The following is a 57671-nucleotide window of genomic DNA, read 5'->3' as shown; positions in this document are numbered from 1 at the left end:
CAGGGTAGAGTTACTATATCCCTAAACAGAGGAGGGAAATCTATGAGCCGCTTGACCACAGGCAACATTTATTATGGATTTCAGGTCGTTAATGAGGAATTTATTCGGGAGATCGATTCCGCCGTATTCACGATGGAACATCTGAAGAGCGGTGCCAGGCTGCTGTTCGTGCAGAATCAGGATGACAATAAGGTATTCAGCGTAAGTTTCAGGACCCCACCTGAGGATAGCACAGGGGTCTTTCATATTTTGGAGCATTCCGTATTGTGCGGTTCGGAGAAATATCCGGTGAAGGAACCTTTTGTAGAATTGCTCAAGGGCTCGATGCAGACGTTCCTGAACGCATTTACGTTTGGGGATAAGACGATGTATCCGGTGGCGAGCCGGAATGATCAGGATTTCTCCAATTTGATGGAGGTCTACCTGGACAGTGTTTTTCAGCCGAATATTTATAAGCAACAGGAGATTTTTGAGCAAGAGGGCTGGCATTACGAGCTTCAGCATCCCGAAGATGAGTTAATCTATAAAGGCGTGGTTTACAACGAGATGAAGGGTTCATATTCCTCGCCGACTACGGTATTGATGGACAGAATCAAAAAGTCATTATATCCGGACACGATTTACCGCCATTCCTCAGGTGGAGATCCACAGGAGATTCCTGCACTAACGTATGAGCAGTTTCTTAAAGCGCACAGCAATTATTATCATCCGTCCAACAGTTATTTTTATCTCTACGGAGACGTTAATATTGAAGAAAAGCTGAAATTTATAGACCAAGAATATCTCAGTCGTTATGAACGAAACAGCTTCGATACTTCCATTCCCCTACAACAGCCCATTGGAATGTCGGAGCTGGTAGCGGATTATCCGATTCTGGAAGCAGAAGCAGCCACTGATAAGACTTATTTGAGTCTGAATTATGTGATTGGAACTTCTACAGATCGGGAACTGAACCTCGCTTTTGATATTTTAAAAAGTATGCTGATGGACAGCAACGCAGCTCCGCTCAAGCAAGCCTTACTCGAAAGCGGACTGGGCAAAGACGCGTTTGCTTTTTATTCCGACAGTATGGTTCAACCGCTGCTTGGTATTACGCTGACGCATTCCAATGCCTCCTCCAAAGATGCCTTCGTGGAGCTGGTGAAGACTACATTAAAGCGTTTGGCCCAGGACGGACTAGATGAGAAGCTGGTGCTGGCAGCGGTCAACAGCAAGGGATTTGAACTGCGGGAAGCGGACTTTAACCAGTATCCGAAGGGTCTTACTTACAATATCGAAGTGATGAAGTCCTGGCTCTATGACGGTCAGCCGACTACTCACATGCGCTATGAAGAGGTGCTCACGGCCATTCGGGAAAAGCTTGCGGACCGTTATTTTGAGAAGCTGATTGAGGACTATTTGCTGAACAGTGATCATTGCAGTGTGGTGGTGCTGAACCCGTCCAAGACGATCGCAGCTGAAAAGGAAGCATCCACTCAGCATCAATTGAGTGAATACAAAGCGTCACTGCAACCAGATCAGTTGGAGCAGCTTGTTCAGAGTACACAGCATCTTCTGGCGCGGCAGAGTCGTGCGGATGCAGCCGAAGATTTACAGAAGCTACCGAGCTTGTCTTTACAGGATATTAACCGCAGCGTAGAACCTCAGGTGCCGACCCATGAACAAGTCCATGAGGGCATAAAGGTGATCCACCATGAGGTAGCTACCCATAAGATTGCTTACTGCAAGCTTTATTGGGATACGGGTGTTGTAGCTCCTGAACGAATTCCTTATTTGGTGCTATTGGCTGAGGTATTGGGCCAAATGGAGACTGCCTCTTACAGCATTGAAGAGCTCACCAGTGAAATCGGGATCAAAACTGGGGGCATATATTTCAGGAATGAGCTCTTTGGCGCTGCAAAAGCTACGGGGGCGAGTTATCAGCCTAAATTCTCTGCGCTGGTGAAGGTGATGGCGGGGCATATTGGTGAATCACTGGACCTGCTGCGAGAGATACTCTATACAAGTGCGCTCGACAATCTGACCAAGCTGCAGGAAATCGTCCGCCGGGAAGCCTCGCAGATGGAATCAATTCTGAATCAAAGAGGGAATGAGATTGCAGCCAGCCGCCTGATGTCCTATTTCTCGGATATGGGAGCGTATCAGGAACAACAGGGCGGCGTTACTTATTACCGCTTTATCCGCGAGCTTGCCCAGACGTTCGATCAGCAGGGGGCCGAGGTGGCGGACACGCTGAAGGATATCTGCAGGGTTTTATTCAATTCGAAGAATTTGATCATCAGCGTGACCGGTACACCTGATTTGTATGAAGAATTCGTTGCTAATGTAGCGAAGCTAGATATTCAGGATCGGCCAGTGCTGAATATGCCTAAACTTACGGCACAGGGACATGCGGACAATGAAGGATTCATGTCTTCCAGCCAGGTGCAATATGTGGTCAAGGGATACGACTTCAACAAGCTAGGATTTACGTATTCCGGCAAAATGCAGGTGCTCAAGAAAATCTTGAGCCTCACCTATCTGTGGAATGCCGTGCGCGTGAAGGGCGGTGCTTATGGCGGAAGCCTGATTCTGCGGAGAGATGGAATGATGCTGTTCACTTCCTACCGTGATCCCAATTTGCAGGAGACGCTGGAGGTTTATGATCAGGCGTATCGTTTTGCTGAGGGATATGAAGCGGATCAAGGCGAGATGACCAAAGCGATTATCGGCACCCTGTCCATGTTGGACCAGCCGCTGAGTCCAAGCGCACAGGGGCGACGGGCGGACCGGCATTATTTTGAACAAGTGACCGGGGCCGAGCTGCAGCAGGAACGGGATGAAATCTTGTCGGCCACACCGGAAGACATCAGACAGTACGCCGATTTGCTTAAGGCAGTGACGGAACAGAATTATTTCACTGTAGTCGGCAATGCATCCAAGCTGAAATCGGCAAAAGCTTTATTCGGAAGTCTAGAGGAACTAGTGATTTGACCAGCTGAATCCAGCTGGGTCCGAAATTAGTCACTATATTAGCTCCTTTTCAGTACTTGACTAAATGACAAGTGCTGAAAAGGAGCTTTTTTAATTTAGTTAGAACCTTGACAGTTAGGGAACATTTGATTTTACTAAGGCTTATGCTTTGACTCTTTTTGCTGGTGGATTTGCGATAGTTCTGAATTTTGCCCTGGAACAGCTAGTCCGCTCGGAAGGTGCCTCCAAAGAATCTATGTACGGCATCTTCATCAGTACGGCCTTAAGTTTGATTTTTGATCCGCTATTTATTCTTGTGCTGAACTGGCATGTGGCTGGAGCTGCCTTGGCGATGGTGTTAGCAAATGTGGGTTCCGCGATTTATTACGTCTATTTTTTAGAAACGAAAAGTGAGCATTTAAGAGGATTTTTGAAGCATTTCAAGATATCTGTTCGAGATCAATTAGAAGTGTACAAAATAGGTGTATCTGAGTTATTGCAATTTAGTTTTTTAATTGTGAGCACACTTTTGCTAAATAACTACTCAATTCATTATGGAGAGAATGTGGTAGCTGGATTCGGTGTGGCGTTAAGAATTGTGCAAGTTCCGGAATTTTTATCAATGGGTTTATTCTTAGGCTTGATTCCACTATTTGCGTTTAACTTTGCTAGTAACAATATGGCGAGACTTAAATCAACGATTAAACATGCTTTTGCCTATATCGGAGGCATTGCTATTGTATTTGTAAGTCTAGTGTTTCTGTTTAGAGGAACGATCCTTCATTTCTTCTCTAATGACCCTTCAGTGTTAAGTATGGGAACTTATATTTTGGTAGCTATGCTAATCTCTGCTTTATTTAATGGTTTTACGGGTTTGTTTATGAGTATTTTTCAAGCGACCGGACAGGGAGTACCAACCAACATTATGGCCATCACACAGGGCGTATTGTTTATCCCTATGATTATCGTGTTACATTCTGTCTTTGGACTACATGGTGTGATCTGGTCAATGACCATAACAGAAGTTATAACGAGCTTGATGGGCGTCATATTGTTTGTTATTTTTAGTAAAAAACTGAAAAGTACAGCTGGAGCTGGAAAAGGTGTTGTAGAGGTTGCGTCCGTGTAAAACGATCTTTACTTTACGTGGAAAAATAAAAAAGTAGTGGATGGCGGGAGCTTTGCTCGCGCTTTTTTGCGTATCCCAAAGAATTCACAACTGAAGGATTGGTAAAATTAGTTCCAAAATGAACAATTATAGTTCTTATGATCAGTGCCCACTTTTTCTATAATTATGATTAAGTAAAGGAGGAGAACTATGATACGAAAAAAAGGGCTTCATCTAAAAATGGATACGCGCGAAGCGATCGCTGGGTATTTATTCGTCGCTCCGCTTATGCTGGGGCTGATCATCTTGACGTTGATCCCGGTGCTGGGTTCGCTGCTGTTAAGCTTCACGGACTGGAACTTTGTGGCTGGTTTAGGGGGGATCCGGTTCGCGGGCGTGGATAATTTCATAAGACTGTTTCATGATGATGCTTTTATGAAAAGCTTGCAGAACAATTTGCTCTTTATCATCACGGTGCCGGTTACGATCATCATTGCTCTACTGCTGGCCATTCTGATTGATAAACATGTTTTCCTTAAGGATTTGTTTAAAGTGATCTATTTCCTTCCATACATCTCCAGTGTAGTTGCCATCGCTATGGTTTGGCAGGTTATGTTCCATCCCTCACTAGGACCTGTTAATCAATTTCTGATGTCGCTGGGATGGAATAATCCGCCCAAATGGCTGGCTGATATCCATTATGCTCTGCCGTCACTTATGATGATCCAGATATGGATTCAGCTAGGTTACAACATTATTATTTTTATCGCTGGTTTACAGAGTATTCCGAAGGATCTTTATGAAGCGGCCGATATTGATGGCGCAAACGTCTGGCGGAAATTCCGCAATATCACGGTTCCCTGCATTTCGCCAACTACGTTTTTCCTGCTGGTTACGGGGGTCATCGGCTCATTTAAGATCTTTGATCTGATCCAAGTACTGACACAGGGCGGACCGGCTAACTCCACGACCGTTATCGTTTATGAGCTATATGACACTGCCTTCAACCAGTTGAAGACTGGTTATGCCTCTAGCATGGCACTTGTCCTGTTCCTCATCTGCCTGATCATTACAGCCCTGCAGATGTTAGCGCAAAAAAAATGGGTCAATTATTAAAGGCAGAAAGGAGAAATTACAGTGAGAAAAGAGCTTCTATCCAGAACCATCTGGACAATCGCAATGGGACTGCTAGGTATCGCATTTCTTTTACCGTTTCTATGGATGTTATCCACTTCCTTTAAACTGGAGAAAGATGTGTTTAATTTTCCGATTCAATGGCTGCCGCAGCAGTGGAACCTCATTGAAAATTACAAACAGGTTTGGTCAGGTGACTTCGCTCGTTATTACGGAAATTCCATTTATATTACGCTGACCACGACTATAATTAATGTGCTGATATGTTCACTGGCTGCTTATGGATTCTCCAAGCTGCGTTTTCCGGGTAGAGATGCGATGTTTGTAGTTATATTGGCACTTTACATGGTTCCTCCGCAGGCTTCGCTGGTTCCACAGTTTCTACTGTTTAACTGGCTGAATCTGATTGATACGCATATAGGATTGATCTTAATTAACAGCTTTAGTATTATCGGTGCGTTTATGCTCAAGCAATTTTTTATGGGGGTAAACAACGAGTATCTTGAATCAGCGCGGATGGATGGAGCAGGTCATCTTCGCTCTTTTCTACAAATTGCATTTCCGCTGATCCGTCCCGCTGTAGCTACTTATGCTATTTTGCGGTTTATCTGGACCTGGAACGACTATCAATATCCACTCATTTTTTTAAAGTCTAAAGAGCTGTTTACCATTCAGTTAGGAATCCGGTTGTTTGGGGACCAATACGGGGATGTATATTCGCTCATGATGGCTGGAGCGGTATCCGCAATTCTGCCGTTGTTGATCATTTTTGCTCTCGGCCAGAAGCAGGTTATCGAGGGGATTGCCCTCGGAGGCGTGAAAGGATAATAAAAGTCAAAATAGTTTCTCTTCGGTAGAATATGAGAACTTTCCTCGTCTATCCTGCATGTTAGGATGTTCTTGTAAGCAGTTACATTGCACTGGCTGTAAAGCGAGCTATACCCAACACATTTATAGGAGGGTCTATATGAAAAAGAAATTATTATCCGTGCTTATCATCACATCGATGGCGTTGTCATTGGCCGCTTGCGGCGGAAATGCGAAAACAAATAATGCAGGAGCGACCAATGCGCCTGATGCTGGTGGAAATAAAGAGCCTGCAGCAGCGGAGAAGGTTACTCTGAAGCTGAGTACCTGGCAGACGGAAGCCAAAGCGAAGTGGAGTACGATTATCGCCGAGTTTGAGAAGACGCATCCCGACATTCATGTGGAAGTAGATCTGCTGAATGAAAAAGGTGATTCTGTAGCCTCCATGCAAAAGCTGGATTTGATGGCTGCTGCGAGCGACCCACTGGATATTGTCGAACTGCCCTATACCAACTATTCGCAGCGTGCGGATATCGGTTTGTTAGCACCGATGGACGACTATATTCAGAAAGAAGGGTATAAGCTCTCAGATGAATACCTGGTGGACACTACGGTCAATGGCAAAATCTATGCGTTACCGTCTTCCATGCAGCGCTGGTTCGTGCTCCTTAACAAAGGAATGTTAGATGAAGCTGGTCTGCCGGTTCCGACCGACTGGACCTGGGCGGATTTCGAAGAGTATGCCAAGAAATTGACCAAGGGTGAGGGTGCGGCAAAGCGTTTTGGAGCGTATCTGCATAATTGGCCGGATTATTTCCAGCTCCAGCTGATGAGCAAGTCTGCGGACAATACTTTTCTAAAAGCAGACGGAACCTCCAATGCGCTGGACCCGCAGTTTAAGGCAAGTCTGCAGATGATGAAGAAAATGATGTACGAAGATAAGAGCGCCACTCCTTATGAGGATATTATTTCGCAAAAGCTGGCTTACCGGAATCAGTATTTCAACAGTTTATCAGCGATGCTTCCGATGGGAGACTGGATGGTTGCGGAATCGGGCGGAACGGATGCCATCCCGGCAACCTTTGTTACAGCGTTTGCGCCACTCCCTCGGCTTGATAGTGAGAGCAAACATTACTCACCCATGCAGGCGACCTATATGGGAATAGCCGCTAAATCCAAGCATAAGGAAGCAGCTTACACCTTTGTGCGCTGGTATACCTCAGAAGGACTGGAAATAGGCGGACGTGTCTTCTCTGGCTGGGCGAAATCGGATGCTAACAAGCTGGTGGATACGATTGTGAGTGGCTCCAAGGATCTCTCTAAGATTGATGTCGATTCCCTGAAATATACGATGGAGAACACGAAATCTGGTGCGGCGCCGGTTCCGGCTAAATATGCGGATGAAGCCAAGAACATCATTATTCCGGAAGCGGAGATGTACCTTCTTGGCCAACAGGATCTAGATGTTACAGTCGTCAATATCGATAAGAAAATTACGGAAGTCGTTCAGAACAATAGCGGAAAGTAAGCGGAGGCTGATTGTACGCTTTCCAAAGGGAGGTTATACTGTGGGGGCAGGAAAGCATTTCTGTCTCCTGCTCCAAATTCAAACAGATGTGGGGCCTGTCATCCGTGTTTAGAAAGCATCAATCACTCCGTATGAAACTTGTCTGGTCTTCGCTGATCTGTGTACTGATTCCGCTTGTCTGCATTTATATGGCTACTGATTATTTAACCCGGGATCTCATTCTGGAGAAGGCAGTTAGCAGCGCAAGAGAATCCCTGAACGCATCCAGTGCCAATATGAATGCCATTTTTGAACAGACGCTGGAACAGTCCAACTTCGTACTTCATAACAGCGAAATAAGGCAGATGATGTCTGCCGATCCAGAGTCGCTCCGTTCAGCGAAGCAAATCATCCAGTATAACCGTATGTCGCGGATGCTGGATGATATGTTTATTCTAACAGAATATTATAAAGTGACGCTAATCGGAAAGAATGGATTTATGTATACCAGTTATCCTTACAGCGACTTCAATCCGAAAAACTTTTACAACGAGCATTGGATGTCGCTGCTGAAACAAATTCAACCTATTTCGACTTATTGGAGAGCGGAACACGATACGTACTACAACCATTCTGATAGGAGCTCAGCCAATTGGGTAACCATTGCGAGACCGATTCAATCGACCTCCAGCAGCACGATCGGATATATGATTATCAACATCAATGAGCGCAAGCTCCGCCCTTACCTAAATAACAATAACGGTAAAGAAATGATGCTTTTGGATGATACGGGAACTGTAGTCTCGAATGCCGATCCGGCCAGAATTGGTGAAACGATGACCTGGTGGAAAAAGGATGGCGAGTTTGACACCGTCGATATCGGCGGGGAGAAATTCTTGTATGTAGACCAGGAGCTGAGCAGCAACAAATGGCGGATGGTAAGCATTATTCCACTGAAAGCGGCATTGTCGAAGAATAAGCAGATTATATTTATTAGCTTGGCCGTGCAGATTCTTTTCTTTACCTTGTTTTCCGTGCTATTAACCGTTCTAATCTCTAAACTAACTCAGCCTATCGTAAAATTAAGTGCTTTTGTTAAGGGAATTGGTCGTGGTCAATTGGACGAACGTTCGCTAATCCGTGGGAATAATGAGGCGGCACAGCTGGCCCGCACCATCGACCAGATGCTGGATCGAATCGAGTCTATGATTGAACAAATCACTTATGAGCAAACGGGAAAAAGAAAGGCCGAGCTGGAAATGCTGCAGGCACAGATCAATCCGCACTTTATGTTTAATCTGCTGAATTCGATCCGGTTAAATATTCTGATGCAAGGCGACCGGGAGAATGCTGAGTTGATTGGTTCGCTGTCGTCTTTGCTCCGAATGACCTTTAACAGAGATAACGAGTTTATCCCGCTTCGTGAGGAGACGGATACGATATCCCATTATGTGACTTTGATGAATTTCCGCCATGCCAATCAGGTCAGGCTGGAAATGAATTTAACGGACGGGAGCGCTGAAGCGCTGGTGCCCCGGTTTATGATCCAACCTATGATCGAGAACGCCATTATCCATGGCTTCGAGCAGTTTGGCGGCGAGATATTTATTGAAGCTCGTATTGTTGCAACTACGGGAACCTTGGTTATCACGATTAAGGATAATGGGATCGGGATGTCTCCGGAGACTTTAAAGAGGCTTCGTGAAACCGCATATAGCAGTGAGCAAATTACAGAGGAGGACAGAAGGGGGTTCTCCGGCATAGGCTTACGAAATGTGGCCCAACGCCTCAGCATGATTTATGGCGCTTCTTTCAAGCTGAATATTTTAAGCGAACCTGATGTGGGCACGGAGATTTGTCTGGAGTTTCCACTGGATTACGGAAAGGTAGGTGTGGAGAATGCTGACGGCAATTTTGGTGGATGATGACTATCCGGTTATCCGTTATTTGTCGCAGGCCGTGCCTTGGAGTGAGCTCGGTATTGAACTCATCGGATGTTATTATAGCGGTCTGGAGGCTTGGGAACAAGCACAGCAGAGCCCACCGGATCTAATTATTACCGATATTGGCATGCCCAAGATGAACGGACTGGAGATGCTTGAGAAATTCAGAGCGGTGAAGCCCGGAATCCGTGCGATCATTCTGTCCTGCCACAACGAATTCAAGTACGCCCAGCAGGCGCTGAAGTTAAACGTAGGTGAATATATTTTAAAGGAATCACTGGATATCGAGCAGCTGCAGCAAGCGCTCAGAACCCTTGTGACGGAAGTGGATCTGAATAGGCAGCAGCATACGGACATGGTGGTTTATAAACGGAAGCAGTCACAAAACCGCGCCGCGCTGAAAGAAAAGTTTCTAAAAGATACGTTGTACCAATCCTGGGACAAGGCGGCTTGGATTGAGCAGGCCCAGTCAAACGGAATTATGATCCATGCCAAGACCTATATTCCGCTGCTTATAGTGATTGACCGTCCAGAGGAAGCTTCCCGAGTGCGCCGGATGAGTGAATATACGATTTCTTTTGCAGTCGAGAATATTATGCAGGAAGTGCTTGAGGCTGATCACAGTTTATTTATTTCGAGATACAGCCATAAGGAGATTGTTATTCTCTTCTGCAGCGACCAGTCTTCCAGAGACCACCAAGCGATCTATCATTCCATTCAAAATGCAGCCTCTGCGGTAGAGAAATATCTCAAGCTGTCCGTCTTCTGCATATTTGGCGCTGAGGCGCGCAGTCCTGAGGAAATTCGCGGAACACTGCAGCGGATGCTAAAGGAAAAGATCCAGCGGTTTTATTTTCCAGCGGCGGGCATCCACCGTTTTGAAGAGATTTGCTTTTCGAGAGAAGATATTTATGCCGAATATGGAAGTGTGTACGCTGTTATTAATGATGATATTGCCCTGAACAGGGAAACAGAGCTTCGTGTTCATGTAAAGGAATGGAGTGAATGGGTGGCATCGCAAAAATTCCATCCAAATGAAGTTAAGGAATGTGTGCTCCGCTTGCTGATGGACTTGCAAATGAAGACGAAACAGCTGCTGCAATCTCCATTGCCTATGGCCGAAGAGAAGCTGTTTAGCGTGGTGGGTGACATTGAAACGTTAGAGCATTTGGAAGATTGGTTAGTTCAGTATTTGGAGGAATTAGCGCGGAAAATAAGTATATTCTCCATCAAGTCCAAACGGAGCGAGGTCATCAAAGCCCAGCAGTTTGTGATCAGTCATGTAACGGAGAAAATAACGCTGGAGGACATGGCTGGACGCCTGAACTTGAATGCCAGCTACTTCAGCCGCTTGTTCAAACGGGAAACAAACCAGAATTTCATCGAATATGTAAATATGCTAAAGCTTCAGAAGGCAAAAGAGTTGCTTAATCAGTCTGGAAAGACTGTGGAAGAGATCTCCGAGTATCTGGGATATGCCAACAAAAGTTATTTTATCAAGCTATTTAAACGAGAAATGGGCATGAGGCCCAGTGAATATGCGGCTTGGCATTGAGTGTGGATAGGAGGACCCATGCTATGGAAATAAATGGTGCTAAAAATGAATTACAGATGTTCCTAAATGACCTATATGCTCCGTTGGAGAGCCGATTTACTTCTGGATGTGCAGGAATCGATATGGGAGCTACAGGATCAATACACAATGAAGCTACCGCGCTTATGGAAGCCTTCGCCCGTCCTTTATGGGGACTTGTTCCCCATGCCAGCGGTGGTGGGGAGAGTGCTCTCTGGCCAATGTTCCTCAAGGGGATTATCAACGGAACAGACCCTGAGCATGAAGAATATTGGGGTGAGTTCTCCACTAAAGACCAAAGAATGGTAGAGCAGGCTGTGCTGGGACTGGGGCTTGCTCTTGCACCGCATAAGATGTGGGAGCCACTGAGCGATACACAGAAAACGCATGTATATAACTGGTTGAACCAGATCAATCATGTGGATCGTTCCAACCCGAATAACTGGCTAATGTTCACGGTTCTTGTGAATGTGGGATTTAAGAAAATCGGATTGCCCTACGATCAAGAGATAATGGATGACTATTTGGAGAAGATTGATACCTACTACCTGGGTGATGGTTGGTATTCCGATGGGCTGACGGATCAGAGGGACTATTATATCGCTTTTGCTATGCATTATTATACGCTGATATACGCTAAATTGATGGCAGATGATGATCCCCGGAGGGCTGCAGTTTACCGGGAAAGATCCGCGCGATTTGCCGAAGATTTCATTTATTGGTTCGCTGAGGACGGAAGCGCCATTCCTTTTGGACGCAGTCTGACCTATCGTTTTGCGCAGGTCTCTTTCTGGAGTGCGCTGGTGTATGCTGAGGTACTTCCTTTTTCATATGGAGTTCTCAAAGGCATCATAATGCGTCATTTTCGTTGGTGGTTTGAAAAGCCTATTATGGGAATAGACGGACTGCTTAGCATCGGATATGCTTATCCGAATCTGGTAATGACAGAGAACTACAACGCACCCGGATCACCGTATTGGGCCTTTAAAGCTATGCTTATTCTTGCATTGCCGGATGATCATCCTTTTTGGCAGGCGGAGGAAGAGCCTCTGCCTGTATTGAAAGAGATGCTACCTCTCCAAGAGGCGCGTATGCTTGTGAGCCGTCCGGAAGGAAATAAGCATGTCATTGCCTATACCTCTGGTCAGATGGCTAACTTCGATATGGCCCATAGCGCGGCCAAATATTCCAAGTTTGCATACTCCACTCTGTTCGGCTTCAGTGTCCCGAAAGCGGGTTACGGGTTGGTTCAAGGCGCTTACGATTCTACGCTGGCACTGAGCGAATGCGATGAACACTACCGGGTACGCAGATTCTGCGAGACGTGGGAAATCGGGGATAGCTATGTATATTCCCGCTGGTATCCCTGGAGCGATGGACATGTGGAGACATGGATTATTCCGGCAGGTCTATGGCATGTCCGTATTCACAGCATTCATAGCGCCCGGCGGCTGGAAGTAGCGGAGGGTGGATTTGCCATTGGCCAGTCTACTGGCTTCTCCCGCAGTGAACGGGAAACGATTATTGTTTCCTCCGCTGCTGTCTCAGTGCAGTTGCCTTGGGGAATTAGTGCCATACATTCGCTAAGCGGCTTTGACCGGGGAGAGTGCGTACATCCCGAGCCAAATACCAATCTGCTGAAGCCGCGGACGCTTCTTCCGAGCTTGTGCTCCAGACTGGAACCGGGAGATCAGATATTGATATCTGCTGTCTTTGGAGCGACGAATACCCCAGAGAACCAGGCCAGTCTGGCTTCGCCGCCGCTTATTCAGCGGCAGTCGGACGGAAGGATTGCTGTATATGATCCTAGTAACGGTGAACTTTTGCATACTGTTGATTTATCGGAAAGGAGAAACAAAGATGTGGAAAATGGCAATTGAGCATGCAATTCACAAGGTCGGAAGCAATATCACCAGCCATCCGGGCAAACTGCCTCATATCGCCGAGGGGCAGCAGTACGAATGGGGAGACAATGACGATTGGATAGAGGGATTCTATGTTGGCATGATGTGGCTTGCCTACGAATATGGCAAAGATTCATTCTATCAGGAGGCGGCAGCTTCCTGGTTGGGAAACTTCAAACATCGTCTAGATCATCACATCGCCCTTGACCATCATGATATTGGTTTCTTGTATTCGCTGACTGCGGTAGCAGAGTGGAAAATAACAGGAAACGTACAGGCGCGGGCAGTTGGACTACAGGCTGCAGATACGCTGTGCAAGCGTTGGCGTGAACCAGCCGGGATTCTTCAGGCCTGGGGACTAGAGAGTGATCCCGAGAACGCGGGACGCATCATTATTGACTGTTTGATGAATTTGCCCCTGCTGTTCTGGGCTGCGAAGGAAACGGGAGACAGTCGCTATTATGATATAGCTCTCCAGCATGCGCTAAAGAGCCGTAAATTTCTTGTGCGTGGCGATGCTTCCTCTTATCATACTTTTTATTTTGATCCGACTACCGGAAATGCAATCCGTGGAGGAACACATCAAGGATATGAAGACGGATCGACTTGGACACGTGGCCAGGCGTGGGGAATATACGGGTTTGCTCTAGCTTATCGTTATACACGGGATGAAGATTTTCTTAATACCTCCAAAAGTTTGGCCCATTATTTCATCAGCCATCTACCGGAGGACAACGTTGCTTATTGGGATTTCGATGTACCGGTGGAGCCTGGGACACCTCGCGACAGCTCGGCTTCGGCGATTGCGGCTTCCGGTCTTCTGGAACTGCTGGATCTCTTGGACGCAGATGATCCGGACCGTGCTATTTATGAAGCAGCCCTAATCCGCAGCATGAAATCCCTGGTGGAACATTATGCGACGTCTGGAAATCCGGAGGCGGAGGGACTTCTGAAGCATGGCTCTTATCATGTCAGAGGTGGACGCGTGCCTGATGGTCATATGATTTGGGGAGACTATTATTATCTGGAAGCGTTGATTCGCATGCAGACCGGAATTCGAGGATATTGGTAGTAGGATGAATTGGAACAGCGGTCCGTTCGCGGAGCGTCCACAACGAGCGTCAACATACATCCTAATCTAAAATAAAGGGAGTGTCCCAGCAGCCATTTCATGGCTTTTGGGACACTCCCTTTTTGTGGTATGTATGGATTTACTATCCATTAAATATTTCTGTCTTTGTGATCTGATTATACATTTGGATGTTGTGTGGATTCCCGAATGATCAGATTGGTTGGAAGGAGAATTTCCACAAAAGGCTCCTCAGGATGATCAATACGCCAGGAGAGCTGTTCCACGGCTTTACGTCCAAAGTAAGACAAATCTACATCCATCGTTGTGGTCAAAGGCGTTGTTATTCGTGACAATTGTCCATTATCGAAGCTGACAATGGATACATCTTGGGGGATGCGATACCCAAGCTTGTACACAACGGAATTGATTAAGAATCCAAATCCGTCATTGACACAGAACCAAGCCGTCGGCTGCTTATCCAACTTTTGTACAGAGTTGAATACATCATCCATTTCTTCAATTGCACGATCAATTACCCACATCGGGTTGTATTCAATTCCAGCCTGGTAAAGGGCCAGGCGATAACCTTCCAGGCGCTCGTAATAGCTTGGAGAGAATTGAATATTGCCGATAAAGCCAATATGGGTATGTCCCAATTCAATTAAATGTTGCACCGCTGTATAAGCGGCATAGCGATTATTGGTGAGAATACTGTCGGCCATAAGATCAGGATGATGGTGATCAATTAACACGGTGGGAATCCCTGTATCGGTCACTGCCTGAATATAAGGGTTCGTAATATGGGACAGAATCAAGATTCCTTCTACGGATTGATTCAATAATATAGGAGGCAGGATCAAATTTTCAGAAGCATGCTTATCAATAGATTGAATAACCATACGCTTATTTCGCTTTGCTGCTTCCTTCTCAATGCTCAAATAAATTTCTCCAAAGAAGTTGCGTTTGGAAAATGCGAATTCTGATGCCAAAATGACAAAGGTTCCAACTTCTTCTTCTGTGCTTTTGCGCCCGCGCGAATAGATGTAACCCATCTCATTCGCTGCATCGATAATTAATTCCCTCGTTTCCTCACTGACACCGTCTTTACCTGACAGAGCCTGAGAAACTGAGTTCTTCGATATATTTAATCGATCGGCGATATCTTGCATTGTTACCTTCACTTTCATGCGAAGATACGTCCTTTCTAAAATAAAAGTGCTAAGAATATTCCTCCATACTTTATCTCATAATACTAAAGATTATACTGCAAAGCCACATTACAACACTTAATTATTTTAACATTACAAATTAATTTTGTAAAGTTATTATATAATGTTGGTAATTGTGTATGTAATATAAAATATCGAAAAATAGGTTGACAATTTCGCTTAAAACCATAATAATAGCAATTGTAACGCTTACAAAACATGAATTCGACGATTAAAGTAACGTTACAAAAGTTGATTTGTGGATTACAAAATGTTGTGCGAAAGTGCATCTATACTTTAGGGAGGTTTTATTTTATGAAGAAAAAGCTTGCAGTATTAATTTCACTTACGCTCGTATTCACGATTCTAGCCGGTTGTGGATCGAAGAGTAGTAATTCAGGCACTTCAGCAGATGGAGTAACTACCATTGAGTTCTGGGCAGCACCTAACCCGACTCAACAAGCATATTGGCAAAAAATCGCCAAAGAGTATGAGACTGTTAACCCTAAGGTGAAAATTAACGTAAGTGCGATCAAGGAGTCCCCAACTTCTGAGGCAAGTATCCAAGCTGCAATTGCGGGTGGAAGCGCACCGACGATGACTGAGAACATTAGCCGTGGTTTTGCAGCGCAACTTGCGAACAGTAAAGCACTAGTTCCTTTGGATACGATAGCTGGCTTCAATGATATTGTGACAAAACGTAATATGACCAAAACGATTGAATCTTGGGAATTTGCGGATGGTCATCAATATGTTCTTCCAATCTACTCGAATGCGATGTTGTTCGGATGGAGAACGGATATTTTGAAAGAAGCTGGTGTGAACGAAGTTCCGAGAACATACAGCGAAGTGATTGACGCAACGAAAAAATTAAAAGCAAAATACCCAGATAAATATCTTTGGGCGAAACCTGACTTAGCAGACCCTACATCTTGGAAAAGATGGTTCGACTTCTTTATGTTGTACAATGCAGCTTCAGACGGTAACAAATTCATTGAAGGTAGCGAATTTGTAGGCGACGAAAAAGCCGGTGTAGAGGTTCTTTCTTTCGTGGACAACCTTCGCAAGGAAAAAGGTCTGTTGTCTCAGAATGTAACTGAACCTTTCGAAAATGGCGTGGGCGTATTTACAGATGTGGGTCCTTGGACATTCAACACGTGGGCTGAGAAATATCCAGAACTTCAGTACAAGAAGAACTTTGAAGTAGCATTGCCTCCTGTTCCGGACGGCATGGATCCAGCGAATGCAAAAACATTTGCGGATGCAAAAGGAATTGTTATCTATGCATCGGCAAGCCCAGAACAACAGGCTGCTGCAGTAGAATTCATCAAGTGGGTCTACTCGGATGACAAGAACGATGTTGCCTTTTTCCAAGAAACGAACCTGCCTCCAGCACGTGATGATGTAGGTACGAATGAAGTATTTAAACCTGTATTTGAAAAAACGCCTGTATTGCTAGAGTATGCAAAAGCAATCCCGAATGCTGTTCCATCCATGGACAATCCAAAATTCAACGAATTGCAAACCTTTATAGGTCAAGAGGCCTTTAACAAAATAGTTCGTGGTGAGATTGATCCAAAAACAGGTTGGGACAATATGAAGAAGGCGATTGAAGGGGAACTTCAATAATGATTGACAAAAATAATAATCGGTTAGGCTGGCTTTTTGCCAGCCCTTACCTTATTTTTTCGACTGTATTTTTTTTAGGGCCGCTTATCTGGTCTCTATATTTGTCTTTTACTAACTGGGACTTGATTTCACCAACCTATGATTTTGTAGGATTTAAGAACTTTACCAAAGCTTTAGGCACACCGGGAGTAAGATCGGCATTTTGGGTAACGTACAAATTTATGATCGTATTTGTACCGATTGTCACAGCCATGTCGCTTTTTGTTGCGGTGATTGTAAAAGGCTTACCTAAATTGAAATCTGTATTTCTTATTGGGTTCTTTTTGCCTTACCTATCCTCAGGGGTAGTTGCATCCCTTATTGTTAAAGGTTTTTTGTCACATACAAGTCCTGTCCAGACGTTCTTGCGGGAACGGTTAGGTCTTGATATTGATTGGCTTGGAGGATCTTTCTCGGCATTGTTCGTCGTCGCGATGATTATGGCCTGGAAATTTACCGGTTACTATGCGTTAATCCTTACTTCAGGTTTAGAAAGTATTGATCAGGAAGTATATGAAGCAGCGGCGATTGATGGCGTGAAAGACAGCCAAAAGTTCTGGAAAATTACGTTACCTTTGCTTTACCCTGCGATTTATACAACCTTAATTTTATCCTTTGGTGCAACATTCGGTATCTTTACTGAGGTCTACCAATTAACAGGCGGCGGACCGAACTATGCAACGAATACATGGCAAATGGAAATATACAGTCAAGCATTTAAAAACCTGCAGGCAGGTTATGCATCAGCTATCGCGATTATGGCTGCGGTTGCGACATTTGTGTCCATCTTCGTGATCCGAAAAATTCTGGAAATGTGGGGTAAGCGCAATGGTTGGGTCTAATTCAAACACCAAGCTCCGGCTATCGATCCGCTATCTTATTGCGATCGTACTGCTCGTGATTATGGTATTCCCCTATTTATATATGGTATTGAACTCACTTGCGGATTGGTCACAGGTAGACCGGATGCTTATACCGACGAAATTCACGCTGCGCTCGTATCAATGGCTCTTCACAGGCGGTGAGACCGGGATTACAAGACCATGGATCCACGCCTTCTTTAACAGTGTGTTCGTTTCATTGATATCTACAGCTTTAATGATGATGTTCGCGATTATGGTGGCTTATGCGCTGGCGAAGCTGAAATTCCGCGGGAGAGACTCCATTAACAACTTTGTGTTGTTCCACATGTTCTTCCCGGCGATCATTTTGATCATCCCTAACTTTTTAATTATTCAAAAAGTAGGACTGTTCGATACGTATTGGGCGCTCATTATTCCCAAGGCAATGAGTTTATGGGGAATCTTCATGTACACCAACTTCTTTAAGGCGGTACCCGACGCCTTCATTGAAGCCGCCAAGCTGGATGGAGCATCCGATTTCAAAATCCTATATAAGATTATGATGCCTATGTCGAAGTCCATTACGGCCGTTGTATTCTTATTCCTGCTAATGGAACGTTGGACAGAGCTCCTCTGGGATATGATCGTCGTCCGAAGTGACGGAATGTTAACCTTGAACGTTTTATTATCCCAGATGTTCGGACCGTATCAAGCGTATCCGGGTCCGATGTATGCCGGTGCAGTGATGCTCACCTTGCCAATCATTATCTTGTTTATTATTTTCGGCAAGAAGTTCCAGGAAGGTATGCAATTTAACTTAAAATAGGTCAGCGCAGGAGGGGTTATCGATTGGAAAAGCCGTGGTGGAATGGGGCGGTATTCTATGAAGTGTATATGCCAAGCTTCTGTGACAGCAACGGGGATGGGATTGGTGATTTCAATGGTCTTACTTCCAAGCTAGATTATTTGCAGGATCTTGGAATTGGGGGCATCTGGCTAACACCGTTCTATAAGTCTCCAAAAGTAGATAACGGGTATGATATTGCAGATTATTTCCAGGTTGATCCAGATTGTGGAACGATGGAGGACTTCGAACGGTTTATTCAGGAAGCGAAGACTCGTGGGATCAGAGTGATTGCCGATCTTGTCCTGAATCATACGTCTTCAGAGCATGAGTGGTTCAAGGAATCCCGATCCTCAAGGACGAACCCGAAGCGGGATTGGTACATTTGGAAGGACGCTGTGAACGGCGGAGCTCCAAACAACTGGGAGTCTTTTTTTGGCGGAACCGCGTGGGAATGGGATGCTGCAACGGAACAGTATTACTATCATGGGTTTGCGAAAGAACAGGTCGATTTGAACTGGGCGAATCCCGAAGTAAAAGAAGCGATGAAGGATGTTATGGCCTATTGGTTGGGCAAAGGCGTAAGCGGCTTCCGGTTAGATGTTATCAACTTCTTATCAGTGTCCGATCAATTCCCGGATAATCCGATGAATGAAGCAACAGGTGAACAGAAGCATGTGCATGACCAGGATCAAGATGGAATTATGGAAGTCATCCAGGAAATCAGTGAATTTGTTCATGCTTATAGTGGAATGTTCATGGTGGGTGAGGTCGGCTCCGAAGATATGGACATGCTGAAGCGTTATAGCGGAACGGGTAAGTTTGATGTTGTCTTTAATTTCAATTTGGGAAGCCAGAAGGAATTTAGCCCAGAGAACCTATTTGCCGAGCTTAAGACGATGGATAAGGTACACGGTGCGGATCAGATTCCTACGTTATTCTTCGGCAGTCATGATATGGACCGCGTTATTTCGCGCTTTAGTGAAGGGGATCCGGAGATTGAGGAAGAACGGGCCCGCCTTATGGCGACGCTGGCCTTGACCGCGAAAGGGGTACCTTTCCTATATTTCGGCGAAGAAATTGGTATGCGGAATTTCGTAGCCCATAAGCTGGAAGAGATGCGGGATATCCAAGGTTTGAAGGCATATGAAATCGCACTGCAGCGGGGGGCTACCTGGGCGGAAGCCTTGAAAATTGCGAATGCGAAGGGAAGAGATGCGTCCCGTTCACCAATGCAATGGAATGCAGGCCCATATGGCGGATTTACATCAGGAACACCATGGATTGGCATGGGTCCGAATTACGAGCAATTAAACGTGGAGTCCGAAAGGAATCAACCGAATTCACTGCTTCATTATTATAAAAAGCTTCTCAATTTGCGCAATACACTGAACGTATTTCAGTTCGGGGATTATGATGTGCTGGAACGCAGAGGCAATCTTATATTATACGTAAGGACATTGAAAGAAAATAATACCAAAGCGCTCGTGGCCTTGAACTATGACAACCATAGCGTACAGATTGATCCTAGTGAATTACTGGATGGGGAAGCAACTTGTGTTTTATCAAGCCTCCGAGATAAAGTGAACGGCTTAGATCTGGTAACTCTGATGCCGAATGAAGCCGCAATATGGATGCATGAGCCGCTATTATTTAAATAGAGAGGGTTATTATTATTATGAAACTTCACAAGACTGCCGTGAAAACATGTGAACAACTGCTCAAGGAATTTGCGATGAAAAACGCTGCAGTAACAGATACCAAGAAATTAAAATTCACAGGTGTAGGCCACAAAGATGTCTACAACATTACAGCACCCTTCGAAAATGAGGATGAATGGGTGATTGCAGGGCGAGTTGAATCTCGTGATAGTGAGCATTCGGATGTCGTTTTTTTCGTCGAGCGTGATGGTGAATGGGTTGCGCGTGAAGGAGCACCTGTATTAGAACTTCAAGATCCGCTCTTTAGCAGAATCAATGGTGAGTTGATTGTTGGAGGCGTTCAAATTTATCCGCATCCGGTAAAGGCTGATGCCTTAATGTGGCGTACAGTATTCTACCGCGGGAAGAACATTGCGAGCTTGGAGTTATTCTTTAAAGGTCCAGATGGCATGAAGGATCTACGTCTTGTTGACCTGAAGGATAGTATCGGCGTCCTGACCCGCCCACAGGGAGATAAAGGAGGACGCGGTAAAATCGGCTTTACCCGCATTTCGTCGTTGGACGAGTTATCCATTCCATTGATCGAGGAAACACCGCTATTGGAAGGGCAGTTCATTGATGAAGAGTGGGGCGGTGCGAATGAAGCACACTTGCTGAAGAACGGACTTCTCGGTGTCCTTGGACATATCGCATCTTTTGATGATGCGGGCAATCGTCACTATTACCCGATGGTATTCGCTATTAATCCGGCAACAGGTGAATACTCGGATATTCAAATTATTGCTGTACGCAATCAGTTCTTGCCGGGTGCAACCAAACGGCCAGATTTAGAGGATGTCGTATTCAGCGGAGGGCTTGTTCGCCAAAGTGACGGTACAGCTCATTTATATGCAGGAATCAGCGATGCGGAAGCACAACGTGCGACAATCCCTGATCCATTTGCTCAATTTGAAATTTTGTAAGCATGAAATCAATTTGGTTAAGGGAGTTATTACAACATGAAAATCTATCGTTATGAACAAAATCCACTTATTACACCAGCCGATGTCAAGCCGTATCACGATGACTTTGAAGTGATTGGTGCATTTAATGCTGGTATCGCCAGCTATAATGGTGAAGTATTAATGTTTCTTCGTGTAGCGGAACGTCCAATTAGCAAGGATCCAAAGATTGTGAAAGCTCCGATTTATAATCCGGAGACCAATGAATTGGATATTATTGATCTGAGTACGGATGATGAGCGTTTCGACTTCTCTGATCCGCGTGTGATCAAGAATAAATCCAAAAGTGCTACATTCCAGTATTTGACTTCATTGTCCTACATCCGAATTGCCCGCAGTAAGGATGGACATCATTTTACGATAGATGAGAAACCATTCGTGTACCCTTCCAATTCACTGGAAACCTTCGGAGTGGAAGATCCCCGTGTAACCCAAATTGGGGATACCTACTATATTTATTTCTCGGCAGTCTCCCCGGTGGGCGTTGGTGAATCACTGGTATCAACTAAAGATTTCGTGAGTGTAACTCATCACGGCATGATCTTTGGACCGGATAATAAAGACGTATTGATTTTCCCAGAGAAAATTAACGGAAAATATTATGCATTGCACCGTCCAACGACGAAGAGCACAGGAGATCCTGAAATATGGATCGCTGAATCGGACAACTTATTATATTGGGGCAACCATAAGCATCTGATCGGTTTGCGTGACGGCATGTGGGATAGCGGCCGAATTGGCGGCGGTGTAGTTCCATTCAAGACCGAAAAAGGCTGGCTGGAGCTGTATCATGGGGCAACGCTGGAACATCGTTATTGCATGGGGGCAGTCCTATTAGATCTAAATGATCCTTCGAAGGTAATTGCACGTTCCGATGCTCCTATCATGGAACCGGAAGCAGATTATGAGAAGAACGGATTCTTCGGCGATGTTGTATTCTCTTGCGGTGCACTCGTGGAAGGCGATGTTCTCAAAATGTATTACGGTGTCGCGGATACATCAATGGCTTGTGCAGAACTTAGTGTACAAGAAATCTTAGATAGCTTGGTATACGTATAACAATAAAACGTCAAAACCGAAGTGGTTTTGGCGTTTTAATTTGGGAGAGACGATGAAGAGAATGAACATCAAATTAACTGAGAATTGGAAGCTACGTGATTTTCGTGTTGGGGAAGCCCGGGATCTTGAAGTTGCTTCACCAGAGTTCATTGATTATTTCTGGATGACAACCACAGTGCCTGGTGATATCCACACGACGCTTCGGGAGAAGGGTATTATTGATGATCCTTTCTTTGGCCACCAAGATCAGAAATGCCGTTGGGTTGAAGAAAAGGTGTGGTGGTATCGTACGGTATTCTCCTACGATGATGACCCTGAACCTGGTGAGAAGATGGAGATATTGTTCGAAGGGTTAGATACCTATGCGACCGTGTATCTCAACGGTATGGAACTTGGATCAACAGATAATATGTTCATCAGCCATTCTTTTGATGTAACCCGTGAATTAAATAAGGGGAAAAATACGCTTGCCGTAAAATTTGATCCTGTTCATGTGCATGCAGGCGATAAAATCCAATATTATTGGTCGGGCTTTAGCAAGAAACGGATATGGACACGCAAAGCGCAGAGCCATTTTGGCTGGGACTGGGGTCCACGTCTTGTCTGTGCAGGCATATGGAAAGAGGTTCATTTGATCAAACGGCGTCATGCACATTTAGATCATGTGTTTGCTCGAACAACCTCGATCCAGAATCAAGTAGGTATCGTTGATGTGGACTTATGCGCACATGCCTTTGATCGCGGGTGTTCGTATTCGGCGCGTGTAGAACTTTTAGAGGGTACAAAGAGTGTTGCGGAAGAAGATGTCTCTTTGGACAGGGTTTCAGGTATTGCGGTTGATGGGGCTATTACAGCTCGCACGCTTCATCATTCAGTTACCTTGCAGGTGATGGACCCGAAGTTATGGTGGACCCATGATTTAGGAACGCCTTTCTTATATCAATTACGTGTTACGTTATTTGCCGATGGGGAGCAAATAGATACCTATGAGCAGCCATTTGGGATACGCAAGATCGAATTAATGCAGCGTGATGAAGAGGGGCATCATGCTTTCACGTTTGTATTGAATGACGTAAAAGTTTTTGCCAAAGGTGCTAATTGGATTCCGATCGATAGTTTTATTGCGACCGTGCCGGATAGCCGCTATACGCATCTCCTTCAAATGGCCAAGGATGCCAATATGAATATGATTCGTGCTTGGGGCGGAGGTATTTATGAGCGGGATATTTTCTTTGATGAATGTGATCGGTTAGGAATTTTAGTCTGGCAGGACTTTATGTTCGCTTGTGCATTGTATCCAGATTATAATCGTAATTTCATGAATAATGTTCACCGTGAAATTGAGCAGGTCGTAAAACGTCTCCGCAGTCGTACTTGTCTTGCCCTATGGTGTGGGAATAATGAGAATGATTGGTTGTATGAGGCGCTGTCCTCTAACGGCGAGATCACACATCCCTTTTATGGAGAAAAAATATATCATGAGCTCATGCCCGCGGTATTGGAGCAACTCGATCCAACGCGAACATTTTGGCCTAGCTCGCCTTTTGGCGGAAATGATCACAATTCACGTGATGTGGGCGATACCCATAACTGGCAAGTCTGGCATGGAAATAATGAGCCTCGTCAGTTTGGTGAACCGCAGACACAGGATTATAGTGTTGAAGGGATATCGTTCAAACGATTCAAGTCAGACTTTACGAAATTCGCCAGTGAATTCGGGCTGCATGCTGCTTCCAATCGTTATACCTTAGCGAAGAACATGCCGGACAATCAGTTCTATTGGGATAGCGATGAAATGAAGTACCGTAATAAAGATGTCCATTATCCAAAGGGCATTATGCTCATGGAAGGTTATACAGGAATTCCGAAGGATATCAATGAATATATTCAATTCTCGATGCTGACCCAGGCAGAGGGGTTAAGGTATGGCATTGAGCACTACCGCCGTAATAAGCCGGATACGAGCGGGGCTTTGTTCTGGCAGTTCAATGATTGCTGGCCGGGAACAAGCTGGTCTGTCATCGACTATTATGGCTTGCCAAAGGCGAGCTATCACTATGCACGTAAATTCTTTGCACCAGTACTCTTATGTGTGGATCATGATCCGGATGGGCCGCTGCAGTTATGGGCTGTCAATGATCGACGCGAGTCTTATCAGGATGAGGCGGAATTAACGATCTACCGGATGGACGGTACAATTGTATATCAGCGTGCATTCGATGTGATCGTTGAAGCGAACAGTAAAGTTAATTTTGCCAAATTACCTGAGGCTGAGATACTGAAACAGCATAGCCCGCGCGAGGTTGTGGCTGTACTTCGTTCGAAGAAGCGGGTGACAGAAGATTATGTACTCTATTTAAGAGACTATAAGGATATGGATTATCAACCTGCACATATTCAGATCTCTGTGGATGAAGTGAAAGGACAGATCCGCTTGATCTCGGATCGTGTGGCACGGATGGTGATGATCGAACTGGATGCTCCTTGGGTGATCATGGATGATAATTTCTTTGATCTGATCCCGGGTGAGGAGAAAACTGTTCGTGTGCATGTTGATGCCGAGGGATTGCCATGGGAGACCTTACGTGTAACGGCGATGAATGATGCGAATTTACAGAAGCTTGGAATTAAGGAGATGAGCTAAGATGAAGGCGGCTGTATTTCAAGGAACTAAGCGCATTGAATTTACGGACTGGGAAGCTCCGGCTGTTGGCTCCAAAGAAGTTAAACTTCGTGTGAAATCCTGCGGGATTTGCGGTACAGATCAGCATATTTATCATGGATTCCCTGGGTCTGCGGAGGTGACAGCTCCGATTGTGTTAGGACATGAACTCGCAGGTGAAGTAGTTGCTGTGGGTGATGAAGTTACGACCTTACAAGTAGGGGACCGTGTATCGGTGGACCCGAACATCTATTGTGGAAACTGTTATTTCTGCCGGAATGGAAAAGTGCATTTGTGCGATGATTTGCAAGCTGTCGGAGTGACTCGGGATGGCGGAATGGGAGAATATTGTGTTGTTCCTGTTGCGAACTGTTACTTGTTACCTGATGAAATGAGCTGGATCGAAGGGGCAATGATTGAACCATTAGGTTGTGTGCTTCACGGTTATAAGAAGCTGGATATTCGTCCGACACACCAAGTCCTGATTATCGGCGGTGGTTTTATTGGTCAATTGTTCTTGCAGCTCGTCAAAACTGCGGGTGTTAAAGGGATCATTGTCAGCGAGCCGGAAGTGTTCAAACATGACCGATTAGTTGAATTAGGTGCAGATGAAGCAGTATCTCCTACAGCAGAAGGCGTGATGGAAGCTCTCCATCATCAATTTGATATTGTTATCGAATGTGTAGGACGTGCGGATTCCATGGAGCTGGCAGTAAAGGCGTCACGTAAGGGTGGACAAGTATTGATGTTCGGTGTTGCTTCCCCGGACACGTTGATTCAAGTTTCACCTTTCGAAATTTTTACAAAAGAGTTGCGAATCATGGGCTCTTTCATTAATCCATATACCCATGAGGAATCTATCGCGCTAATTGAGAAAGGGATCGTTCAGATTGAGCCGTTGATTAGCCATCGGTTTTCGTTGAAAGATATTCCGGCAATCATGGAAGAGTATACGAAACTGCGTGTTTCTAAAGGGGTTATTGTGCACGAGAGGTAGTACTAAATCATAGTAAGCGTACAAGAAGCGATGACTATTGGCTATTCCGCCATAGGTCATCGTTTTTTTAGGTGAGCTAGAACTGGCTACGATGAGATCATCTTTAGAGAAAATTGAAGAAGTTAATATTCAGTTAAGAATCCCTTCACGATCCGTTTGCGATTCAGAGTTAGAGAAGGCCAAGTGAAAAAGGAGCTTTCTTATGAACACAGATCCGCAGAGCTAGCATCAACAACGGGAAGTCGAATTCCTCTGTTCACGGTGATGACGGATAATGTTGTTCATGGCCGGTGGCTTCACCCACAAACCACGAAATATTTTATCGCTACGGAAAGCGTGAAAGCAGCGCTGATGTCGGCAGGGATCGCTGAAGAGAAGCTTGTGGTTAGCGGGATTCCGATTCGAGAAGCTATCAAGAAACAGGGACAGAGACAAAGGAAACAGTTTGGCTTAGTAGCCAAAAAGAGACAGTCGTGGATGCATTGATCGGAAATTTGAAGAATGAGATTACGTCAACTACCGATAAAGAGGGTTCCAAGCATATTTCGCTGCAGCTTGACAACGCGCAAATTCCAGCAGTAGTGCAAGCACTAGCTCCAGTTCTGTTCAAGAATCTTTCGGAAGAGAAGGATCATGAATACAGCAAGGAGACCGCTGTGAATTCGAAAGATCCAGAGGATCTTGTTCAGCATAATCTATTTGATTTCAAAGCAAGTGCTCTGACGAACGGTGCCACCGACTCATGAATATCAAAGCCAATGCAATTACCGTCAGGATAATCCCAAGTACTTGAAATCCCTCGAAGCTGAACTTACCTCCCATTACAATCCCTATTAACAATGAAGAGAGAATGGTTCCCAGATATCTTGATGTATTAAATAATCCGGAAGCTACACCAATGATTTCTTTTGGCGAACTTTGGAACAAAGCTGCTTGCATACCTACATTGTTTAACCCGTTGCTAACCCCGAATGCAGCCAAAGCCAAACACACGCTGATAACCGGTGAAGTTTGATTCAATGTCACGAGCCACACCGACCCCAATGTCATCAGAATTGCAGACACTAGCAATGCTGGTCTTGGTCCTGATTTATCGATCCATCGTCCTGCTATTGGAGAAGTAACTAACGAGCAGAGGCCTAAGGTTAGCATAAGTATCCCTGTTTGGAACTCGCTGACATGGCGTACCATTTGCAAGTAGGACGGAATACCGAAAAAAAGTGAGTAATAAAGTACGTTAACGAGCATGAATTCTACATTAACCCAAGTCATCGTAGGATATTTGGCGAATGTGCGTAAAGGAATAAAGGGTGCCGCCGCTTTTAACTCATGTCGTACGAATACCCCCAGCAGAGCGAGGCCGATCAGCGAAACAATGACATTTCCTAATGAGATATGCCCAGATGATTTTGCTGAGAGTAATCCAACGAGCAGGGCAACCAGACCTACTGTGAAAAGCAGGATTCCAAGGGCATCAATCAAATCAAACCATTTACGAAGGGACATGTCCGGTGCAACGGATGTTGAGGGTTCTTCCTTAGGAATATTCCTCCAAGATAATAGAAAGCTCACTACCACGAATGGAATATTGACGAAAAAGATAGCAGGCCAGCCCCACCAGTGTATGATGACCCCGCCAATAAAGGGTCCAATTGCTGCCGCTCCGGATAGGAATATAGACAAAACAGACAACGCTGTCGCTTGTTTTTCTGTAATATGAATTCGTACAATGGCCATTCCAACGGCAACCATCATGCTTGTTCCAATGGCCTGCACAATGCGGAACACGATGAGCCACGCGAAGTTTGGTGCTAATGAAGCTAATAATGAAGCGATGAAGGCTACAACAAGCCCGGTAAGAAATATCTTCCTACGACCAAATAAATCGCTGGCCTTTCCCATGACAGGTTGAGCGATGCTACTTGCAATATAGAAAGAAAAAATAATCCAGGAAACACCTGTAAAGTCTAGTTGGAACACATTTTGCAGACTTGGAATGGCAACAGAAACCATCGAAGAATTTAAAGGGTTCAATAGTATCCCTAGACCCACTGAAATCATTAACCACCTGCTACGAACACTCATTTTTGCTCCCCCTAAAGCGTATTAATGTCATCTTACTTTAATTTAATTATTCATTCCAACGCATTTTATGCTATATTCTCATTGACTTGAAGGAATGAATGGAGGATGCAAAGTGGAACTTCTTCAGCTGCAATATTTTCTCGCGGTAGCTCGTTTGGAACATGTGACCGAAGCTGCACGAAATCTACACGTTACTCAATCGTCACTAAGCAAAACAATTCAGCGTTTGGAGGAGGATCTAGGGGTCCCTTTATTCGATCGAGTAGGGAGGAACCTGCGATTGAATGAGTTCGGAAGCAGATTCCTTCGCCGTGCAGAAAGAGCTTTGTTTGAATTGGAGCAGGGGAAGCAGGAGCTTAGCGATTTATCCGACCCGGAACATAGCACACTCGAATTAGCAGTGACCACCGCTAGCACATTACCAAACATCCTTCGCGAATTTCGGAAAAAGCGACCCGATATTCAATTTCATGTGCAAATGCTGACCACGCAGGAAATGGTTACACTTCTGGATAGAGGAGAGGTGGATTTTTGCTTGTCCTCACCACCTATAAAAGGGGATGATATCGAATGCCAAATCATGTTGATCGACCCAATCCTTGTAGCTGTTCCAAAGGGTCATCAGTTGGCAGATCGAAGTAGCGTATCCTTGACGGAGCTGAGGGATGAATGGTTTGTCGGTGTAAAGAGAGGCTACGGTACTCGCGATTTAATTGACTCTGTATGCAAATCAGTTGGATTTGTACCTAAATATGTATATGAGGGAGATGAGCCCGCAAGGCTTAGCACTCTTGTGGAAGCCGAAATTGGCCTAGCCTTCATTCCAAGTACGGCAAGAAATTCACGGGAAGATATTAAGTATCTCCAAATAGAGAATCACGAATTGGTACGGGAGATAGCCTTATTATGGCACAGGAGTCGGTACATTTCGCGGGCTGCTCTGGAATTCCGTGAGGTAGTTGTAGAATATTTCGGATCGATATCAAATCAATTTGGGGTGAAGTTATGAATAGCTGGGAAAAAGCTTTGTCAAAGGTATGTGAACTTTATTTTTCATCTAAAATGAATTCAAATTTAGAATGGATCTTGGTTGGCTCGGTTGGTTCGGTTTTACAGGGCTGCGAAATGACTCCAGGTGACGTTGATATTTATACAAAGAATAAAGAGGGGATTGAACAATTTGCAGAACTACTTAAGGAATTTTCCCTTTTGGATAAATGTGAATTCCCTCATGGGGACAATTGGTTATCTTCTTTAGAAGAACCTACATTCACTCAAACCTTTTCTTCGGGATTTACATGGACAAAGGGGAGTTGGATCATCGATGATTTTAAAGTGGAAGTCGTTCATATATCCAATTCAGCGGGAATTCCTGATTCTATGGATGGTGATGGGATATGGGAAGGCGGACAATATATTTGGAATCATTATAAGAATGTGAAGATCGGACGGGACACTATTCTTACGGTACCTCTAGAAATTCAGTTGGAATCTAATTTAAGACGAAAACGGTCAGACAGGATACAAGCAATTATCGCTACATTACAAAAATATGGCTACAATAAAGAGCTTATCGAAAAAGCTCTATCAAAGGAACACTTACCTTATTTTTATTCTCAAATGAATTAAGCTGTGACCAATAATTCCTTGAGACCTTTATTCAAATGAACAGGAATATTTCTGCCTTGAAGGATATAATCTGCAGTATCCATAGCTCGCTCGCTTGTACTGCTGTATGCCGCTATTTCGTAAGAAATTCAATGTCACACCTACAGAGTATCGACAGGAACATCGAAGTGAAGTACGAACCGTCGGTTCATGATAGGACTTCTCCCATGAGTCTTTGCTGAAGAGACAAGGGTTCTATTGTGGGTGGTATGATAGTCAATTTAGTGGGTAAGGGTTAAAGGGAGGGGGCAGTCTTGCTGCCCCCTCCCTTTAATTTGGTGCACACCTGTCTTATGCAGACAGGTGTGCACCAGTTCTACTTCTTAATGTGAAAGTGCCTTGCCCTTTTCCAAATAGCTGGTGTCGCCGACTTTTCCTACCGTAAACTTACCGTTCTCCCATTCCACGATCGTCACGCTGGAATTCGGCAAACCACCTTTGCTCATATCCCAAGCTTTAGGGTCAAGCCCCATGACCAAATCCAAAATGGTGATGCCGTGGGAAACGACAATGATATTCTTTTTCGACCCTTGGTTATCGGCAACGATCTGGTCTACTGCCGCTTTCGTCCGGGCAAAAACCTGAGCTATGTTTTCTCCGTTCACCGAGGTGTAATCGAGTTTCTGGAACGAAGCAACGTTTTTATCCTTCAAAATATCTGCTTGATAAGCGCCTTCCAAGTCACCGAAGTTCATTTCTCTCAAGCGCTTATCCGTTCTCAGAATCATGTTTCGGCCTTCCAAAATGGTATCGGCCGTACCTACCGCACGTCCGCTCGAGCTGCTGTATGCTGCGCTGAACGGAATGTCATGCAAGCCTCGTGCCAGGTCCTCGGCAACCTTGATGCCTTCTTCCGTGAGCGGAGCATCCGAGAAGCCCTGCATCCGTTTTTGCACGTTAAACAGCGTTTCGCCGTGACGAACGAAGTAGAACGTGAGCTTGTTTTGGCCGTTTTCCGCATAGCTCTGATCGCCGACTTTTTGCACCGTATATTTGCCGTCTTTCCACTGAATCTTCGTTACGCTCGAATTCGGCAAGCCGCCCTTGCTCATATCCCAGGCTTTCGGGTCGAGACCCATGACCAAATCGAGAATGGTGATGCCATGCGAAACGACAAGCACATTCCCGCCTTTTGTTTTGTTTGCTTCAACAATTTGATCCAGCGATGCTTTAGCCCGCTCGAACACGCCTTGCATATTCTCGCCGTTCACCGAGGTGTAATCGAGTTTCTGGAACGAAGCAACGTTTTTATGCTTCATAATATCTGCTTGATAAGCGCCTTCCAAGTCACCGAAATTGATTTCTCTCAAACGCTTGTCTTTGATCAGCTTGAGATTGCGGCCTTCCAGAACGATATCGGCCGTGTCGCTTGCCCGTTCGCTCGTACTGCTGTACGCGGCAACGAACGGAATGTTCTTCAAGCCTCTGCCCAGGTTCTCGGCTACTTCAATTCCTTTCTCTGTTAGAGGAGAGTCGGAGAACCCTTGCATACGTTCTTGTACATTGAATATCGTTTCTCCATGTCGTACCAGATAGAAAGTAATCCCTTGATCTTCCTTTTTAGCTGTATTATCTGCACTTGCACCAACACTGCCTACACTAAATGAACTGAGAACGAAGAAAGCCATCATGACAGTAAATAACTTAGATAAACTCTTGTGCATATACATATCCCCTTTACTATATAGTTTGTAAGCGTTAACATTGTAATTATATCGAGGGGATCAAATTCAAAATATCCATTTTTTAAGCAAAATTAAGGCTTATTTTCTCGTGTTTCGTTTGAACGTGAGATGTACTTATATATCCAAATTAAAAAAAAGCTATTATATAAAAATGAATTTGCAGAGTATTAATACTATTTAGCGTTTTTTTGTGGCTTGGATTATTTATGCATATAATATAACTTGAGTATTGCGAAAATATTGCCGTGGACAAAAGCAGTATAAGGGCACGTATTTAGAAGTTTTGTCGAATGAATAAACAGAAGAAGGACATCGCTCTTCAATGGAGAAATTGTTGTTCACCACAAACCGTCAGAAGGACAAGCCTCTTACGCTAGGTGAGATGGTGTATCGAATTCGTAGAGAGTATTTCGGGCAAATCGTCGTGTGCGTTCACCAACAAGCCCTAGAGAAGAAGCCGTTATTCGACATCCTTAAGCAGCTTAAGCTACCTGCCTAATTGGCTGTACCTGGATCCTGCTATAGGTCAACCCACTTGCCCAGTGAGAGCAAAATCGCAATACTCAAGTAATATAATAAAGATAGTCTCATAAGAAACGAATGATAAGAGGTGAACGGTGGCTTTGGATTACATTTATGAAAGCATTCAAATGAACAATGATTTGCCCATTAATATTTTTCTTCATAATGCGCAATTTGTGGTGGACCACTGGCATGACAGCATTGAGTTACTGTTCGTTCTCAAAGGAAAAGTCGATGTCTATATTGAAAAGAAAAGATTTACCCTACAAGAAGAGGATGTCTTGATCATCAACAGCAATGAAATTCATTCCATTCAATCTTTTGAGAATAATTTGTTGCTTGCTTTGCAGATTCCCATTTCATTCATTAAGACGCACTTTGCAGATATTGATCAAGTTAGGTTCCTATGCAAATCCTTTCTATATGGAGAGGAAGAGCAAGAGAAATTCAATGAAATTCGCTCTTTATTAGCCGAAATGATGTGGGTATATAATAAAGAAAATTACAGCTATCAGCTTAAAATAAAGTCATTACTATTTGAGCTAATTTATGTGCTTCTATGGAAATTCAGAGAGAGTCGTACTGAAACGAGCAGTCGGATTGGTTCTAAATACACAGAGCGTATGTTAAGTATTGTGAATTATATCCAAGATAACTATAAGAAACCATTGAGTTTGCTTGATATTGCGAGGCAGGAGCATTTATCGGTTCCGTATTTATCCAGCTATTTTCAGAAGAGTATGGGGAAGTCCTTTAGTCAGTATGTCAATCAGCTTCGATTGAAGTATGCTGTCAGAGATATTACATACACAGATCATTCCATTACTCAAATTGCTATGGATCATGGATTTCCGAGTTTAAAGTCATTTCACAAGGTGTTTAAGGAAGTTTATAAGATAACTCCGATTCAATACCGTAAGGGTTTGCAAAGGCATGAAGAGCATGAGAACCTGCCTTCAAATGATTATGGGACTTACTTGGATTTTGATCGTGAGAATGCGTATGAGGCTTTGTTCAAGTATTTGCCTTCACCTGATCAGCAAACAGCCGATAAGACGCTTGATAAAGGTGTAGTCACAAAAGAAATTAGGGTGCAGCTTGCCGGTAAGAGTAAGGTGATTAAGCCTTATTGGCGAAAAATATGTACGATAAGCAAGGCGAAGGAAATTTTACAGAGTGAAGTGCAATCGCATTTAAAGTTGATTCAGGAAAAGGTTCAGTTTAGCCATATAAGGTTTCATGGGATATTTGATGATGAGATGATGGTCTATCGTGAGGATGCACAAGGCAATCCGATATTCAATTTCTTCTATGTCGGACAATTGATAGATTTCATACGAAGCATTGGACTTCGCCCTTATATTGAGTTTGGGTTCATGCCCAAAGATTTAGCGAGTAGTGAGTTTTCTCTCTTCTATAAGAAGAGTAATCTGAGCAAACCCAAGGATCTAGGGAAGTGGAGAAAACTCGTGGAGCAATTGCTCTTGTACTGCAAAAACCGTTATGGTGAAGAAGAGATGAAGCTTTGGTATTTTGCTTGCTGGAATGAACCTGATTTGCAAATTTTTTGGTCAGATACGTTCGAAGATTATGGCGAAATGTATATTCAGACGTATCAAGCTGTTAAAGCGAGCTGCCCTAAATTCCAAATTGGGGGTCCAGATCTATTTTCGGAAACGGTATATCAAGAGTCTTGGTTAGATTATTATTTAGATTTCTGTATCACAAATCACTGTATTCCTGACTTTATTTCATTTCACAGTTATCCAGTACGAATTGTTGAGCAGACATTAGTAGATAAACCCATATCTTGGATGCATTTGAGTAATGATAATTATTTAAATGAAACGATTCATTTGTTAAAAGATAAATTGAAAGCAAAGCTCTCGCAACTGCCTGATGTTCATGTAACGGAATGGAATTCAACACCATTTCATCGCGATTTGACGAACGATACCTGCTATAAAGCAGCTTATATTGTGAAGAATATACTAGAAAATATAGATGAAGTGCAGAGCTTAGCATACTGGTCCTTGACGGACTTACTGGAAGAACTGCCAACAACTGAGGAAACCTTTCATGGTGGATTGGGCTTAATAACGAGCAATGGAATCCAAAAGCCAGGCTATTATGCATATAAATTGTTAGGCAAGCTCGGTGATCGCCTATTGGAGCTAGGTGATGGATATTGTCTCACACAATCGTCGCAAGGCTATCAATTGATGGTCTACCATTACTGTCATTTTGATCGATTGTATGGTATGTCTGATTCACTAGGAATTGACGCCTTGAATCGATATCATGTATTCAAAGACACGAATAATTTAGAGATGAGTTTTACGATCCAAGGAATACCAAGTGGTATATACAAGCTTCGTCAAACTAAGATAAATCGGGATCACGGTAGCGCTTATGATACATGGCTTGAGATGGGTGCACCAAGTTCACTTGATGCAGATGAAGTGGCCTATTTGAATCGTAAGGCTGTACCCAATCAAGTGAGGAAGACGATTGATATCCAAAGTTCGCTTGATATTAAATGTAAATTAAACCCTCATGAAGTTCGATTATATGAACTATGGCCTGTGTATGATGCATAGGGGCTGACCCATAAGTAGATTTTTGTACGACCGGAGAAAGTCTTCTCATTCCAAAAAAACACAAAAGTGAGTAAATCAGCGCTTCTCCCGTTATTGAAGAAGCGTTGATTTGCGTTTTTGGTCCACTAATACCTACGTATATTTCACTCGAAAACAACAAGGGCTGACCCAAGCAGCCATTTCATGGCTTTTGGGTTAGCCCATTTTTATGATTTTATTGAAAGCGCTTAATTTACTAATAATAAAAATCATGAAATTTGGTCTATTTTTGAATAAGAAACGGAAAGTTGAATGAACAAAAATTGTCTATAATCAAAAATGTAAGGGATTACATTATGGTTCGTAGAAGCTTCCTTACTATGATATTTACAGGGGGTATATGTATGAATAAACAAGTTTCATGGAAAGAAAGAATTAGTTATGGTCTAGGAGATACGGCTTCTAATCTTATTTTCCAGACGGTTACCTTATACTTAATGTTTTACTATACGGATGTATATGGATTGAATGTCGCAGCTGTAGGAACCTTATTCCTTTTAGCGAGAATTATTGATGCGTTCGACGGACCGATATTTGGAGTTTTGATTGACCGCACGACTTCGAAATATGGGAAATCCAGACCCTGGTTCCTTTGGTTATCGATTCCGTTCGCGGCAATTGCAATTCTTGCGTTCATGTCGCCGGATTTCGGGGATACAGGAAAATTGGCTTACGCGTATATTACCTATATTCTACTGAATGTTTTATACGCAGGTATTAACTTGCCACTCACTTCGATTTTGCCAAGTATGTCAAGTGATTCACAGGAAAGAACGGTAGTGTCATCGGTTCGTATGATTCTGGCGCAAGTAGGAGCTATATTTGTCAGTATTGCGACACTACCTCTTGTTGATGCGTTAGGAAAAGGCGATCAAAAACAGGGTTTTATGTTAACGATGATGATCTATGCTGGTGTAGCGGTCGTATTTTTCCTGATTACATTTAAAAATGTAAGGGAACGTGTTCAAATTGACGGCAATGCTCCAGTCCCTTTTAAAGAAGGAATAAAGGCAATTAAAGGGAACACACCTTGGTGGATCCTTTTGGCTACTGGCCTGTTCGTATTTATCGGAGTTACAGCAAAGGGTCCTGCTACTATTTATTACTTTAAATATAACCTAGGTAGAGAAGACTTAATTCCGCTTGTTAATGGCCTTAACGTTCTAATGTTGCTTGCGATTATACTAGTTCCTTTTTTAAGTAAGAAATTAGGTAAACGCAATGTGGTCTTTACGGGTATGATCATTGGTATTGTGGGGCAAGTCATTATCTATCTAGGTGCACAGATGATGTCTGTTCCTGTTGCATTAATGGGTGTTATAATCAGTAATTTTGGTGGGGGCTTTGCATTTGGTCTTCTGTTCGCGATGATTGCTGACACGATTGATTATGGAGAATGGAAATCAGGAGTAAGGGCACCAGGCTTACTATCTGCCGCAAGCAGTTTTGGTGCTAAGTTCGGAATGGGGCTCGGGGGTGCGATTGCAGCTTGGGTTCTAGCGTTAGGGAAATATGCACCGAATCAAGCGCAAGCGCCATCGGCTTTGCTAGCAATTGAATTCAATTTTGTATGGTTACCATTAATTTCGAATGTCATTGTTATTCTATTATTCCTGTTCTATAAGCTAGATAAAGTTGAGCCCCAAATGATTAGTGACTTGAAAGCTCGTAGAGGCACAACGGGAATTGGAGCCTAAAATTGCCAAGCAAGAAGGAACCCATTCAATCACGTAATAAATCACCGACTTCGTGGTGTGAGTCGAATGGAGAGCTTAGAGATTATTTTAGAAAAAGCAGAGAGCAAATACTTGATGATCTATTACTAATAATTGATAGAATTTAACTAGGGAGATGAAGGACATCATGGAAAAATATGCATATGAAAATCTGTTGGCGGAACTAGAGAGACGGACAGAGGTTAAGAACTTCAAAGGTCTAGATATGATGATTAAAAAGCTTCCAGATTCAGATGCTGAGGGAGAAATGGACGCTCGCGTTTTGCAGACAACAATCGAAAGTGCTGAAAAGATGGCTGCGATGGGCAAGCCACCTGAGGGAGAGTTCGATTTAATGGCAATGGTTCAGGGGATGCGTGCAATGATGGGCTGGCCGAATACAGATGTAACAACAACGGATATTCGTACAGAATCGAGAGATATAGAAGGTTCAGAGGGCTCTGTCCCAGTTCGGATCTATTCTCCAGCTGAAGGCTCGAATGTCCCAGCGGTAGTCTTCTTCCATGGTGGTGGTTTCCTGGGAGGTACTTTGGATGTAGTGGAGAATCCTTGTAAAGCAATTGCTGAGAAAGCAAATGCAGTTGTTGTTTCGGTGGATTACCGCCTTGCACCTGAGCATCCGTTCCCTGCAGGATTAAACGATTGCTTCGATGCTGTTCGCTGGGTATATGAGCATGCAGTAGAACTGAATGTAAATCCGAATCAAATCGCAGTATGTGGCGATAGCGCAGGTGGGAACTTATCAACGGTATGCGCGATGAAGGATAGAGATCTAGGAACAGGTATGATTAAATTCCAAGCATTGCTTTATCCGACGGTGAACATGGCTGGGGCAGCAACGGATGATTTCGAATGGAATATCGAAGAGTACACGATTAACAATCATCATGAGCTGATCAAGGGACTATTAATGGGTATGGGTGATATGACGGCTATGCTGGACAATATTTATTTACAAGGTAAGGTTCCTGCAACAAGCGCTTATATTTCTCCCTTATTAGTAGAAGATTTAAGCGGTATGCCTGACACATTAATTATTACCGCACAGTATGATTATTTGACACTTGAGTGCGAAGCCTACGCTAGAAAACTACAACGTGCAGGCGTTAATACACAGTATATCCGTTATAATGGAATGGACCACGCGTTCATGGATAAAATCGGCATTTACCCACAAGCGGAGGATTGCATGAACGAAATAGCTAAAGGAATTAAGCGCGTTTTTGGATAATAACGTGCATGGTAATATAAAAGATCGCCCTCCTTATCTTGTCTTAATCAGCAAGATGAAAGAGGGCGATCTTTATTTAAATCTCACCACTTAATGTCCACGCATTGATTTCTTGAAAGCCTTTGCGTATTTATCTTCTGCACGGCAAAAATAAATCTTCAAATAGTTGAAGCTGGCTTTCTGGTCTACGATACACGATTGAACACTCCCAAGTGCACGAATTTTCGCGGGAATTCTACATTTCCCTTGCATTTGAATTCGCATTGAGAGGCTACGAACCCTTGTTATTACTGAGAAATTTGAATGTTCAGCAAGCCTAAGTAGAAGGATTTTTTTCGTGAAGAAAATAAGGTTCCAGACACATCTCAAGAGATGTGTCTATTCGTCGTACTTGTATAAACACACCCCATACACAAATCTCATTCCTCAGACGGAGAAAGTATCCATCTGAAGCCAGTTATCTAAATCTAGATACTAAAATAAAATAAATTTAACAATGGAATCACTCTTTTAAATCGTACGGGAGAGGATGGTTATAAGGTGGAGAAAATTATAGAAGTACGGGGTATTAGTAAGGTGTACGAGAAAAGAAAGACGAAAGAGAAGATACATGCCGTTCATGATGTTTCTTTTCATGTGAATCGTGGAGAGGTTCTCGGTTTATTAGGGCCCAATGGCGCTGGGAAAACATCAACGATAAAGATGCTCTGTGGTTTGTTAGAATCGGATGCTGGTTCTATATCTATTAATGGCTTAGATATTTGCAAGAAGAGACTCAAAGCTCTAGAGCATATTAGTGCTGTATTAGAGGGGAACCGAAATTTATATTGGCGACTTACCGTTCGGGAAAACCTAGAATATTTTGCGGGTAACCGGGGTTACTCTCGGAAGCAAGTTGCCTATCAAGCGGATAAATTATTAGAGCAATTCAACCTTAAAGAAAAGGAGAATGAGCTGGTCAATGGATTATCCCGGGGGATGCAACAAAAGTTGGCGATCGCTGTAGCACTATTAGCTAATACGGATGTCATCTTGCTGGATGAGCCAACGCTCGGTTTGGATGTTGAGGTAAGTTATGAATTGCGTAAAATTTTAAAAACGATAGTTAAGGAAGAAAAACGCACGATTATTATTAGTTCACATGATATGCCCGTCGTTCAGGAGTTGTGTGACCGTGCCATTATCATTAATAAAGGTGAAGTTGTGATTGACGACAGGGTGGAGAATTTACTTAAGTTATTTGAAACAAGGGCATATTCAATTAAGTTGGGTGAGAAATTAAGTGTAGAGCAGGAGAATAAACTGTTGAGTATATTCCCTTTAAGTACTTATAAAGCAAGCTCCCATGAAACGATCGTGGAAGTTAATTTAGAGCATGGTCAGGATATCTACGAGTTGTTCGATCTTATGAAAAAGGAAGGAACCATGGTGGAAAGTATTGATCGTATAACCATTGATTTTGAACAAGTGTTTATTCAGATTGTAAAGGGAGGGAAGACCCATGAAATGGCTCCATTTATTCAATGCTAATTTTCGTAAGGAATATATTGAGATGAAACGTTATCTACCGAACACTATTGCGTTAGTAGTCACTTTTTACATTATATTTCTGGCTGCATTTTTTGGAATTATGTTCATAGGGGATCCAGCTAGTTTTGATATGAACGTTCAATATTCAATTGTAAGTGTAGTCTTTTGGAGCTTAACTATGATGACGATGAACTTTATTGGTTATTCGGTGATAACAGAAGCGACGCGTGGAACGTTAGAACAGTTATATATGTCTCCGATGGGGGTTTGGAAAATCATGCTCACGCGGATCATCAGTCAATTGGGTTTGCAGTCTGTTATTATGATCATCTTACTTTTTGGTGCCATGCTAACCTCCGGACAGTGGTTGAGTCTTAACCCCATGACAACGATCCCGATTATTGTAGTTACTATGATAAGTATGGTAGGCGTTAGTTTTATGATTGCTGGTTTAGCTATTATCGTGAAACAAATTCAAGCGTTTTTACAGATTTTTCAATTTGTTTTGATGGGGCTTGTATTTGTTCCATTAACTGTAGCGCCGTTTCTAGCTTTCGCCCCATTCGTCAAAGGAGTGAATATGGTAAGAACAGTGATGCTGGAGAATCTGACGTTAACAGAGTTGCCTTTATCAGATTATGGCGTACTATTATTAAATTCGCTGGTATATTTGATTTTAGGGCTCGTTGTGTTTGATCGCTGCGAGAAAATTGCCATGAAGAAAGGTCTTTTAGGGCAATACTAGCGTACAAAATCGTTTATTCGTCGGGTTGTATATAAGTGTAAATGACTAATGATTAGGGCACCCAATCGGGTGTCCTTTAGTTTCGCCCTCATTTATGATACGGTGAACCGTACCATAAGTAACGGCGAAAAGTTTTGGACTTGACGCTCACGGGGCGCAGAAGCTGGGTTACGGTGCAAGAAGCTTAAAGTCAAATAGAAACTTTGAGTTTATGATTCAGTTTAGGGACTTTTCCGTCGAAAGGAAAAGCCCCTTTTTGAACTATTTGATTCAAGACTTTCTCCATTATGATTTCGTGGTTGTAAAATAGGACTCCCCTAGAAGTTCCTTCACTTGATAGCTGCTTGGTGAAAGTTCTTTTTCAACAAAAGCGTTGATTTCCGACTTTTCAATATCATACATAACTTCAATTTCTTTAGAAAATAATAGCTTTTCTTTTTCAAGCAAGTTAGAAAGGGATGGTTGTTGTTTTGGTTGTATTTCTTCCGTATTTAGCATTTGCTGCAGGCCCTCAACATAGGACTCCAACGGACGACTACCTACGATCTTCAATCCTTTATTCTCCTCGTTGATCATAATGATCGTCGGGAAACCTCTAACGCCAAGACTTCTAGCGAGACTAAAATCTTCATTCAATAATTGTTGGCCGGTTTGTTGTTCGGCATCTTGAACAATAGCTTCTCCATCAAGTCCAAGCTGATTTACGATGTCTATCATGATGGATTCATCGGCGATATTTCGATTAAATGCGAACAGAGCTTCTCGTGATCGTCTTAAGTACTCATAGGCTAATGCATCTTTATAATTTTTTTGAATCACTTTAAATACACGAGAAGGCGGGAAGGAGGATTGAACCGGATTGTCAAGCATCAGTGAACCGTCAATCGGCATGCGCGAATATTCTCCAACCTCTCTCCAGTGGCCGAAGACGTCAGCAGGTCCTGATATTCCGTTACGTGGGTCGACAGGCTCATCGCTCCATTTTTCCAGCAATCCACCCATAACCGTATGAAAGTTGAAAAAATGCCCATGCTGCTCTTTAAAACGACGAAGAACAGGTTCAAGCGCCCAGCAGTGAGAGCAAATTGGATCGGTTACATAATAAACTTTAATGGATTTTTGAGGTTGATTAAAATCGATCATCTCTATTTCTTCCTCCCCAGCTACGCCACATACACCTGTTTCTAAATCACAAATCATATGATTATCGTTCGCTATTCGTTTATCCTCATTTACCATGATTGTTGCCTCCTTGAAGTGTCATAAACAAGCATTACTAGAAACATCGCTTTGTTTTACAATCATATTCTAGACATAAAAAAACTATTGGAACACCAATAGATCATTCCATTTGTCGTTTATGCAACACATTGATACAATTGTTTAAAAAGTTGGAGGGACATGATATGACTCAATCAAGGATAGATCCCCGAGTTTTACGAACTCGTAAGTTAATCATGGACTCTTTTATTGAACTTTCAGGTAAAAAAGAATTCAAGGATATTACCGTTAAGGATATTACAGCAGAGGCTAAGATTAATCGTGCAACGTTCTATTATCACTTTGAAGATATATATGACTTGCTCGACAAAGTTTTATCGGAAGTGTTATTGATTAATTTGAACGCCATAGACTTCGAGAAAAGCGAACTAAATGAAGAATCGATTATTAATATCTTCGTGGCCATAACGGATTTCCAAAGAGCATTATCCAGTCGGTGTCATAGAGGATACGATGAGACCATAGCCCGCATTATTAGGGAGCAACTCGAAATCATTTTCTACGGAATGTTGCGCAAACAACATACAACGAAAGAGGATGAATCTCTAAAAATTACAGCTGTTATTTTAAGTTGGGGCGTTTATGGTGCTTCTGTGGAGTGGAGGAGAAATCGGAAGGAGTTATCGCCGGAAGAATTTATCAAGTCGGCCATTCCTTTTCTGATGTCTGGGAATGAACACGTGTGAGGCTGCTATAATGTCTAAACTAAGATGGAGAATAAAATTTAATCCAATCGTAAGGATGATCTGCATATGAAAATTTTATTAGTCGAGGATGATAAGACGATCGCGTCGGGACTGGAATATTCGCTGCAGCAAGATGGTTTTTCAACCGTTCTCTGCCATGATGTCGCCTCGGCCCAACAGGTGCTCGCTGAAGACATGGATCAATTCGCTATATGCTTGTTCGATTTACAGCTTCCGGACGGAAGCGGCTATGAATTATGCAAGATGGTGAAGGAGCGGGGAGACATTCCTGTCATCTTCTTAACAGTGATCGACGATGAGGTCAATGTCGTGATGGGACTTGACATGGGAGCTGACGATTACATTACCAAACCTTTTCGAGTTCGTGAGCTCCTCTCCCGGATCAAGTCCGTGTTACGGAGATACCAGAAGCCGTCCCAAACGAAAACGACCATAGACATCGATACTGTCCGAATTCATACGCTGGAAGGCAAAGTGCATAAAAACGGCGCCGAAATTTCATTGACCGCCTTAGAGTATCGCTTATTGCTGATCTTCGGCAGCCACATTGGACAGGTTCTCACAAGGAATCAACTTCTAGAGCAAATCTGGGACGTGGCTGGCGACTTCGTGAACGACAATACGTTAACGGTTTATATCAAAAGGCTGAGGGAAAAGCTGGAGGATGATCCAGGGCATCCGACATTGATCAAAACGGTACGCGGTTTAGGCTATAAGGTCGGTGATTAGATGCTGCGGAATCGAGAAATTCAGATTTTATTGCTCATCATGGGCTCGATCAGCTTAACGGCGATCGTCGCCGCTGCTTTCATTTCGTCTGTCGCGACGGCGTTCGTTACCATTCTATCCATTCTGCTTATTGGCTGCAGTTTATTATTCACGAGATGGAGATATCGCGAGCTTAGCATTTTAAAGAATGATATTTACAAAGTGACGCTCATGCTAACGAGCACCGATCGCTATTGCAGCGGGACAAAATTCAACTGACGGATGCCATATCCGATATTTCGCATCAGTTCAAAACGCCATTAACCTCCATGACGGTGATGGCGGATTTGTTAAGCGTCCCTGACCTGCCTCTGGCCAAAAGAACGGAGTTCACCCATCATATTCGCATCCAGCTTGAACGCATCGATTGGCTTGTTTCTTCCTTATTAAAGCTATCGAAAATTGACGCGAAGACCATCCCATTCAAACAAGATCGAATACCCATGAAAAAACTTATCTAAAAGGCATTAGAGCCGGTTATGATTCCGATGGATATTAAGGGACAGACGGTTTCCATCGCGGGCGATGGCAACGTCTCGTTTGTCGGCGATTTCAATTGGACTGCCGAAGCGGTCATCAATATTTTGAAGAACGGCGTGGAGCATACGCCTGAAGGCGGAGCGATCGCCATCACATTTTCAGAAAACGCGTTATTTACTGAAATCGTCATTGCTGACAATGGAAAAGGCATTCCGAAAGAAGATTTGCCTTATATTTTTAAGCGTTTTTACAAAGGAAAGAACGCCGAAGGGAGCATCGGCATAGGGCTTGCGATGGCTCACAGCATCATTGCCAGCCAGAACGGAGTGATCGATGTGACAAGCGACAGCGAGAAGGGTACGCGGTTTCGGATTAAGTTTTATATGCAAGTGATTTAGCGGCACTCCGTAAGTGACTGAATTGTCACCTCCATAGTCACTTGAAAGTCATTTTAGACAGATAAAATGATATTCATCAGCTGAACTATGGAGGTATGACAATGCATTTGAAGCAACAGCGTAAGATTATTTTTGCCATCACCATAGCCTACACCCTTTTGATTCTTTATTTTTTGTTTCTCGCTTTCGGCAGGGTAGGCACGTTAGATCAAATCACCGAATACACCTTTATTTTTTTACCAGACGGTTTTTTTAGGCTGCCAAGCCTATCGGATCTTCTGCATCCTACGCTGATGGATTTTGTGGGTTTTGGGAACGTCGCAGCCTTCATCCCTTTTGGCATCTTGATTCCGTTGTTATATCGGACCAACTTTATTCGATTCATGACATTGTTCGTTCTGTCTATTCTCGTGCTGGAGACGATTCAGGCACTAACGTTCCTCGGCAGCTTCGATATGAATGACGTCATACAGAACGCATCGGGCGCAGCAGTCGGATTCGGGGCGTACAAACTTGGCTTTCGTACGAAGAACATCTGGAGAAGTATTGCTGCTACGGGCATTTCTGCTGTTGTCCTTATGCTCGGGGTCTGGGGGATCTTCGGGATCGTCGACCAAGCGTTCACCAAAGAAATGGGCCCCTTTGTGGCGATAAATGAACTGAAAAATAGCACCGGAAACCCATCAACGGGAACCAAACGGTACAGTCTCAAGATTGGCGGTCAAAACGTAGAACCCAGATATAATGCGTATAACGTCGAAGGCAAAAAGAAAGAAACGTACACATATACGTTGGGCAATAGGGAGGAGATATATCTCTCCTTGAATTATGGAATTCCCGATCAGAAGGATTTCCAGGGCAGCATCAGGGTTACCGTCGATGGACATGAGTTCCTGTCCGTATCTGCAGAAGCTCAACGCCATGAGCCGGATATGTCCGAAATTTTTCTCCTACAGGCCAATGAGCTTACGATCACCCTGGAGGGAAATGAGACCCTATGGGATGTTGGATATAGAGAGATGGTATATTTCTGGAATTGAGCACCAAGGAAAGGAGGTATGACAATGGAAATTTTAAGAATCGAGCATCTATCTAAGATATACGGCACCGGCGAATCGGCGGTAAAGGCGCTGGACGATGTTTCTTTTTCGGTCCAAAAAGGCGAATTCGTCGCGATTATCGGCCCGTCCGGTTCGGGAAAATCGACGCTTCTCCATATGCTGGGCGGCGTGGATCGGCCGACTGGCGGTAGAGTTTTTGTTGAGATACGGACATGTATACCTTGAACGAAACGCAGCTGGCCATCTTTCGACGCAGGCAAATCGGCCTGATCTACCAGTTTTTCAATCTGATTCCCGTCCTGATGGTGGAGGAGAATATTACGCTGCCACTCTTGCTGGATAACCAAAAGGTAGATCAAAAGCAGTTGGATGGCCTTGTGCATACGTTGAATTTGCAGCATCGATTAAACCACCTGCCGAATCAGTTATCCGGCGGACAGCAGCAACGGGTCTCGATCGGAAGAGCGCTCATCGGCAATCCTGCGATCATGCTGGTAGACGAACCGACCGGGAATCTGGACAGCAAGAATAGCAGCGAGATCGTCGACTTATTAAAAACAGGATCATTTCGATTGAAGACGGGAGGATTGCCAAAGACGAGGTGATCCGACGATGAACATTGTCAATACACTAACCATCCGGCATCTGAAGCAAAACAAAAGACGAACGCTCGTAACCATCATCGGCGTCATCATTTCGGTTGCCATGGTGACCGCTGTCGCTACGCTTGTTTTTTCCTTTTCGGATTTAATGATCAGGCAAGTCATTGCGGATACAGGGGAGTGGCATGTCCAATATCAAGATGTATCCAAAGAACAGCTCGCGGCGGTACACGACGATGATTCAGCCAAAACCGTTGCGATCACAAGAGATCTTGGCTATGCCCCATTAGAAGGGGGACAGAATCCCAATAAGCCGTACTTGTTCATCAAGGAATATGATGCACAAGGTTTCGCGCAATTTCCAATTGAATTAAGCAAGGGGCGTCTTCCGGAAACGGACAAGGAAGTCGTTATGTCCGAAGCCGTTGCAACGAACGCCAAAGTGAAGTATGAAATCGGCGATCGTCTAACCCTTCGTGTCGGCGAACGATTCGAGCAAGGGGGCGATCATCCCCTGGATCAGACCGAACCGCTGCGTAGGGAAGACGGTACATTGACCGAAACGTTGCAGCATATAAAGACAAGGGATTATACGGTGGTGGGCTTCATCAAGCGTCCCGTTTGGGAAACAGCTTGGGCTCCGGGCTATACGATCATTAGCTATATCGATGAAAACATCATCGGTGCAAACGATCGAGTCAATGCGGCGGTGGTCATTCAGAAAGTCAATCCGTCCTTATTCGCTCATGCGGAAAATTTGGCTAAGAGGAACCATATCGAGACGGTCCAATATAATAACGATTTGCTTCATTACTACGGCTTGTCCAAAAGCAAAGCCTCGTACAGCACGATGTACTCATTATCGGTGATCCTGATGGCGGTCATTATGATCGGCTCGGTTTCGCTCATCTATAATGCTTTTGCGATATCCGTCTCGGAACGTTCCCGCCATTTAGGGATGCTCGCGAGCGTGGGGGCTACGAAAAGGCAGAAGAGAAATTCAGTGCTTTTTGAAGGAGTCGTCATTGGCTTGATCGGCATTCCCATTGGCATCCTATGCGCTCTTGCCGGGATTGGGATCACCTTTTGGTTCATGAACGCCATGATTCAAGGGGCATTATGGACCAATGAACAGCTTATGCTCATCGTCACGCCGTTATCGCTCTTGATTGCCTGTGTTGTCTCGATGTTGACGATTTTAATTTCGACGTATCTCCCGGCGATCAGAGCATCCAAGGTATCCGCCTTGGACGCGATTCGCCAAACAACCGACTTAAAGCTTACGGTCAAAGCTGTAAAAACGTCGAAGTTCATTCGCAAGCTCTTCGGCATCGAAGTGGAAATCGGGCTGAAAAATTTAAAAAGGAACAAACTGAAATATCATGCCATCGTTTTTTCACTCGTCATCAGCATCGTTTTGTTTTTAACGGTATCGTTTTTTACGGCCGGCATGAAACAATCCCTGGAATTGTCGCGGGAAGGCGTCAATTACGATATTGAAGTATCATATGGCAATGGAAAAAGAATAGACGACCGGTTGATGCAATCGATTGTAACCCTGGATGGCGTAACGGAATACAACGTGATTCACGAGTTGTATAAGAACGCTTGGGTCGATGAAGCGTTCATTGCCGATGAATTGCAAGAGAAGGTTAAGAAGGATAAGAGTTTACTGCAAGACGGAAAATATCGTTACGATATTAAGATCCATGCATTGAACGATTCGAGTCTGCAAGTCTATGCTAAAGCGATCGGCGCGGATTACGAACGGCTCACGGATCCGGATCATCCCGCCGCGATCGTGATGGATACGATTCATTACAAAGATATGGGTACGGGAAAATATGTCCAGACGAAGGCCGTGTATACGAATGTCGGCCAAAGCATCGCGCTAACCAATATCTATAAAGAAAATGGGGTGGAGGAGAAGGTAAGTAAAGTGACCGTTGCCGCGTTGACGGATCGAGCTCCCATGGGGATGAATACGACTGGCGTGGGCGGGTTAAATATCATCGTCTCGGAACCGTCATGAATCGACTGGCAGACGCCGAGGACTTAGCTAACGTTCAGACATTCCTCCATCTGAAAAGTACGGAACCGATTAGAACGCAGCAGGAAATCGAAGAGATGCATGAGACCAATCTGAATGTCTACAATGTATATCAATCCAGAAAAAGTGAAGAACAACAGATCCTATTGATGTCCGTCTTTTCTTATGGTTTTATCGTATTAATTTCAGCGATTTCCATTTCGAACATTTTCAATACGATCTCGACGGGCATATTCCTTCGAAAACGAGAGTTTGCGATGCTGAAATCCGTCGGCATGACGCCAAAAGGCTTTGCGAAAATGATGAACTATGAAAGTGTTTTTTATGGGGTTAAGTCGCTGATATTTGGGCTCCCCGTCAGTTTCGTCGTGATGTATCTGATCAATAGGGCATTTGCGAACAAATTCAGCTACGGGTTCACCCTCCCTTGGATGAGCATTCTGTCTGTCATTGTCGGTTCCGCCATGCTATATTCAGGCGCGAAAGTAAAAAAGGAAAACATTATTGATGCATTAAAGCAAGAGAATATATGAAGGCCATCGGCCCTGACTTGGTTGAAGTCAGGGCCTGCTTCGTTTTGGGGAGTGTTACCGAGCCTACACGACAATTTATTGCACGCGTTAAAGTAAAAGAGACTCAGGTTAAATGGATCTTCGGGTGGTTTTCGCCGATAGCCTCCTAGATGATTACGTTAATTAAATAATTCATATAAATGAAATTATTTCATAATATATTGCGTGTTACTCTAATATATATTATATTATTCACGATAATGAAAATTCGGGGTGAAGTGATGAATATAGGAATGGAAATAAAGAAATTGAGGACTGAAAAAGGAATTACTTTGAAAGAGTTAAGTGAAAAAAGCGAACTATCTGTTGGATTTCTGTCTCAATTAGAAAGGGGGCTTACTACCATAGCAGTTGATTCACTTGAAAAACTAGCTGATATTTTGGAAGTACATTTAACACATTTTTTTGATTATCCACTTAAAAGAAAAGATATGGTTTTAAGAAGTTATGAACAAGAATTAATGGATTTAGTAGAAGGTGGTTTTATTAAGTATAGTTTAAGTACAAATTTAGAAAATAAACAACTTTTTCCAAGGCTTATAGAAATTCTTCCTCAAAAGAAAGATGAAGAAATATTATCCTATAAGCATAAGGGAGAAGAGTTCATTTATGTTTTAGAGGGTATATTAACAGTTTACATAAATGGTAAGAGGCATGAAGTATATCCTGGTGACAGTGTCCATATGGACTCAAATATTGCCCACAATTGGGCTAATTATACGAACAAAAAGGTCAAGCTTATAGCTGTTAATACACCTAATTATATCTACAATAGTGGGTTTAATACTACTGATGCTGATTAGTAAAGACATTATATAAAGTAAATAGAAAGTGATCATAACAATGGATAAATTTGTATTATATCTAATCGGTTCTTTTTTTGTAATCGGAGCTATTGATTATATTACCGGAAATCATTTGAAACTGGGTGGGAAATTTGAGGAAGGCATAAAGACCATGGGAGCTTTAGGGCTTGGCATGATAGGAATACTTTCTTTAGCCCCTATATTTACAAATTTTTTATCCGCTGAGATTATTCCAATCTTTAGAGTTTTGCATCTAGATCCTTCTATCGTTCCTGCAGCATTTTTAGCTGTAGATATGGGGGGCTATCAAATGGCTAATAAGCTAGCATTGACAGAGGAAATGGGGGCATTCTCAGGAATTATCATCGCATCTACATTAGGAGCTACAATTAGTTTTTCAATACCTGTCGCGTTAGGGATGCTTTCTAAAGAGGATGAAAAATACTTTTCTAAGGGTGTGTTGGTTGGAATTATTTCTATACCAATAGGATGTCTTGCAGCAGGTTTATGGCAAAAAATAAATATCATTATATTAGTATGGAATCTGGTACCTATATTTGTTTTTGCCATTATTTTAGGAGTAGGATTATTAAAAGCTCCTCATGTTTTTATGAAACTTTTTAATGTATTTGGAAAGCTTATAATGAGTTTGAGTATTGTCGGATTACTTTTACAAGGTATCGATGTGATATTTGGTGTAAGGCTTGTCTCAGGATTAGCACCACTATCTGAATCTACTGTAATCGTAGGCAAGATCGCATTTGTTTTAGGTGGAGCATATCCTATGCTAGCATTTATCAATCGAATTTTTAAAAATAGTTTTAAAGAAATAGGGGACAAATTTGGAATTAATTCAGTGTCAGTAGCAGGCATTCTAGGAAGTTTGGCTAGTAATCTGTTGATATTTGGAACATTTAAGGAAATGAATCCTAAAGGAAAAGTGGTATGTACTGCCTTTGGAATAAGTGGAGCATTTGTATTTGGAGGTCAATTTGGATTTGTGTCAGGAGTAGCCCCAGAAATGTTAGGAGCGTTTATCATATCAAAGCTTACAGCCGGAATAATTAGTATAGTACTAGCTGCATGGCTATATGATCGTGAAAATAAAGAATTTAGTCTTAAGGAAAATGGAGGTATTAGTAATGAATATCAGGGATAGGGTCGAAAAGTTAAGACAGCTAATGAAAGAAAATCAAATGGATGCTTATATAATTCCCAGTTTTGATCCACATCAGAGTGAATATGTAGCAGAACATTGGAAATGTAGACGATGGATATCAGGATTTACAGGGTCTGCAGGTACTGTAGTTATTACATTAGAGGATGCTGGGTTATGGACAGATGGTAGATACTATATTCAAGCGGAAAAGCAGCTTGAGGGCTCAGGAATCAGATTATTTAGAATGGTGGATCCAGGGGTACCCTTTTATTCAGAATGGCTAGCAGATGTTCTTAATGAAGGAAGCATTGTGGGCTTTGATGGAAATGTTTTCTCAATTAATATGGTTAAAAAGATGGAAAAAGATCTAAAAGCAAAGAGAATCGTATTAAAAATGAATCAAGATTTAATTGATGATCTGTGGGAAGATAGACCGGAGATTCCTAAAGGTCCAATTTTTACTCATGACGTAAAATATGCAGGCAAATCACAAGTAGAAAAATTAAATGAAGTAAGAAAAGAAATGAAAAATATAGGAGCAAATTATTATATTTTAACTTCCCTTGATGACATTGCATGGCTTTTGAATATAAGAGGGGCCGATGTGCCTAACAATCCAGTTGCAATAGCTGATGTAATCGTAGCAGAGCATAAATGTTATTTATTTATTGATTCTTGCAAGGTTCCCTCTTTGGTTAAATTAGAACTGGAGGCTGAAGGAATCGAGTTAAGAGCGAATCATGAAATACAAATATTCTTGGAAAATCTTTCGAGCGGTGATGCCGTTATTTTAGATACGAATAAAACAAATATCAGATTATATAATGCCATTAACAGTACTACAAAGAAAATTGAAATTCCTGACATCACGACTAATTTAAAAGCTATTAAAAATGAAGTTGAGATAAAAAATGTAAAATGGTGTGAAATAAAAGATGGTTTAGCTATGGTGAAATTTATAAAATGGCTAAAAAACGTTGTAGACAAAGAAGAAATTACAGAGATTACTGCAGAAGAAAAATTAGAAGATCTCAGAAGGGCGCAGGAAGGATATGTTGGACCTAGCTTTGATACGATAGCAGGATATAGAGAACATGCTGCGATGATGCATTATAAAGCCAATAAAGAAACGCAATTTACTCTTAAGAGTGAAGGTCTTTTTTTAATTGATTCAGGCGGACAGTATTATGATGGAACAACAGATATTACACGAACGATTGTTTTAGGAAAACTTACCGATGAACAAAAAAGAGATTTTACTTTGGTGTTAAAAGGATTTATTGCATTAAGCTCAGTAAAATATTTATACGGAGCTACAGGCTCTAACTTAGATGTTTTAGCAAGGCAACCAATATGGCAGTATGGTTTAGACTATAAATGCGGGACAGGACATGGGGTAGGTTTTTTCTTAAATGTTCATGAAGGACCACAAAGCATAAGGAATAATAATAATAATGTTACATTAGAAAAAGGCATGATTATTACGAATGAACCGGGAATATACCTTGAAGGTAAATATGGAATTAGAATTGAAAATATGATGTTAGTAGTTGAAGACGAGAAAACAGAGTTTGGTCAATTTATGAAGTTTGAAACCATTACGTATTGCCCAATTGATTTAGCCGGTATCAATAAAGAGATGTTAACAGAGAGTGAAAAGCAATGGTTAAACAATTATCATCAAGAGGTATATACGAAGCTAGCTCCTTATTTAAATGAAGAAGAGAGCGGATGGCTAAGGGAAGAAACTAGGGAAATATAAATAGGTATTGTCGTAGAAATTACAAAAGAGACATATGGATTAAATTGAAGTGCACCCCATAGAATTACATCGGAATTTACCCAGGGGTTTTTCCAATGTCTATTCTAAGGGGTGCACTTCACCATGGATTTAGTGCTGTTTTTTAATGCAAAGTTCCTGCCACTTCTCAAGCCAACCGTACTGTTCATCGCAAAATTCTTTGGATATACTCTGCAATCCTTGACACCGCACTATTCTTGAGATGATTTGAAAATGCCTTATCGCAATAAAATCAAAAACAGCATGAAACTCATTGTTGCTCAATGTGCGTACTTTACTATATCCCGAATAAAAGCGTTCGTACAAACGCATGGTTTTATCATACATCGATTCATGAAAGTGATTAAAGTTGGTATCGTCAGACATGTATGCAACATCCATACTCGGATAATCACCCGAAGCGTCGTCAAAATCAAAGAGAACGTACTCTCCGCTTTGGTTTCTGATCATATTTCCCGTGTGAAGGTCACCGTGACAAAAGTTTTTGGGAAGCTTTGTTATGCGTTCCCATAATTCATTGCCATACTGTTCGAGTTCAAGGATTTTTCCTGAATCAAAATCCAATTTTCGCATAATGGAGATGTAGTCGTCTATGTAATCGTTTTTAGTTCTGTTGATAAGCTTATCGGGGTATTTTTCCATTAAATTATGGAGCTCTCCGATCTGTTTTCCGATGCTTTCCGCCTCGATCTTACCGTCAGGCATGGCTCCCTCAACATAATCGTACAATATTCCTGCGCAGCAACCATCGCGAAAACTGAGAATGATATTGCTATCGTTTTGGTCAGTCCGAACAATAGAAACCGCTGGATATGAATTTTCTTTTAAATAATCAAGGATGCGAACCGTCTGCAGTGCGTCATCTGTTTTAAAGCTTCGGTATATTTTAAGCATATACCTTTTATCCCGACTCTGTAAAAAATATACCTTACCGATCATCTCCCGATGAAGTTCGATATGTTCAATATTAATGTGATATGAACGGTTGATATCGTTGATAAGGCTATCATAATCCATATTCTATATTCCCCTTTTCGGCGTCTCAGTAATCGATTTGGTTTCTTATCCTTGTTGCACTGAACGAAAATGTCGCTGGCATATGCACACCCACTCTTAAGTCATAGTGATTATCCCATTTGAAGTTAGTTATTGTATAGTTGAAAATTAGTTATACCAAAAGTGTCCTGGTTGGCGGAGTGAGATAAAAACTTGCCATTACAGCCAACGCGGTGATGCGTATCGCACATACTGGTATAAGCCCTAAGTCTGTTGTATTTTACCAAGCGGTTCTCTATACTCTTCATAAGACTTGGGGCGGGAGAGGGTAATGGATGATCACTCTGAAAGATATAGGGAAGTTCGCAGAGCTGCCGGAAATTGCGATTCATATATACGAAGGAAATATGCCGGCACTGGAGACTGCAATTGCGGCAGGCTGGGATATTGAAGAGGGCATCGTACTTAGCAAATATACGACGTTAAGCTCGCTGGATCTGGCTCTTGTATCGGAGAGATTGGATGTTGTAAAGCTGCTGGTAGAACATGGCGTCAATCTGAATGTCAAAAATAATCCGGCTTTTTTGCTGGCAGTACGCTATTGCAAGGAAGACATCGTTCGCTATGTCGCAGCGCAAGGCGCCAAGCTGGACAAGCTCAATCAAGTCCGGTCAGGAGCATATTCACAGGCCTACTATGGCAACAAAAAGAATATCCCTTTCATTCACGAGCTGGGATTGGATATTAAGCAGCATGCCGGCGCTGTATTGCGCACAGCCGTGTCGGACCATGACCGTAATACAGTCGCTTATTTACTCGATCATGGGGTGGACATTAATTATAACGAACCTGATATGGTCTATCCTTATCAAGCAACCCCGTTAACGGTTGCAGCGCGTATGGGCAATCTGGCTATGGTAAAATACTTGGTTGAACGCGGCGCTGACGTTACCTTAGCGGAAAAAGACGGCGAGCGGCCGTATACGATTGCGGTCAGCAATAAGCATACGGAGCTGGCTGACTATTTGAAATCGCTGGAGCCGGCCGATTTTCATAATGTGGAGAACAAAAAGTATGAGCTGCAAAAATATAAATTGACCGATGAACTGGTCAGCTTCCTTACCGGAGACAAGCTGCACCTTGAGCTCGCGCCGAATGAATACGAAATCGCGTATATCGATTTCTTCACATTGACCGATACGATTGAGATGAAGGTCGGCCGGCAAAAGCTGCTGCGTCTGTCAGCCGATATCGATAATTACTCCCATATTCAGCTAGTGTGGAATCCGAAGAAAAAAGGCCTAATAGGCTGTTATGACGTGGAGCATAAGGAGTATGCGGACTTGTGCAGCTTTGCGGAGTTTCTGGCGCAGCCTGAAATGTATATTATCAAGTATATGGAAGGTGAATTGTAAATGAAGACCCGCTATCTATTACGCCCGTAGAGGAGGACAGCAGCGGTCTTTTCGCATTCATGGTAATTAATAGTCAGCAGCCTCACACCCATAACGAGAAGAGGTAGAATAATGGAAAAAGCCCTTTTGGAGCAGCTAAACCTTTGGCATCGAGATAAAGAATATGAAAACATTATAGCCGCAATTTTGGACATTTCTGAACAAGAAAGAGATTATGATACAGTCGGTCATTTGGCAAGAGCGATGAACAATCTGGACCGTTACGAAGAAGCGGTGCAGCAGCTTTTGACGATTGATAAGCAAGGTGAGAACGACCCTCTTTGGCATTTCCGTTTGGGTTATTCCTATTATTACCTGTCGCAGTATGAGGACGCAGTAAGAGAGTTTGAAATCGCGAATAAACTTGACCCCGAGGATAAAAGTGCGTTGATGTTTTTAGATAGGAGCCGTAATAGTATCGGAAAGCAAAAGAAACGTAATCAAAAGAAGTCGAAGACCGTGCAGACAGCGAGCGAACGGAATTTTGCAGAGAGAATGAAACCTTTTCGGTTAGTAGAGCATGATAGCGGAAATATATCCATGCTTTTGGATGTCGGTACTTATAAAGATGAAGTTTTTCAAACAAGGGCAGACGAGGGTTTTGAAGGCGGCGGTTACGATTGGGGTTCTGTGGCTGCTGTTTTTCTTGAGGAAAGAATGCCTCATCTGGCCGATGTCGTGCATTTTGACCCAGAAGCCTCTATGTTCTGCGCTTATTCCGACAATAGAGTGGCTTTGCAACATTTTGCGATTGAATTTAAGGATGCTTGCGAGGACGATGCCGTATTTAGGGATTTATTCTCCCGCGCTGAATTGGATTGATCAATGTGCAGTCGTCTGTTGCGGAATCGGAGGCGCCCATTTAACGCAATATGGGTCGGGAAGGGATTTTCATCATTACAGCGCATGCAAAATAAAGAAGCCTTCCCACATTGTGAAAGGCTTTTTACACGTTTGTTTATACATACTTGCGGATCGTTTCAGCCAGCCGATCGGCAACGTAGCTCGCTCCCGAAGCAAGTTGACGGCTGTCAAACCGCACCCTTACAAAATGCTCATCCGAGTCAAGCGCTTCGGCGAACAAGCCGGCTAAGCCGCGCGCCATGCGGTCGATCTGCAGCAGCAGGTCGATGCCGTCCTCATCCGGGTAAAAAATGATTTACAATTCGTCGAGCTGGCCTCGGAACTACGAAGAGGGAACGAATTCGAATTCTTGAACGAAAGGTACCCCGTTACGGATGAATATGAAATTCCTGATGATTTAGACCCGTTCCCAATTGGATTCTTTGGAGAAGACAGCATCGCTATCCTTGATAGAAAATCTGGAAAGATTTTAATGTTAATGCATGACTGCGGTGAAGACAATCCACTTAAAGATGTTTCAGAAAACCTTATGGAGTTAATGAAATCTCATGCAAACTCAATCATTGAATTTATGGAGAATGAGTGATTTATTCTGTTTAAGATCGATACTGCATATAACTCTTTTTTCTTTTCCTGCTACCCCATACAAGATATAACACAAATCAAAGAATTTGGATATTTTCATGATACACCAAGCTCCTATTCTATTGAAGTTAACGGCGGCAGAGAAACCGATAAAAGTCGAGAACTTATACAAATGCGTATGATATCAAAGAATCCTAATAAACAGATACAATCTTTTTATCGAACATTTCAAAGGGACTTAAAGAAAATTTCAGGATTGCAAAAGAATACCCAAAAGAATTATTTTTACTTACCAACGGAAAAAATTATAATTCCTGCTAATCCACATTCACAGAACACAAGAGATAATTGGAAGACTTTTAACTTTCAAAAATTGAGAGTCTTTTGTGATACTGTCCAGGACATTTGTAGGGATAGTTTACGATAGCTGAGGATTAAAGTGAAGTGGTCATCCATTAATACTAACGAGACACTATAGCACAACGACAACAGGCTGCCGGCATAATCGGCAGCCTGTTACGCTAACGGGCAGAATAATTCCAATATGTGGTATTATGATCGCATGTGGTTTGGTTGCAGTCATTGCGCTAACGGCAACAGTATGAACTGAATACCAAAGTAAGGTTAACTTAATAAGAAGGTAGGGATTGGAGGAAGGAAAGTATGAGGAAAGAAGACTGGATTAAAGTAATCTTAGTAGTATCACTATTTGGGAATGTGGCTTTATTTATGAATCATAACCGTGTCAATAAAAATCAAGAATTGAAATATGAGTTATTAAATGCGTACATTTACCGAGATCTAACCCAACTAGAAGCAACAATACAGTATCAAATAGATAATAATTGGGATAACGAACCTCTTGTTACTCAAAAATTAGATGATGCTATTGATTCAGTTATCTTACACACTGGAATGGAAAGAGATGATGATAAGGAAGATATTCTTTCGGAGCTATATGATTACTTGAAAGAGTTCAAGGTTGGTGACGAAACCTTAGCGGTTAGGCTAACCGCTAAGCAACGAACCGATTACATTTATTTAGGCGAGAAACTCCGTTCAAGCGGGTGGAACTATAATGTAGGATATGATACTAGATGGGATATTTTTGAATCAAAGGTAAAGGGGCTCATAGCGGAATCATAAAACTCGAAAGATTAAATGCATATGGATGAGTATTCAACTGATGCGGAAAGACCAATAAATCTTTATCAAGACAATGTAACAGTAGAAACCACACTACAGTTGGTTAAGCTCCCATGAAAATAGAATCAGCTCAAAACCTGAAAAAGAGCATAATAAAGAAGACCCAGAATAACACTTTTTAAAAAAAGGCTGAGCCTTATGTGTTCTTTAATAAAGTTAGATAGAGCGAAAATAACAAACTTCCTTCCACAACCAAAAAAGGCTAGGCTGGTGCAAAAACCAGAGTAGGATTAATCTCCCATGAGTGCTTCCCAAAAGGGAGCGACAATCTGTGATGCACCGTGGTCGTTGGAGTCAGACTAACGGATGGGCTCTAAGGCACCATAGCTTATCGACCTTCTTCGCCAGCCATAGTAGCAGTATAGACTGATTTTCCCATTTTCATCATCTGTGGTGCAGCGCTTGCGCTGCATGTGTGGCTAACGGGAAACGATAGTGGAGTAGTTTGCAGCGATGCAGTTCCTCTTGTTCATTGAAGTAAGGGTAGGATCGTTGAGCATGTTGCCGAATCGTTTAGATAGAAAAGAAATCGATATTTGGAGTGATTCTATATGCTTGGATTGCCAAAAGGTGAAGTTTTTTTAGTCCCTTGGACTGTAGAGTGGGAAATAGAATTCCTCTTAGAAAAAGAGAAAATACATCAGGCTTTATTTAATAAAATATTATCCATTCATCATATTGGGAGTACATCCGTAAGAAATCTAAGTTCTAAACCGATTCTTGATATTGCGATTGTCATTCCTTCGTTTGAGATTGGCTTGGAGTGCGTGGTCCCTTTAGAGCAACTTGGATACACGTACAGAGGATCTGATCTCCTACCAGATAGACATTACTTTAACAAAGGCGAACCGAGAACCCACCAAATACACATGTATGAGAGCGAAAATAGATATTTACTTGAACAATTGTCATTTAGAGATTATTTACGCAATAACGAAGTGGCGAGAATGCAATATGAAGAACTTAAACGGGAATTGGTAAAACAGAATAGCAAGAATAAGCACAAATATGCTGACGATAAGACTGAATTCGTGAAAATCATTTTAAAGAAAATAAGCGATGAGAACAACAAGCATCAGAAATAAGCACGCCATTAAG

Annotated in this window: 44 protein-coding genes and 3 pseudogenes; 41 read left to right on the top strand and 6 right to left on the bottom strand. The window is 42.9% G+C overall.

Features of this window, described 5'->3' with window-relative positions; all coding sequences use genetic code 11:
- The first annotated feature begins 42 nt into the window (after positions 1–42).
- From MHH52_RS21515 to MHH52_RS21475, 9 genes are all read left to right on the top strand, one after another.
- Positions 43–2973 (top strand): insulinase family protein, encoded by a 2931-nt coding sequence (locus MHH52_RS21515; RefSeq protein ID WP_340004369.1) that lies wholly within the window; start codon positions 43–45, stop codon positions 2971–2973.
- 148 nt (positions 2974–3121) lie between these two features.
- Positions 3122–4081 (top strand): MATE family efflux transporter, encoded by a 960-nt coding sequence (locus MHH52_RS21510; RefSeq protein WP_340004368.1) that lies wholly within the window; start codon positions 3122–3124, stop codon positions 4079–4081.
- A gap of 189 nt (positions 4082–4270) precedes the next feature.
- Positions 4271–5176 carry a sugar ABC transporter permease gene (locus tag MHH52_RS21505; RefSeq protein ID WP_340004367.1) on the top strand — a complete coding sequence of 302 codons (906 nt, stop codon included), beginning with the start codon at positions 4271–4273 and terminating at the stop codon, positions 5174–5176.
- Between the two features lie 63 nt (positions 5177–5239).
- Complete coding sequence (locus MHH52_RS21500; protein WP_313638571.1) at positions 5240–6022, top strand: carbohydrate ABC transporter permease; 783 nt, start codon at positions 5240–5242, stop codon at positions 6020–6022.
- Positions 6023–6161: 139 nt separating this feature from the next.
- The gene (locus MHH52_RS21495; RefSeq protein WP_313638564.1) at positions 6162–7529 is read left to right on the top strand and encodes an extracellular solute-binding protein; all 1368 of its coding nucleotides are present in this window, start codon (positions 6162–6164) and stop codon (positions 7527–7529) included.
- A gap of 131 nt (positions 7530–7660) precedes the next feature.
- The gene (locus MHH52_RS21490; RefSeq protein WP_340004366.1) at positions 7661–9433 is read left to right on the top strand and encodes a sensor histidine kinase; all 1773 of its coding nucleotides are present in this window, start codon (positions 7661–7663) and stop codon (positions 9431–9433) included.
- Entirely contained in the window at positions 9408–11006 is a 1599-nt protein-coding gene (locus tag MHH52_RS21485; protein ID WP_340004365.1) for a helix-turn-helix domain-containing protein, read from the top strand. Before MHH52_RS21490 ends, MHH52_RS21485 begins: the two co-directional genes overlap by 26 nt.
- Before the next feature lie 23 nt (positions 11007–11029).
- Positions 11030–12904, top strand: a complete 1875-nt coding sequence (locus MHH52_RS21480) for a DUF2264 domain-containing protein (RefSeq protein ID WP_340004364.1) — start codon at positions 11030–11032, stop codon at positions 12902–12904.
- Positions 12885–14000: a glycoside hydrolase family 88 protein gene (locus MHH52_RS21475; RefSeq protein ID WP_340004363.1), complete on the top strand. Its 1116-nt coding sequence runs from the start codon at positions 12885–12887 to the stop codon at positions 13998–14000. Before MHH52_RS21480 ends, MHH52_RS21475 begins: the two co-directional genes overlap by 20 nt.
- 176 nt (positions 14001–14176) lie before the next feature.
- Here MHH52_RS21475 and MHH52_RS21470 read toward each other — a convergent pair whose 3' ends face one another.
- Positions 14177–15187, bottom strand: coding sequence for a LacI family DNA-binding transcriptional regulator (locus MHH52_RS21470; protein WP_340004362.1), 1011 nt, complete (start codon positions 15185–15187; stop codon positions 14177–14179).
- Positions 15188–15523: 336 nt separating this feature from the next.
- On the opposite strand from MHH52_RS21470, the gene MHH52_RS21465 reads away from it, so the two are divergent.
- The 10 genes from MHH52_RS21465 (at position 15524) to MHH52_RS21420 (ending at position 26688) form a co-directional block, all read left to right on the top strand.
- Positions 15524–16837, top strand: a complete 1314-nt coding sequence (locus MHH52_RS21465; protein WP_340004361.1) for an ABC transporter substrate-binding protein — start codon at positions 15524–15526, stop codon at positions 16835–16837.
- Positions 16838–16839: 2 nt separating this feature from the next.
- Positions 16840–17718, top strand: coding sequence for a sugar ABC transporter permease (locus tag MHH52_RS21460; protein ID WP_340009763.1), 879 nt, complete (start codon positions 16840–16842; stop codon positions 17716–17718).
- Positions 17705–18544 (top strand): carbohydrate ABC transporter permease, encoded by an 840-nt coding sequence (locus MHH52_RS21455; protein WP_340004360.1) that lies wholly within the window; start codon positions 17705–17707, stop codon positions 18542–18544. The genes MHH52_RS21460 and MHH52_RS21455 overlap by 14 nt, the downstream gene beginning before the upstream one ends.
- A 23-nt stretch (positions 18545–18567) precedes the next feature.
- On the top strand, positions 18568–20223 hold the full coding sequence (locus MHH52_RS21450; RefSeq protein WP_340004359.1) for an alpha-glucosidase: 1656 nt from the start codon (positions 18568–18570) through the stop codon (positions 20221–20223).
- A gap of 17 nt (positions 20224–20240) precedes the next feature.
- Positions 20241–21185, top strand: a complete 945-nt coding sequence (locus MHH52_RS21445) for a DUF1861 family protein (protein WP_340004358.1) — start codon at positions 20241–20243, stop codon at positions 21183–21185.
- 36 nt (positions 21186–21221) lie between these two features.
- Positions 21222–22283 (top strand): glycoside hydrolase family 130 protein, encoded by a 1062-nt coding sequence (locus MHH52_RS21440; protein WP_340004357.1) that lies wholly within the window; start codon positions 21222–21224, stop codon positions 22281–22283.
- A gap of 67 nt (positions 22284–22350) precedes the next feature.
- The gene (locus MHH52_RS21435; protein WP_340009762.1) at positions 22351–24927 is read left to right on the top strand and encodes a glycoside hydrolase family 2 protein; all 2577 of its coding nucleotides are present in this window, start codon (positions 22351–22353) and stop codon (positions 24925–24927) included.
- Between the two features lies 1 nt (position 24928).
- Complete coding sequence (locus tag MHH52_RS21430; RefSeq protein ID WP_340004356.1) at positions 24929–25942, top strand: zinc-dependent alcohol dehydrogenase family protein; 1014 nt, start codon at positions 24929–24931, stop codon at positions 25940–25942.
- A gap of 183 nt (positions 25943–26125) precedes the next feature.
- A complete protein-coding gene (locus tag MHH52_RS21425; protein ID WP_340004355.1) occupies positions 26126–26428 on the top strand; it encodes a hypothetical protein in 303 nt (100 codons plus the stop codon).
- A complete protein-coding gene (locus MHH52_RS21420; protein ID WP_340004354.1) occupies positions 26416–26688 on the top strand; it encodes a hypothetical protein in 273 nt (90 codons plus the stop codon). The genes MHH52_RS21425 and MHH52_RS21420 overlap by 13 nt, the downstream gene beginning before the upstream one ends.
- Here MHH52_RS21420 and MHH52_RS21415 read toward each other — a convergent pair.
- Entirely contained in the window at positions 26648–28027 is a 1380-nt protein-coding gene (locus MHH52_RS21415) for an MFS transporter (RefSeq protein ID WP_340004353.1), read from the bottom strand. The genes MHH52_RS21420 and MHH52_RS21415 overlap by 41 nt on opposite strands.
- Positions 28028–28139: 112 nt before the next feature.
- On the opposite strand from MHH52_RS21415, the gene MHH52_RS21410 reads away from it, so the two are divergent.
- Both MHH52_RS21410 and MHH52_RS21405 read left to right on the top strand, forming a co-directional pair.
- Positions 28140–29036 carry a LysR family transcriptional regulator gene (locus MHH52_RS21410; protein ID WP_340004352.1) on the top strand — a complete coding sequence of 299 codons (897 nt, stop codon included), beginning with the start codon at positions 28140–28142 and terminating at the stop codon, positions 29034–29036.
- Positions 29033–29656, top strand: coding sequence for a hypothetical protein (locus MHH52_RS21405; RefSeq protein ID WP_340004351.1), 624 nt, complete (start codon positions 29033–29035; stop codon positions 29654–29656). The genes MHH52_RS21410 and MHH52_RS21405 overlap by 4 nt, the downstream gene beginning before the upstream one ends.
- A gap of 362 nt (positions 29657–30018) precedes the next feature.
- Here MHH52_RS21405 and MHH52_RS21400 read toward each other — a convergent pair whose 3' ends face one another.
- Positions 30019–31359 (bottom strand): histidine phosphatase family protein, encoded by a 1341-nt coding sequence (locus MHH52_RS21400; RefSeq protein WP_340004350.1) that lies wholly within the window; start codon positions 31357–31359, stop codon positions 30019–30021.
- A 343-nt stretch (positions 31360–31702) separates the two neighbouring features.
- On the opposite strand from MHH52_RS21400, the gene MHH52_RS21395 reads away from it, so the two are divergent.
- From MHH52_RS21395 to MHH52_RS21370, 6 genes are all read left to right on the top strand, one after another.
- A complete protein-coding gene (locus tag MHH52_RS21395) occupies positions 31703–31879 on the top strand; it encodes a hypothetical protein (protein WP_340004349.1) in 177 nt (58 codons plus the stop codon).
- 118 nt (positions 31880–31997) lie between these two features.
- Positions 31998–34502 carry a helix-turn-helix domain-containing protein gene (locus MHH52_RS21390; protein WP_340004348.1) on the top strand — a complete coding sequence of 835 codons (2505 nt, stop codon included), beginning with the start codon at positions 31998–32000 and terminating at the stop codon, positions 34500–34502.
- A gap of 383 nt (positions 34503–34885) precedes the next feature.
- Positions 34886–36238: an MFS transporter gene (locus tag MHH52_RS21385; RefSeq protein WP_340004347.1), complete on the top strand. Its 1353-nt coding sequence runs from the start codon at positions 34886–34888 to the stop codon at positions 36236–36238.
- A gap of 166 nt (positions 36239–36404) precedes the next feature.
- Positions 36405–37508, top strand: coding sequence for an alpha/beta hydrolase (locus MHH52_RS21380; RefSeq protein ID WP_340004346.1), 1104 nt, complete (start codon positions 36405–36407; stop codon positions 37506–37508).
- Positions 37509–38048: 540 nt separating this feature from the next.
- Positions 38049–39038 (top strand): ABC transporter ATP-binding protein, encoded by a 990-nt coding sequence (locus MHH52_RS21375; RefSeq protein WP_340004345.1) that lies wholly within the window; start codon positions 38049–38051, stop codon positions 39036–39038.
- Positions 39010–39783, top strand: coding sequence for an ABC transporter permease (locus MHH52_RS21370; RefSeq protein ID WP_340004344.1), 774 nt, complete (start codon positions 39010–39012; stop codon positions 39781–39783). Before MHH52_RS21375 ends, MHH52_RS21370 begins: the two co-directional genes overlap by 29 nt.
- 285 nt (positions 39784–40068) lie before the next feature.
- Here the strand turns inward: MHH52_RS21370 and MHH52_RS21365 are convergent, their stop codons facing one another.
- Complete coding sequence (locus MHH52_RS21365; protein ID WP_340004343.1) at positions 40069–41022, bottom strand: DsbA family protein; 954 nt, start codon at positions 41020–41022, stop codon at positions 40069–40071.
- A 167-nt stretch (positions 41023–41189) separates the two neighbouring features.
- Between MHH52_RS21365 and MHH52_RS21360 the strand changes: the two genes are divergently transcribed.
- From MHH52_RS21360 to MHH52_RS21320, 9 genes and pseudogenes are all read left to right on the top strand, one after another.
- On the top strand, positions 41190–41750 hold the full coding sequence (locus MHH52_RS21360) for a TetR/AcrR family transcriptional regulator (protein ID WP_340004342.1): 561 nt from the start codon (positions 41190–41192) through the stop codon (positions 41748–41750).
- 66 nt (positions 41751–41816) lie between these two features.
- Positions 41817–42500 (top strand): response regulator transcription factor, encoded by a 684-nt coding sequence (locus MHH52_RS21355; protein WP_340004341.1) that lies wholly within the window; start codon positions 41817–41819, stop codon positions 42498–42500.
- Positions 42501–43417 (top strand): annotated as a pseudogene (locus MHH52_RS21350) (HAMP domain-containing sensor histidine kinase).
- Positions 43418–43518: 101 nt separating this feature from the next.
- Positions 43519–44457: a VanZ family protein gene (locus MHH52_RS21345; protein WP_340004340.1), complete on the top strand. Its 939-nt coding sequence runs from the start codon at positions 43519–43521 to the stop codon at positions 44455–44457.
- 24 nt (positions 44458–44481) lie between these two features.
- Positions 44482–45094: pseudogene (locus MHH52_RS21340) on the top strand (ABC transporter ATP-binding protein).
- Positions 45091–47663 (top strand): annotated as a pseudogene (locus MHH52_RS21335) (ABC transporter permease). Before MHH52_RS21340 ends, MHH52_RS21335 begins: the two co-directional pseudogenes overlap by 4 nt.
- 260 nt (positions 47664–47923) lie before the next feature.
- Complete coding sequence (locus MHH52_RS21330; protein WP_340004339.1) at positions 47924–48505, top strand: XRE family transcriptional regulator; 582 nt, start codon at positions 47924–47926, stop codon at positions 48503–48505.
- Between the two features lie 40 nt (positions 48506–48545).
- Positions 48546–49667 carry an ethanolamine utilization protein EutH gene (gene eutH, locus MHH52_RS21325; protein ID WP_340004338.1) on the top strand — a complete coding sequence of 374 codons (1122 nt, stop codon included), beginning with the start codon at positions 48546–48548 and terminating at the stop codon, positions 49665–49667.
- Entirely contained in the window at positions 49651–51429 is a 1779-nt protein-coding gene (locus tag MHH52_RS21320) for an aminopeptidase P family protein (protein WP_340004337.1), read from the top strand. Before eutH ends, MHH52_RS21320 begins: the two co-directional genes overlap by 17 nt.
- 129 nt (positions 51430–51558) lie before the next feature.
- Here MHH52_RS21320 and MHH52_RS21315 read toward each other — a convergent pair whose 3' ends face one another.
- Complete coding sequence (locus MHH52_RS21315; RefSeq protein WP_340004336.1) at positions 51559–52485, bottom strand: phosphotransferase; 927 nt, start codon at positions 52483–52485, stop codon at positions 51559–51561.
- Positions 52486–52799: 314 nt separating this feature from the next.
- Here MHH52_RS21315 and MHH52_RS21310 point away from each other — a divergent pair, with 314 nt between their 5' ends.
- A complete protein-coding gene (locus tag MHH52_RS21310; RefSeq protein WP_340004335.1) occupies positions 52800–53879 on the top strand; it encodes an ankyrin repeat domain-containing protein in 1080 nt (359 codons plus the stop codon).
- 111 nt (positions 53880–53990) lie between these two features.
- Complete coding sequence (locus tag MHH52_RS21305; RefSeq protein ID WP_340004334.1) at positions 53991–54740, top strand: Imm51 family immunity protein; 750 nt, start codon at positions 53991–53993, stop codon at positions 54738–54740.
- 75 nt (positions 54741–54815) lie between these two features.
- On the opposite strand, the gene MHH52_RS21300 is transcribed toward MHH52_RS21305, so the two are convergent.
- A complete protein-coding gene (locus MHH52_RS21300; RefSeq protein WP_340004333.1) occupies positions 54816–54953 on the bottom strand; it encodes a hypothetical protein in 138 nt (45 codons plus the stop codon).
- A 178-nt stretch (positions 54954–55131) separates the two neighbouring features.
- Between MHH52_RS21300 and MHH52_RS21295 the strand changes: the two genes are divergently transcribed.
- The 3 genes from MHH52_RS21295 (at position 55132) to MHH52_RS21285 (ending at position 57658) form a co-directional block, all read left to right on the top strand.
- A complete protein-coding gene (locus tag MHH52_RS21295) occupies positions 55132–55368 on the top strand; it encodes a hypothetical protein (protein ID WP_340004332.1) in 237 nt (78 codons plus the stop codon).
- A gap of 662 nt (positions 55369–56030) precedes the next feature.
- Positions 56031–56513: a hypothetical protein gene (locus MHH52_RS21290; RefSeq protein WP_340004331.1), complete on the top strand. Its 483-nt coding sequence runs from the start codon at positions 56031–56033 to the stop codon at positions 56511–56513.
- A 611-nt stretch (positions 56514–57124) separates the two neighbouring features.
- Complete coding sequence (locus MHH52_RS21285; protein ID WP_340004330.1) at positions 57125–57658, top strand: GrpB family protein; 534 nt, start codon at positions 57125–57127, stop codon at positions 57656–57658.
- The last annotated feature ends 13 nt before the right edge of the window (positions 57659–57671 follow it).

It is taken from the genome of Paenibacillus sp. FSL K6-0276 (assembly GCF_037977235.1).
Classification (GTDB): Bacteria; Bacillota; Bacilli; order Paenibacillales; family Paenibacillaceae; genus Paenibacillus_AQ.
This window is presented reverse-complemented; position numbering and strand designations above follow the sequence as displayed.

Bases quoted from the DNA above. Each gene is read 5' to 3' on its own strand.
- MHH52_RS21315 (WP_340004336.1), bottom strand. From the start codon at position 52,485: ATGGATTATGATAGCCTTATCAACGATATCAACCGTTCATATCACATT.
- MHH52_RS21285 (WP_340004330.1), top strand. From the start codon at position 57,125: ATGCTTGGATTGCCAAAAGGTGAAGTTTTTTTAGTCCCTTGGACTGTA.
- MHH52_RS21480 (WP_340004364.1), top strand. From the start codon at position 11,030: ATGGAAATAAATGGTGCTAAAAATGAATTACAGATGTTCCTAAATGAC.
- MHH52_RS21380 (WP_340004346.1), top strand. From the start codon at position 36,405: ATGGAAAAATATGCATATGAAAATCTGTTGGCGGAACTAGAGAGACGG.
- MHH52_RS21490 (WP_340004366.1), top strand. From the start codon at position 7,661: ATGAAACTTGTCTGGTCTTCGCTGATCTGTGTACTGATTCCGCTTGTC.
- MHH52_RS21355 (WP_340004341.1), top strand. From the start codon at position 41,817: ATGAAAATTTTATTAGTCGAGGATGATAAGACGATCGCGTCGGGACTG.
- MHH52_RS21405 (WP_340004351.1), top strand. From the start codon at position 29,033: ATGAATAGCTGGGAAAAAGCTTTGTCAAAGGTATGTGAACTTTATTTT.
- MHH52_RS21360 (WP_340004342.1), top strand. From the start codon at position 41,190: ATGACTCAATCAAGGATAGATCCCCGAGTTTTACGAACTCGTAAGTTA.
- MHH52_RS21445 (WP_340004358.1), top strand. From the start codon at position 20,241: ATGAAACTTCACAAGACTGCCGTGAAAACATGTGAACAACTGCTCAAG.
- MHH52_RS21320 (WP_340004337.1), top strand. From the start codon at position 49,651: ATGAATATCAGGGATAGGGTCGAAAAGTTAAGACAGCTAATGAAAGAA.
- MHH52_RS21305 (WP_340004334.1), top strand. From the start codon at position 53,991: ATGGAAAAAGCCCTTTTGGAGCAGCTAAACCTTTGGCATCGAGATAAA.
- MHH52_RS21330 (WP_340004339.1), top strand. From the start codon at position 47,924: ATGAATATAGGAATGGAAATAAAGAAATTGAGGACTGAAAAAGGAATT.
- eutH (WP_340004338.1), top strand. From the start codon at position 48,546: ATGGATAAATTTGTATTATATCTAATCGGTTCTTTTTTTGTAATCGGA.
- MHH52_RS21485 (WP_340004365.1), top strand. From the start codon at position 9,408: ATGCTGACGGCAATTTTGGTGGATGATGACTATCCGGTTATCCGTTAT.
- MHH52_RS21290 (WP_340004331.1), top strand. From the start codon at position 56,031: ATGAGGAAAGAAGACTGGATTAAAGTAATCTTAGTAGTATCACTATTT.
- MHH52_RS21415 (WP_340004353.1), bottom strand. From the start codon at position 28,027: ATGAGTGTTCGTAGCAGGTGGTTAATGATTTCAGTGGGTCTAGGGATA.
- MHH52_RS21365 (WP_340004343.1), bottom strand. From the start codon at position 41,022: ATGGTAAATGAGGATAAACGAATAGCGAACGATAATCATATGATTTGT.
- MHH52_RS21370 (WP_340004344.1), top strand. From the start codon at position 39,010: ATGAAATGGCTCCATTTATTCAATGCTAATTTTCGTAAGGAATATATT.
- MHH52_RS21440 (WP_340004357.1), top strand. From the start codon at position 21,222: ATGAAAATCTATCGTTATGAACAAAATCCACTTATTACACCAGCCGAT.
- MHH52_RS21385 (WP_340004347.1), top strand. From the start codon at position 34,886: ATGAATAAACAAGTTTCATGGAAAGAAAGAATTAGTTATGGTCTAGGA.
- MHH52_RS21345 (WP_340004340.1), top strand. From the start codon at position 43,519: ATGCATTTGAAGCAACAGCGTAAGATTATTTTTGCCATCACCATAGCC.
- MHH52_RS21475 (WP_340004363.1), top strand. From the start codon at position 12,885: ATGTGGAAAATGGCAATTGAGCATGCAATTCACAAGGTCGGAAGCAAT.
- MHH52_RS21505 (WP_340004367.1), top strand. From the start codon at position 4,271: ATGATACGAAAAAAAGGGCTTCATCTAAAAATGGATACGCGCGAAGCG.
- MHH52_RS21395 (WP_340004349.1), top strand. From the start codon at position 31,703: ATGGAGAAATTGTTGTTCACCACAAACCGTCAGAAGGACAAGCCTCTT.
- MHH52_RS21455 (WP_340004360.1), top strand. From the start codon at position 17,705: ATGGTTGGGTCTAATTCAAACACCAAGCTCCGGCTATCGATCCGCTAT.
- MHH52_RS21465 (WP_340004361.1), top strand. From the start codon at position 15,524: ATGAAGAAAAAGCTTGCAGTATTAATTTCACTTACGCTCGTATTCACG.
- MHH52_RS21470 (WP_340004362.1), bottom strand. From the start codon at position 15,187: ATGAAAGTGAAGGTAACAATGCAAGATATCGCCGATCGATTAAATATA.
- MHH52_RS21430 (WP_340004356.1), top strand. From the start codon at position 24,929: ATGAAGGCGGCTGTATTTCAAGGAACTAAGCGCATTGAATTTACGGAC.
- MHH52_RS21495 (WP_313638564.1), top strand. From the start codon at position 6,162: ATGAAAAAGAAATTATTATCCGTGCTTATCATCACATCGATGGCGTTG.
- MHH52_RS21515 (WP_340004369.1), top strand. From the start codon at position 43: ATGAGCCGCTTGACCACAGGCAACATTTATTATGGATTTCAGGTCGTT.
- MHH52_RS21500 (WP_313638571.1), top strand. From the start codon at position 5,240: ATGGGACTGCTAGGTATCGCATTTCTTTTACCGTTTCTATGGATGTTA.
- MHH52_RS21310 (WP_340004335.1), top strand. From the start codon at position 52,800: ATGATCACTCTGAAAGATATAGGGAAGTTCGCAGAGCTGCCGGAAATT.
- MHH52_RS21400 (WP_340004350.1), bottom strand. From the start codon at position 31,359: ATGCACAAGAGTTTATCTAAGTTATTTACTGTCATGATGGCTTTCTTC.